The organism is Flavobacterium sp. 40-81 (assembly GCF_001898245.1).
GTDB classification, from domain to species: Bacteria; Bacteroidota; Bacteroidia; order Flavobacteriales; family Flavobacteriaceae; genus Flavobacterium; species Flavobacterium inviolabile.
This window is the reverse complement of the sequence record NZ_MKTM01000005.1, coordinates 1-57,671: the sequence shown is the minus strand read 5'-3', so window position 1 is coordinate 57,671 and position 57,671 is coordinate 1. Positions and strand designations below refer to the sequence as shown.

Here is a 57,671-nt window from a genome sequence, read left to right as displayed (position 1 = left end):
TAGATATACGGTTTGCTGATAATCGAGATTTTATAAATATTGTTCGTGTTATAATTAAAAAGCTCGCTGTTGTCCTGAATCATTAACCCGTCCACCATAACCAGCGGAATGTCTAATGAACCGTCATTGGTTGTGTTGTTTCTGATATGCAAAGAATATTTGCCGTTTTTCTCTCTGTAAAATAACTCTCTTGTGATCTCAATAATGGTTTCTTTAAAGGAGCTGAATCGTTCGTAATCGTCAAGGATATAGTCTTTTTGCAGCGGATTGTAAAAAGGCAGTTGCTTTGGTGCTGCTTCAAGACTGTCTCTTTTTCTGGTATAGTAAGCATTTTCTATCTGATTAGCTGTAGAACGGTTTTCTATTGCTTTTTTATAATTTGCGTTTAAACTGAAGTTTGGAGGAAAGTTTAACTGCGAAAGATCAAAGCCTTTCCAATTTTCCATTTCAATAGCATAATCCTCGCGGTTATCGGCCACCACCTGAATAATAACACCGGAAGTGTTCGGATGTTCATCAAGCGTAAAAATAAATTTACCGGATTTATCCGTATTCACGATTTTAAACCCAAAAGATTTTCCGGGAACAGACAGGGCAACGGATTTGTCGTAAACATCAGTTGTTTTACTTTTTGAAACTATTTTTCCGGTCAGTACTTCTCCCCGGTATTCCGGAATATAAAAAACATTGGAAGCTGTTGCCGCCGGATGGTTTTTATTTTGTGAAAGCAGCTCTTCAGTACTTTTTCTGGCAGCCATTTCTAAGGCATCAATTTTTCGTACAGACAGGGAATAGTTTCCTTTTATGTTTGCTGCCGGCTTTACCGTAATGTTCACCTGCTCTCTGCTGGCAAATGTTTTCTTACTGGTTTCAATGGCTAAAACATCGTTGGAAGTTTTTTCAGGATTGCGTTTTTCAACCGGGAAGATACTGTTTAGTTCCTGGTTTGAAAATTCTTTCGAAGGCTGGAACGGATTGATGATCGCAATGTCTGTCTGAGAGATTTCAGACGATGCTCCGTTCAGCATCCAGTTCGTGTAGGCAACCAGTTTGTAATTTCCGGTTTTAAGTGTTGTCGGGATAAAGAAATCGCCCTGGGCAATCCCTTTTTTAAGGAGCACTTTCTGTTTTAGAACACTGGTACGACCGGCATCGATTAATTCAATATAAGCGATTTTGCTTATAGGACTTGCGGTATAATTATTCATATTCACACAGTACAAGCTGTAGTAAAAGGATTCCCCAGTTAAAAGCGTTGTTGTGTTAGCGTGAAGATATACGGTTTCTTTAGCGGTAGCAATCAGATTGCTACTTTTTGAACTGCCTTGACTGGCTACATTTTGTGTAAAAAAGCAAGACGTTAATAGTGCTATATATAAGATATTTTTTTTCATTCCCAAAAAGGAGGTATTAAGTTAGACGAAAATGAGGTGCAATCAGCACATGGAGTGGGTACTAAATGATATTTAGGAGCTTCTTCATCATCATACACACACATTAGATTATTATAGAACCAGTTCATCATCGGTGCACCGTTACAACCGGAACCGGGGGTAAAACAAAAAATTTGTTTTATTCCGTCGCAATTAATTTTATAAGGTGGCAGATATTCGCCCGGAAAAAGGTCGGCATAATTGAAGAAAATCCTTTTGCTGGAAACGGATGATACATCAAAAAAACCAATTACTTTTTCGTTAGGGTTGTTTACACATTTAATATTACCACTTAAAAAACCGGGTTGGTTAGGCGAAAATATACTTCCGGTTCCGGATATTTTTTTTAGATATTTATAATAATTGTAAGCATTCAGATTCTGGACATACTGGCGTACTAAAACGCTGTAGCGATGACTGATGATATAATTCTGGTCACTGATAAAACGAAACGCGAAATCTACACGGGCTTCTTCACTATCATCAGTGCTGAATAGAATAATATCTGTTGACTTGTCTGTGCTATAACATGTTTGTGCTTCTTCAGTTCTTGGAACAAGTTCAAACGACTGAGGACCGGTAATAAGGATTTTGTATGATCGCCATCTGGGTGCTACAATTTTATAGGTTTCTTCATATTCGTATCGGTAATATTTCGCACTGTTTGTAGGATCGAAACATTGTGCTTTAATTTCAACACCTCTCTTTTGATCCCGTGTTTCTACACTTGCAGTTACACTTTCTATATTGTTAACGGGCGATAGTATTTCCTGATCGGAAACATATTTTTTACCATCGCTGGTAATTACCGTTAATTGATATTGTTTTCCGGGAACTGCCTGGAATGCATTTGCGGAAGCATAAGCTCCGTTTTCTTCAACAAAATTGTACAGGTTTCCATCGCTATCCGTCATAGTTACCTGAGCGCCTTGTTCAAATACAGGTCCGTTATCCTCAAAACGATAGGTGCGGGATACTTTGATAACCTGTTTTTGTAAAACATTGGTTATTGTAGCCTCTATAACTATAGCCTCTTCAAAGGTATCCGTTTTCATCTGATACGGATCTGTACAGCCTAATATGCCTAAGCACATCAGCAGAAGTGACATCAGTTTGAGTATTTCTTTTGTTTTCATAAAATTATAATTTTCTATAATCCGATGTAAGAAATGGTAAGTAACAGCTATATATCCTTAAAGCCTTATTAATACATTTCTATTCCCAAAACGGAGGTATTACATTTGAAGAAAACGAGGTGCAATCAGCACAAGGTGTCGGTATAAGAACATATACCGGAGCACTCATATATTCATATACAGCCATGGTGTTGGAGCCTAAATAGGACATAATGGAACCACCATGACAGGTCGGGACAGGACTAAAGCACAAATTTTGTTCCATCTCGTTACAGTTCACCTTAAACGGAGGCAGTTGTTCGCCAGGGAAAAGATCGGCATAATTGAAGAAAATTCGTTTGCTGGAAACGGATGCTACATCAAAAAAACCAATTACTTTTTCGTTAGGACTGTTAACGCATTTAATGTTACCGCTCAGAAATCCGGGCTGATTCGGAGAGAGTATATTTCCGGATCCCGATATTTTTTTCAGGTTTTTATAGAACGTGAAAGCATGTAAATTCTGAACATACTGACGTACTAAAATACTGTAACGATGACTGATGATGTAGTTTTTGGCACTAATAAAGCGTACTGCAAAATCGACGCGGTCTTCCTGGGTTTCATTTGTATTTACTAAAATAATATCGGTTGATTTATCGGTGCTGTAACACGTTTGTGCCTCTTCCGTCCTCGGAACGATTTCAATTTCCTGCGGACCGGTTATGACTGCTTTATAAGGTCTCCATTTAGGAGAGATGATCTTATAGGTTTCTTCATATTCGTAGCGGTAGTATTTGGAACTGTTCGTAGGATCGAAACTTTTTACCCGGATCTCAACACCTCTCACATTGTCCTGCGTTTGCACGCTGGCCGCAACACTTTCAATATTGTTTACAGCCGGTAAGATTTCCTGATTGGACACATATTTTCTGCCGTCGCTGGTGGTAACGGATAATTGGTACTGTTTGCCTGCAACAGCCTGAAAGGCAGTTGTGGACACATACGTTTCGTTTTCTTCAACGAAGTTGTACACGTTGCCATCACTGTCAGTAACGGTAACGGTTGCGTCTTCTTCAAATACAGGTCCTGCATCTTCAAAACGATAGGTACGGGATAATTTCAGGGTTTGTTTTTCCAGTACATTCGTTATTGTCGCTTCAATAACAATGGCGTCTTCAAACGTATCGGTTTTCATTTGATACGGATCCGTACAGCTCATTATGCTCAGGCAAACAAGAAGAAATGAAACGAGTTTTGTTAAAATGGATGTTTTCATCGAATTCTTTTATGCTGTTAAAATTTGAAGTTATAGGTTACCGTTGGTACCGGAATAGAGAAAATAGAGGTTTTGTAAGCCTTGATCTCTCCTTCTTTGGTAACAAAATAAACAGAGTATGGGTTATTTCTTCCTAACACATTATAAACGGATATGTTCCAGAAACTATGTGCAAATTTTTTGATTTTATGATTTCCTTCAATATTCAGTCCGATATCCAAACGGTAATAATCCGGAATTCTGAATTTGTTTCGGTCACTATACAAGGTATATTCTGCATTTCCGTAATGGTAAGTTCCTACCGGATAGGTAATCGGTCTTCCGGTCTGGTAAATAAAGTTCATCGACAAACTGTAACGCTTGGTAAATTTATAATTTAAAACAGCGCTAAAGTCATGTGGCTTGTCAAAATTGGCAGCAAAATAATCCCCGTTATTCACTTTTTCCTCGTCAAACTGACTGTCTAACTTGATAAAAGTTCTGGAGTAGGTATAGCCAACCCAGCCGTTTAATTTTCCGGTAGTTTTCTTTAGTAATAATTCCACCCCGTAAGCTTTTCCTTTACCCTGTAACAGTTCGGTTTCGATATGTTCATTTAATACCAGTTCGGCACCTACTTTATAATCCAGGATATTGTTCATCTTTTTATAATAACCTTCCAAGCTCACTTCAAACAAGCCTTCGCTCAGTGTTTTGTAAAAACCTAATGAGAATTGTTGTGCATTTTGCGGTTTTACATTGATGTCTGATAATTTCCAGCTGTCCATTGGCGACTGTGTCGTGTTGCTGGATAGTAAATGCATGTACTGGTAGGTTTTGTCATAGCTCACTTTTGCTGAAAAATCTTCGGTAAATGAATATTTAGCTGAAATTCTCGGCTCAAAACCACCATAGGTTTTTACAACTTCATTGCTGCCAAAAGCCTGTACTTCCTTAACGGTAGCATCGCTTTTCGGTAAATTGTCTTCGTATATTCTTTGTGATGAGGCACCTAAAGCGGCAAAAATAGAATAACGTAAACCAATGTTGAATAACAACTTGTCTGTTACTTTAAAAGCATCACCAACAAATAAAGCCGATTCCAATCCTTTTTCACTGGCTATAGTGACCGGTAACAGTGGTGACTGCGGATTTTTAACCGACAGGTATCCCGGGTCGATTCCGTATAATTTACTGGACAGTCCGTAGCTGAAAGTATGCTTTTTGTCACGGGCATATTCCATTTTTAACTGTAACTGCGTTTCGTTGATTTTATAACCATAATCAAACGATTTTAAGGTTGTGTCTTCATCAAAATCAATGTTGAACTTGTATTGGGTATTGGTTAAGATCAAATCCCCTTTGTGCTTTTCATTGAACTTGTGATTCCATTTCAAAGAAGCCAGTCGGTTGCTGTATTTGTATAGTGAATCCGACGTGATGCTGAAGGAATCATGACTGTAATAAGCCGTTGCTTCAATACTGTTGTTATCGTTGATCTGATGGCTGTATTTTAAAATTCCGTCATAAAAACCGGCTTTACTGTTTTTTAAAGATTCTTCATTCAGTGATTTTAAAATCCAGTCTGAATAAGTAGCACGTACGCCGGCCAATAAACTCGATTTTCCTTTAACGATAGGGGTACTAACGGTCACATTGCTGGTCACCGGACCAATTCCTGCTTCACCGGTTACTTTGTTTACATCGCCTTTTTTAGTGCTGATGTCAAATACAGACGATAGTCTTCCTCCGAATTCTGCCGGGATACTACCTTTATAAATATCTGCTTTATCAATGGTGTACGGGTTGATTGCCGAGAAAAAACCAAAGAAGTGAGACGGATTATACAGGGTAGCATTGTCTAAAAGGAATAAGTTCTGATCTTCTTTTCCTCCTCTGACATTAACTCCGGACGATCCTTCACCGGCAGTTTTGATTCCCGGTATTGTTGTCGCGATCTTAAGAATGTCTCTTTCTCCCAAAACAGTAGGGACATTCTTTAAATCTCTAAGATTGATCGTGGTTACACCGGCAATGTTGCCTTTTGCTCCTTCACGTCTTTTTCCGCGCACATTTACTTCCTCCAGCTGAGTTACATTCTCGGTTACACTCATATTCAGTGTACCGTTGTTGTACATCATTACTTTTCGGGAAACTTTTTTGTGTGTAAAAGATTCGATTTCAACAATGTTCAAGCCGGAAGGTACCTGCATGCTATAGTAACCCTTTTCATCGGTAATTGCCGTAGCCTCATTGTTTTGGGTCTTAACAACAACATTCGATATCGGTTCTCCGTTTTTGGTGTTCTTGATATAACCGGAAAGTTCAAATGTTTTCTTTCCTGTTTTTTTGCCTTCTTTTCCAATTAAAGATACAGAATTGCTTCGCGTGTCAGGATTTCCCTGTGCATCGTCATATTGCTGATAAAAAACAGGATCACCCTGGATCACTACTTCATTTGGATTTGATTTTGTGGTATTTCCAAAATAATTGTCCACCAGCTTGTCATAGATGATGCTGTTGTTGGTCAGGATGATGTTTTTATTGTCTATAAAAAAGTTTAGATCCGTATTGGCAAAAATATCGCTTAAGATTTCGTCTACAGCGGTGTCTGTATAGCTTTTAGTAATGGGTGTTTTGTATGCATCCAGCCAACTGCTGTCAAAATAGAACTTATAATTAGTGGTAGTTTCAATCTTTTTTAAAGCAGACTGAATATCAGTATTGTTGAATTCTATTGATAATTTTTGTTTTTCCTGGGCAAACAATAACTGGCTAAAAGTTATAATAAATAGGGTAAGTAGAAATTTCCTCATTATTAATGGGTTTTATTTTCGAGTAAATTGTTTATTTTTTGCATTAACTCTTCAAAGAATTGTGTTTTGTCTTCTTTTTCGATGGATTTGTTCATGCTGTAGATGTCATTGATTTTTTTCTTGAGATCAGGAAATAATGCGATAACATCACTTTTTGAAGCTACTTTGTAGAAATTATTGTCTCTGTAAACGTAATATTCGTCATTGTTTTCAAATTCATTGTAAATCCTTGTTCCGGTTACAGTTTCACGGCGGTCTTTGTGACGTTTGATATAAAACGTAAAGTTTTTACCGCTGATGTTTTCTTCATAATAGCCTTTGATAAAAGTGAACAGGGGAGAAACAACCTTGTTGAGATTGACAAAGCGTTTGCCGTTAATGAGAAAGGCATTGACATTTTGCGGAATCAGTTCAATTCCCACATTGTTGGTTTCACCTACGGGTTTGAAGATTAAAATATCATTGTAGAGATCGTATTTAACATCGATGTCATAATAATACTGGTCATTGTAAATGACGGTTCCTTTTTCGAATTTATCGGAGCGAAAATACCGGTATTTACCGTTTTGAACGGGATAAGGATTGGAGTGGATCAGACCGTTGCTAATGCTGAGGCCCTGAATTCCTGCAATGCTGTCATACGCTTTTGCCAATTGTATTTCGCCGGATTGGGCTTGTAATTGTAAAAAGCTAAGAAATAAAGAATATGGCAGTATAATGCATAATGGTTTAAGTGGGTTTTTGAATATCATTTATAAAAATAGTGGATTGATTGATAAATTGATAATGAACAAAGGCGTCAAAAATATAAATAATATCCTATAGAAAATGCTTTTTGAAAAAATTAACATTTAGGAACAGTGTTAAATTTTAAGAGGCAAATTGAGAAGCGGTATTATTGAAGAAATCCTTAATGATGCTATCCGCATGTTTGAAGTAATAAACTTTTAACTAACGGCTGTTATTCGTCATAGATTTCCGGTATTCCTGTTCAGCCGGCTGTTCTGTTCATGGTGGAGTGGTCCCGGTCTTGATTAGTTCTCTTTCTGTAAATTGGTCATAAGTTCAGGTAGGTTTTAGTGGGTTTTTGGGTTTAGTTAGTTTAACTGTGAAACGTACAGTTGGTAAAAACTTTTGCTCTATGTTTTTAGAGTTGTCTCTACAAATGTAGAATTTAAATTTAAAAATGAAAGAAAAAAACTAAAAAAGTGAATTTGTTTTATAAATGGAAATAAAAACAGGGGTGCTTAGGGGAAATGGTTCCGGTATAAAAAGATACGCCGGTTAAAATTTAAAAGCCCCGTCTCAGTTAAGAAACGGGGCCTTTTATGAATTAATTTCTATAAAAATTAACCTTGTTGAGTAGTGTCTTTTTTATCCTCCTTTTTGTCTTCTCTTGGAGGTCTTGGCAATAAAGCTTTTTTAGAAACTTTAGCTTTTTTGGTTTTTGGATCAATACCCATATATTTCACGTCAAAAACATCACCAACTTTAATAACGTCAGCTACGTTTTCAATACGTTTCCAGTCAATTTCCGAAACGTGAAGTAATGTTTCTTTACCAGGAACAAATTCTACAACAGCTCCGAATTCTAAAACTTTAACAACCTTAACGTTGTATGTTTCACCTTCAACAGGAGAGAATATCGTATTCTGGATAGCGCTGATTGCTCTGTCCATACCGGCAGCATTTGTACCTAAAATTTCAATAATACCTAAATCACCTTCTTCGTTAATAACGATAGTTGTTTCGGTTTCTGCCTGTAGCGCCTGAATGTTTTTACCTCCAGGTCCGATAACAGCTCCGATGAAATCTTTAGGGATTTCAACTTTGATGATTTTTGGTGCTTTTGGTTTAACAGTTGCATTTGGTGCTGCTAATGTTTCCGTTAGTTTTCCTAAAATATGAAGACGTCCATCACGAGCCTGCTCTAATGCTTTCTCCATAATATCGTATGCTAAACCTTCAATTTTAATATCCATCTGACAAGCAGTGATACCGTCAGCTGTACCGGTAACTTTAAAGTCCATATCTCCTAAGTGATCTTCATCACCTAAGATGTCAGACAATACCGCCCAACGTCCTGTTTTGTCATCGGAAATCAATCCCATGGCAATACCGGAAACCGGTTTTGAGATTTGTACTCCGGCATCCATTAACGATAATGTTCCGGCACAAACCGTTGCCATCGAAGAAGAACCGTTAGATTCCAATACTTCTGATACCACACGGATAGTGTAAGGACAATCTGCAGGAATCATGTTCTTTAAAGCACGTTGTGCTAAGTTACCATGTCCTACCTCTCTTCTGGAAGTTCCTCTTAATGGTTTTGCTTCACCTGTAGAGAATGGAGGGAAATTATAATGTAAATAGAATCTTTCTTCTCCCTGCTCTGATGGTAAATCAATGATATTAGCTTCTCTTGATGTTCCAAGAGTTACAGTTGCTAATGCCTGAGTTTCACCTCTGGTAAATATTGCCGATCCGTGAGCCGATGGTAAATAATCTACTTCGCACCAGATTGGACGAATTTCTGTAGTTTTTCTACCGTCTAGACGTAGTCCTAAATCTAAGATTACATTACGAACCGCTTCTTTTTGTGTTTTTGAAAAGTATTTCGATACTAGATCGCCATTTTCAGCTAATTCTTCTTCTGTAAATAAAGCTTTTACTTCTTCTTTAACGTTGGCAAATTTCTCGCCTCTTTCTTGTTTGGAAGTACCTTCTTGTGCAATAGCATAGCATTGTGCATAAGCCGCTTCTTTTACTTTGGCATAAATAGCCTCGTCATTTTTCTCCTCTTCATAAGTACGTACTTCAGTTAAACCTAAAGCTTGACGTAATTTTTCCTGTGCTTCAACCTGTAATTTGATCGCGTCGTGAGCAAATTTAATTGCTTCAACCATTTCCTTTTCGGAAATTTCTTTCATTTCACCTTCAACCATCGCAACAGAATCCTTAGAAGCACCAATCATCATGTCGATGTCAGATTGCTCTAATTGTTCTTTACTTGGGTTGATGATTAATTTTCCGTCTACACGTCCCACACGAACTTCAGAAATATAAGTTGTGAACGGGATGTCAGAAACTGCCAATGCTGCTGATGCTGCTAATCCGGCTAATGCATCCGGCATCACATTTTCATCATGCGACATTAACTGAATCATTACCTGTGTTTCGGCATGATAATCATCCGGGAAAAGCGGACGTAATACACGGTCTACTAAACGCATCGTTAATACTTCGCGGTCACTTGGACGTGCTTCACGTTTAAAAAATCCGCCAGGGAAGCGACCAGCTGCAGCAAATTTTTCGCGATAATCTACAGTTAGTGGTAGGAAATCAACGCCTGGACTGGCAGTACGGGCAGATACAGCAGTAGCTAAAAGCATTGCATCGCCCATACGAACCACGACAGAACCGTCTGCTTGTTTGGCTAGTTTTCCTGTTTCGATAGAAATGGTTCTACCATCTCCTAAATCGATAATTTCTTGGGTAACCTTAGGAACCATAAAATTAATTTTAATTCTTAATTAGACAAATGGGTTTTAGTTGTGTTGTTGTCGTTGTTGTTGTGTAGTTGTCTAATACCCAATGAAAAACCAAACTTTTTCTGTCAAAATATACAAAACAAAAAGAGGCGCGCGGGCACCTCTTTTCTTGTGATTATTTTCTGATGTTTAATTCTTTGATAATCTCACGATATCTGTTGATATCTTTTTTCTTTAAGTAGTCAAGAAGGCTTCTTCTTTTACCTACTAAAAGAACTAGTGAACGCTCTGTGTTAAAATCGTGACGATTTTTTTTCAAGTGCTCAGTCAAGTGGCTAATTCTGAATGTGAATAAAGCAATTTGCCCTTCAGCCGAACCTGTGTTAACAGCGTTTCCACCATGTTTTGCGAAAATTTCCGCTTTAACTTCTTTAGTTAAATACATGCTAATATTGTTTAAATGATTATTATGTAGTGAATTAGGATTTTCCTATTCGTGTGCAAAGGTAGATTTATTTTTTTAATTGACAAATAAAATGACCAAACATCGTTAAAAAAGTTTTGCAACTTCCTGATTTACAAACTCCAGAAAGCGTTCGTCGGCCGCTGTAAACGGATCAAGTACGTTGGAATCAATGTCAATCTGCCCGATATTCGCACCATTTACAAATAAAGGAACCACAATTTCCGATTTTACCGTAAAACTGCAGGCAATGTAATTGTCCTGTGCCTGTACATCGGGAACCACAAAATTCTGGTTTGAAACAGCAACCTGACCGCAGATGCCTTTTCCGAAAGGAATTACCGTGTGGTCTGTAGGCGCACCTACATAAGGTCCCAGGATCAATTCTTCTTTTTCACCGTTGCGGAAGTAAAAACCAACCCAGTCATAATAATCGACATTGTCTTTGAGTAACTGACAGATGTTTGTTAACTTTTCCGCTCTGTTAAGTTCCGTTTGCGAAACGATAGCGGTTATTTTTGGTTCTAATTCTTGAAATTTCATAACATTCTTTTTGCAAAAGTATTTATTTGAGGTCTTTTAATTTTTATATTTTTGTTAAAAATAAACGGTTTGAAAAATCTATTGCTACAATACAAACCCTTTTTTATCTTTTTGATAAAATTCCTACTCCTATATATAGGACTCACGGTTGGCTACAAGTGCTATCTGAGTCAGTATGATGCAGAAAACAGAGAAACAGACGGCATTACAAAAGCGGTTGCTTCCCAGGTGGAAAAGACCTTGCTGTTCCTCAACCAGGAGGCTTCTATAAAACCCAATCCAACGGAAGCTTCGGTCAATATTTTACTGCACAACAAATCGGTAGTGCGGGTAGTGGAAGGTTGTAATGCCGTTAGCATTATGATTTTGTTTGCCGCCTTTATCTTCGCCTTTTCGTCCCGATGGCTCAAAACAGGACTTTATATTGTAATTGGAATACTCCTGATCCACATCCTGAATGTTATTAGAATTGCACTCATTACGATTGCTTTAAACAGCTATCCGGAGCAGGAACATTTATTGCATGGCGTGATTTTTCCGCTTTTTATTTACGGAGTAGTTTTTGTGTTATGGGTATTGTGGGTTCAAAAATTTTCAGGTTATGCTAAAAAAACTATCGGAAAATAAAGGAAGATGGCTGGTTGTTGCCGTTTTGATTTTTTTACTGGTTTGTATCCGGGCTTTTGAAGCCGCACTTTTTTATGATCCGTTCCTGGATTTTTTTAAAGGAGAATTCCAGGCGGCCGTTTTGCCGGAATACCATACCGGAGCCTTATTCGGAGGACTGTTTTTGCGCTACTTTTTAAATACGGTACTTTCCCTGCTCATTATTTATTTTATCTTTAAAGACGTGTCATTGGTAAAACTGGCCGCTCTTTTATACGTTTTCTTTTTGGTAGTACTTCTCACGGCATTTTTTGCGGTACTGCTCAGTTCGGATAAACCGGATTATATGCTCCTTTTTTATATCCGGAGATTTTTGATTCAGCCGTTATTTCTGGTTTTGTTTATTCCGGCGTTTTATTATCAGCAGAAAAATTCATAATATTTTTTGTACCTTTAAGGAAGTAACCAAACTTTTTTAAAAGGATGAAAGTTGTAAAGCAGTCCGGGGATATTGTAAAATTTGACAGTGAGAAGCTTCGGAAATCACTTCATCTGTCGGGTGCCGGTACAGAGAAGATAAATGAAATCCTGAACATCATCGAACAGGAGATCTACGATGGTATGCCCACCAAAAAGATATACAGACTGGCTTTTCAGTTACTCAAAAAATCATCCAAAGTACATGCGGCACGCTACAATCTGAAAGCGGCGGTTCAGGCTTTGGGTCCGGCCGGTTTTTTCTTTGAAAAATATGTGGCGTTACTTTTCGAAACAGAAGGATATACAGCCAAAACCAATTTGATACTTAACGGAAAATGTGTGACACACGAAATCGATGTGCTGGTAAAAAAAGACCTGAAAGTGGGTATGGTGGAATGTAAATTTCACAGCCGCAACGATGTAAAATCCGATGTTAAAATACCCATGTACATCCTTTCCCGGTTTAATGACCTGAAAAATAAAACCCATTCCGTATTTAGTCAGAGTGACACCATCAGCAAATGCTGGGTGATTACAAATAACCGGTTCACTTCGGAAGCTTTGCAGTTTGGCCGCTGTTCCGATCTGAAAATGATCAGCTGGGACTATCCGGATAAGGAAAGTCTGAAATATAAAATCGAGCAGAGCGGATTGTTTCCGATAACCTGCCTGACGACACTCACGCAGGCCGAAAAAGAAAAACTACTGATCAGTAATGTATTGCTGGCATCCGAACTTATCGAGAACAGCCAGCTGCTTTCGGATATTAATGTTCATTCGAACAGAATCAGAAATATTATAAGGGAAGCTTCCGAGTTGTGTGAATACATCGGAAATAAATGTGTAATTTTTAATGATTAGACTATGAAAATTCAGTTTTTAGGAGGTGCAGGAACCGTTACGGGATCAAAAACTTTGATTGAGAGCAACGGAATCCGGATATTGGTGGACTGTGGTCTTTTTCAGGGCGAAAGAGCGTTGCGGGATTTAAACTGGAATCCGATATCGGTGTTGCCATCCACAATAGATTATGTCCTGCTCACACACGGACACCTCGATCACTGCGGCTGGTTGCCGCGGCTGGTACACCAGGGATTTGAAGGGCAGATATTTTGTACCAATCCGACCAAAGATGTCAGCCGGCTGATCCTTTTAGACAGTGCGAAGATTCAGGAAGAAGAAGCCGAAAAGGCAAACGAAGAACATTATTCGAAACACAATCCGGCAGAACCGCTTTATACGGTTGAACAGGCCGAAAAAGTGTTTCCGCTGTTTCGTACCGTTTATATAGATGAACCTTTTACATTAGAAGAGGATATTTTTGTCGAGTACAGCTATGCCGGTCATATCATCGGAGCCTGTTCGATAGCCATAACGATAGAAGGGAAGAAGCTGGTTTTTTCCGGAGATATAGGGCGGGATAACGATGTGCTGATGTTCCCGCCGGTAAAACCGAAACAGGCCGATTATGTTTTCCTGGAAAGTACTTACGGTAATAAACTGCATCCGGATAATGACCCTAAAGCAGAACTGGAAGCCTGTATCAATGATACATTTAACAAGAACGGCAATGTGGTGATTCCCAGTTTTGCAGTAGAAAGGGCGCAAACCATCATGTTCCTGATCTGGCAGCTGAAAAAAGAAGGGAAAATACCGGATATGCCTTATATTATTGATACGCCTATGGGGCTTAAAGTCCTGGATATTTTTACCGAAAATACGGCATGGCATAAAATGAAGCTGGAAGAAAGTGCAGAAATGTGCAGTATGTTTACGATGATAACCGAGTATGAAGATACCATTGAAGCCATTTATGACAACCGGCCGAAAGTGGTTATTGCCGCCAGCGGCATGATAACCGGAGGCAGGGTCCTGAGCTACCTGGAACGCTATATTGAACTTCCGGAAACAACCGTTATTATTGTGGGCTATCAGGCAGAAGGTACCCGCGGACGGAAATTGCTTGAAGGCGAAAAAGAAATTAAGATACACGGGAAATATTACCCGGTTGCGGCCCGGATAATAGAAATTGAAGGATTGTCGGCCCACGGCGATCAGGAAGACCTGATCAACTGGGTGTCGGAATTAAAAGACAAACCCCGGAAAGTATTCTTAATGCATGGCGAAGCAGACGGATTTACCGTGCTGAAAGAAAAAATAGAAGCAAAATTACATCTGGAATGTGTCATCCCCGAATTGGAGCAAATAATTGAATTGTAAAAACCTTAAGACTATTTTGGTTTGCAGGATTAAAAAAAGTACTATTTTTGCGTTGATGAAAATAAACAGGCACATAAGTTTACTGTTAGCGATGCTGATATTGGTTTCCAATGTCGGACTGGCTTTTAATGTGCATTACTGTGGAGGAGAAATTGCTTCCGTTTCATTGGCTTACAAATCGGAAGTACCCTGCGTAAAAATTGCAGAGGAGGAAAACTCCTGTTGTGCTGCTACCGGGAAAAAAGACGACTGCTGCTCAAACAGCAAAGTCGATTTAAAGAAAAATACTACCGATAACATTATTGTTAAGAGCTTCCAGCTGGATTTGGGAGCTTTCACATTTGCAGACAGCTGGAAACCGGAAATTACGGAAGCTGTGGAAACGGCTGTGGTAAACAGTGACGCTCCGTCTTTTTACTGCGACAGCAATGCGCCGCCGCTCTTTAAGCTCTATTGCCAGTACATATTCTACGCCTAATTTTTAATGCTTTGAAATTTTTGCCTTTGGCAAACCGATTATTCAAACATTAAAAATTAAAATCATGCATAAATACTTTATGGTTTTTCTTTTGCTGTGTGTAAACATCATGACAGCACAAGAGAATGTAACGGGTACTGTAACAGATGAACAGAATCTGCCCGTAATTGGAGCTTCCGTATCATGGAAGAATACTACTATTGGTGTAACCACCAACGAAAATGGCTTTTTCAGCCTGCCTTTTTCAAAAGAAAACAACCAGCTGCTCATCAGTTATATCGGTTATGAAGCCGTAACGCTGGAAATCAATGCGCCTCAAACAATCAAACAGAAAATAAAACCTTCCAAAACATTGGGAGAGGTTGTGGTTACCACCAAACGAAACAGTCTGCAAAAATCGTATGTAAAAACAGCCAATGTGGTTACGATGAGCAGCAAAGAATTGCTCAAAGCAGCCTGTTGTAACCTTTCGGAAAGTTTTGAAACCAATCCTTCGATCGATGTGAATTTCTCCGATGCGATTTCCGGAAGCAAACAAATCAAAATGCTGGGATTAACCAGTCCGTATATTTTAATTGCGGAAGAAAACATCCCTTCGGTTCGCGGTGCTTCACAGGCATACGGACTGTCTTTTACCCCGGGAACCTGGGTGGAAAGCATTCAGGTAACGAAAGGTGCCGGAAGCGTTATTAACGGATATGAAAGTATCTCCGGACAGATCAATACCGAGTTGATAAAACCGGCAAACGACATTCCGTTCTTTTTAAATGCTTACGGTTCTACAGACAGCCGGTTTGAGCTGAATACCCATTTTAATAAAAGAATATCCGATAAATGGAGCAGCAGCCTTTTCCTTCACGGAAATGCGAGAGTGGCCAAAAACGACATGAATCACGATGGTTTCTTGGACAATCCGCTGGGAAAACAAATTAACGTGCTGAATCGCTGGCAATATAACAATGCCGAAAAAGGCTGGGTGAGTTTTATCAATTTCCGGTATATGAGAGATGAGAAACAAACCGGGCAGGTGGATTTTGATCCGGACCGGGACAAGTTCACTAAAAATTACTGGGGTTCCGAAATCAACACCGATAAAGTGGATGTTTCTTCAAAAATCGGTTATGTGTTTCCCGATATGCCTTACCAGAGCATCGGATTCCAAAACTCCTTTAATTATCACAAACAGGAATCTTATTTTGGGTTAAACCAATACAACATCCAGCAGAATAGTTTTTATTCGAACCTGATTTTCAATTCGATCATCAGCAATACCCTGAATAAATTTTCAACGGGACTGAACTTTACGTCCGATGATTATAACGAATATGTAAATGTCGGTTCCGCAATGGACGTGAGCAGAAGAGACAACTCCGTTGGAGCCTTTTTTGAATATACCTATGACAATACCGATAACTTTAGTCTGGTTGCCGGAGCCCGTTTTGATGTGCATAATCGTTTGGGATCTTTCTTTACACCGCGATTGCACATGCGATACAATCCATGGAAAAAAGCGGTTATCAGGGCTTCTGCCGGACGAGGAAAACGCAGCGCAAATATCTTTGCAGAAAACCAGCAGCTTTTTGCGACATCAAGAGCTTTCCAGATCCTGAATACCGGAGGAAAAATTTATGGTTTGGATCCGGAAATTGCGTGGAATTACGGTTTGAGCTTTATGCAGGGATTCACCCTGTTTGGAAAAACAGCCGAAGTGAGTCTGGACTTTTACCGGACCGATTTCCAAAATCAGGCAGTGGTCGATTTGTATGCCAGTCCGCAGCAGGTATTGTTCTATAACCTGGACGGAAAATCATACGCAAACAGCTTACAGTTGGAATTTAATTATGAATTCATCAAACACCTGAATCTGCGTACGGCCTATAAATACTACGACATCCAGACAGATTACCTTAGCGGGCCGAAAGAACGTCCGTTGCAGGCTAAGCACCGTGTGTTTGCCAATCTTGCCTATGAAACCCATATAAAAGAGAAAGGGCAGCAATGGAAATTCGATTTTACCTATAACTGGATGGGAGCACAACGACTGCCCAATACAGCCGACAATGCCTTGTTGAGAGACCGTTTACCGGATTACTCACCTTCTTTTTCGGTAATGAATGCGCAGATTACGAGAACATTTTCCAGTACCTTTGAAGCCTACGTTGGTGGTGAAAACATCGGGAACTACAAACAGAGCAAAGCAATATTAGGTGCCGAAAACCCTTTTGGCCCGTCATTTGACAGTTCCATTATATATGCTCCGGTATTCGGACAGATGTATTATGCCGGAATACGATTTAAAATTAAATAAGAACATTAAAAAACGAAATACAATGAAAAAAATACTTTTAGCCTTTATCATCACCTTGATAGGTTTTGCTGTTCAGGCGCAGGAAAAGAAAAACAAAAATGCGAAATACGACATTGAAGTAAAAGGAAATTGCGAGATGTGTAAAAAGCGGATTGAAAAAGCGGCTTACGCGGTTTCGGGAGTGAAATCGGCTGTTTGGACTGCCGATAATCAGTCGCTGCATTTGTTGCTGAATGAAGAAAAAGCCAATCCTTTACAGGTACAGGAATCCATTGCAAAAGCGGGACATGACACCGAAAAAGTAAAGGCAAACACCGACGATTATGGCAAGCTGCACAGCTGTTGTCAATATGAAAGGTAAATAAAAATAAAGATCCTGATTTTGAACAATCAGGATTTTTTTTAAAAAGACAGCGCCGCAGGCACTATCGTAAAAAGCAAAGCAGTATTTGTCTGTACAAGAGCATAAAATCAATTTTTTTATCATGAGAATAACTACATTTTTAGCAGCAACATTAATGCTGCTGGGATTATTTACACCGGAAAGAGCCCAGGCTCAGGATTTTTTTAAAGACAGGAAATTATATTTAAATGAAGACGGGTCTAATTATGTGAAGTTTACCTTTATGGCTCAGGCCTGGTTGCGCAATCAGGATTATAATCCGGGAACAACTGTTAACGGCGTTCCGCAGGACAACGGGACAGATATTGGTATTCGCCGTTACCGGGTTCAGATGTATAGCCAGCTAACAGACCGTGTATTCATTTATACACAATTTGGTGAAAACAATTTCAACAATGTTTCCGACAGAAAACAAGGTTTTTTTGTGCATGATGTAATGGGAGATTATGCGGTGGAGAAGGAAAAATTGTCCTTAGGGATGGGATTGTCCGGATGGAGCGGACTGGCACGATTTGCCGCGCCTTCTGCCGGAACGATACTGGGCGTGGATGCCCCGCTTTTCCAACAGTCAACAAATGATGTAACCGATCAGTTTTTAAGAAAATTGTCGGTGTTTGCGAAAGGTAAATTAGGAAAACTCGACTACCGCATTGCGATGGCAAAGCCAATGGCAATACAAAAATCAGCCAATTATAATCCGGCAGTTACTCCAAATGCTACGTTCTCAGCCGATCCGCCGGACATGCAGTGGAACGGGTATTTTCAGTATCAGTTCAAAGACCAGGAGTCCAACCTGACTCCTTATATGACCGGAACGTATCTGGGAAAGAAAAAGGTATTCAATATCGGAGCCGGATTTATCTACCAGAAAGATGCGATGTGGCACTTGGGTACAGCTAACGATACGATTCGGGAGAATATGGTTCACCTAGCTGCCGATATCTTTTATGATGCGCCAACGGGTGACCGGGGACAGGCAATCAGTGCCTACGGGAATATCACGCATTATGATTTCGGCAAAAACTATATCCGTAATGCAGCAGTTATGAATCCGGCTACCGGCAGTAATAATCCGGCGATTTTAAACGGAAGCGGCAACGGGTTTCCAATGTATGGAACGGGAACGGTTTTATACGGACAGGTAGGGTATAAGTTAAAGGATAACCTGATTGGTAAAACAACAATAATGCCCTATGTAGCCATGCAGCATGCCCAATACGACCGCTTAAACGAGTCTATGAAATTTTATGATATAGGTGTGAACTGGCTTTTGGCAAGCCATACGTCAAAATTGACCCTTTCCTATCAGAACCGTCCGGTTTATAACACTACCGGGGACCAGATAGAGCGAAAAGGGGCTTTCATTGCCCAGTATCAGGTCTTTTTTAATTAAGACCATAAAAAAACCGAAGCATCTGCTTCGGTTTTTATTTTTAAAAGGCAATTGTTTTTTCTTCTGAAATGAGTTCGCCGTTGGTGCCGATTCCCTCGATTTTTATTTTAACCGATTGCTGACTGTAATTCGGGATTGAAAAACGGAAAGCACCGTCCTCATCGGTTTCTACCTCAGGTAGCCAGTAAATTGTACCGTAATTGTAGAAGCCGGGGGAATTATAATCGGAATATCCCGGGTTTTTAAAGCTTTTGGGTGCCTGAAAACCGTTGGTGATTAAAAACTGCTGGGATTTAACCCTTATAGCACTGGCTCCCGGGTTTAATACTTTTTTAGTGTAGATCCTGATGGTACCGTTAGCACCGTCCGATCCCATACCGAAACCATGCCTGTTAAGGTAGATTTCATCAACAAATTCAAGACTCATACCTTGCAGCTGATTCAGGTCGGTTACCGGTATGTCGTCAATAAAAACTGCCGGAGACGCACCGCCTCTTAAAGATTTTCTGATCCGGCCACTGATATAGACACTGCCGTTTACATAACCAACATCATAACCGTGGGCACCTATAAAAGGCAGAACTTCTCTGTAGGAAGCAAAATCACCTTCACTGATCTTGAACTCCCGGGCCATATTGTTGGAAAACTTTCTGTTGTGGTTTAGTTTGGGTTCTTTTTTCTTTGCTTTTACGCTTACACTATCCAAATGGATCATTTTCATCTTTGTAAAGTAAGGCAGTTCCTCGGTTTTGTCAGGAGTGCCGGATCCGGCAGTTGCGTTTTCCGGACATTGCAATACCGGTTTGCGAAGCGGTTTTAAAAAAGCGGTATTGTTTTTTATAACCTGCGGATACATTTTCAATTCCTGTCTTTTTCCGCTATTGTTAAATAACGAAAAATGCATCACGGTGGAATCGGCGACAATTAAATTTTTAAAGTAAAATTCATTCTTCTCGTTAATTTTTGATTCTTCCGTGATTTTATAATACAAGGAACTCATCTCTACAAGATAGTTGTTCCGGTCTGTAAGTTCCTTATTAATGGTACCCTTAATGGCTATTCCTGTTTCAAATTCGAATTTGTTTTCCGGTTTTGTGGTTAATATCGTGCTGAGGTCATATTTTGGCTTTTGTGTAATCAGGTAGGTGTCCAGTTCGTAATGTTTATTTTTGGTGAAATTATTCAGGTAATAAGCGGCATCTTTAGTATCGGTGTCCGTATAGGGAGAAAAGATAAACGCATCATATATGGATTTGCTGTCGTTTGCGGCAATGGTTTTTTCAGGCAAAACAGAGATGCTTAAGCTTCCCAAAACAATATTGGATTTTCCGGTAATATGAATAGAATCCTTCCGTGTTTTGGTCACGGAAAGGTCGAGTTCCTTTTTGATGTTGTACGGTTTGAAGATCATTCGTTCCGCCAGTTTTACCGCATTTTTATCGGTCAGAATAAGGTTGTTGATCCCTTCGTTGAAATGGTCACTGTTAATGGAAAAAGTATCTTCCCTGGTGTTCTTTTTAAGAATAAGATCAATAAAAGATACGGCATCATCCTGTTGAATGATTAACAGCAGCGGCATATCGGTTAGTGTGGGCGTATTTGTTTTTATTTTGATGATGGTTTTGTCGCTAAAGGTATAGTTGTTTACCGTGAATGACGTTCCTGCCGGAGCTGCCGGCGGAAGGTTAAAAATCATCTCTTTGTTATTGATGGTGGTAACAGCTTTGTAAAGCTGGCTGGTGGTTTGCAGCAGATCAAATTTACCGATACCGAATGCATTGGTCGAAAAATTCGTTACTACGGTTCCTTTGGCATCTTTAACGGCAGCATTTTTAACGGCGATTCCCTTTCCGTTACAGTCGGTAATTCGAACGGCTATGGTGTTAGAACTGTTTTCTAAAAAAACACCGCTTTCCGGATAAAAAGAAGCGCTTACGTTATTGTAGTCAATGGTATTCCTGTTTTTATAATCCGTATCTGTCGGATTTAAAACGGTAATAGCATATACACTGGATTCGTCTTCCTTAAAGTTGTTCATAAAATTGGTGTAGACCCGGATGTAATAGCTACCGGATGGTAAACCGGCAGGAAGGTTGATATACCCCTGCAATACGCTGTTTTGGGTATAGCATAACTGGGTTGCAATTTTATTGGAATTGCCGTCAAACAAGTCTACATAAACATTAGTGGTTTTCAGGAAAGGTACTTTTAGTTTTTCTTCAATGATATAGCCTTTAAACCAGACGGATTCTTCGGTCAGATAGGTTGTTTTATTTAAATGCAGGTGAATTTTTTCACGGTCTGCTTTGAAATAATTTTCAAAATGGTTCGTGATGTTTTCCTGCAGTTTGTCATTGCCTGCCTGTGCAAAGGTGTAATGAGGTGTAAAAAACAGTACGATGATTAGAAAGGAAAGTATTTTTTTTATCATAGCGAAAATCATTAATGCTCAAAAATAGCTTTTTATAGTTATAAAAAAAACCGCCTGAGATATTTCAGGCGGTTTTGAGTATACTTGAGTAGGTGATATTACATCATCCCAGGCATTCCGCCTCCCATTGGCATTCCGCCTCCGGCATTTTCTTCTTTAATTTCGATTAAAGCGCATTCTGTAGTTAAGATCATCCCCGAAACCGAAGCTGCATTTTCAAGGGCAACACGGGTTACTTTTTTAGGGTCGATGATTCCGGCTTTCAGCATGTCAACATATTCGTCTGTTTTAGCATTGTAACCGAAGTTTCCTTCACCTTCTGCAACTTTAGCCACAACAACCGATCCTTCTAAACCTGCATTTTCTACAATAGTTCTTAAAGGCGATTCCACTGCACGGGATACAATCTGAATACCGGTAGCTTCGTCAGCATTGTCTGCTTTAATATTGGTTAAAACCGATTTTGCTCTTAGTAAAGCAACACCTCCACCGGCAACAATTCCTTCTTCTACTGCTGCACGGGTAGCGTGTAAGGCATCATCCACACGGTCTTTTTTCTCTTTCATTTCCACTTCCGAAGCAGCACCTACGTATAATACTGCAACACCTCCGGCAAGTTTTGCCAAACGCTCCTGAAGTTTTTCTCTGTCATAATCAGATGTAGTAGTTTCCATCTGTGCTTTGATCTGGTTTACACGGTTTTTAATCATGTCTGCCTCACCAGCACCGTTAACGATAGTCGTATTGTCTTTGTCGATCGTTACTTTTTCGCAGGTACCCAACATTTCTAATGTTGCATTTTCAAGAGTGTATCCGCTTTCTTCCGCGATTACTGTTCCTCCGGTCAGGATAGCGATGTCTTCCAACATGGCTTTTCTTCTGTCTCCGAATCCTGGAGCTTTAACAGCAGCGATTTTTAAAGCACCTCTTAATTTGTTTACAACTAATGTCGATAAAGCTTCTCCGTCTACATCTTCAGCGATGATCAATAACGGTTTTCCGGATTGTGCCACCGGCTCTAATATTGGTAACAACTCTTTTAGAGAAGATACTTTTTTGTCGTATAAAAGGATATAAGGTCTTTCTAATTCCACTTCCATTTTTTCCGGATTGGTCACGAAGTAAGGCGATAAATACCCTCTGTCAAACTGCATTCCTTCCACAACGTCTACATAAGTATCGGTTCCTTTTGCTTCTTCCACAGTGATAACACCTTCTTTTCCAACTTTACCGAAAGCAGTAGCGATTAAATCACCAATAACGTCGTCATTGTTGGCAGAGATAGAAGCTACCTGTTTGATTTTTTCGGTAGAACTTCCCACTTCCTGTGCCTGTTTTTGTAAATCGGCTACGATAGCTTCAACAGCTTTGTCGATACCTCTTTTTAAATCCATCGGATTTGCTCCGGCAGCTACGTTTTTCAAGCCTTCTTTAACGATGGCCTGTGCTAATACCGTTGCTGTAGTTGTTCCGTCACCGGCTAAATCATTGGTTTTAGAAGCAACTTCTTTAACCATCTGAGCACCCATGTTTTCAAGAGTGTCTTTTAATTCTATTTCTTTTGCAACCGAAACACCGTCTTTTGTTACGGTTGGTCCGCCAAATGATTTGCTGATGATTACATTACGTCCTTTTGGTCCTAATGTTACTTTTACAGCATTTGCCAATGCATCAACACCACGTTTTAATCCGTCACGTGCTTCAATATCAAATTTTATATCTTTTGCCATTTTTTAATCTCTTTTTAGTTTGTTGAATCCTTTATTCAGGGGATTTAAGGGTGATTTTTGTTAAGGGATTAGATGATCGCAAGGATGTCATCTTCTCTCATAATCAGGTAATCTTTACCTTCAAATTTTAAATCAGTTCCAGCATATTTTCCGTATAGAACCGTGTCGCCTACTTTTACGGTTAAAGGCTCATCTTTTCTACCGTTTCCTACAGCTACCACAGTACCTTTTTGAGGTTTTTCTTTGGCTGTATCAGGAATGATGATTCCGGAAGCTGTCTGCGTTTCTGCAGCTGCAGGTTCCACGATAACGCGGTCTGAAAGTGGTTTAATGTTTAATGCCATAATTATATATATTTTATGTTATTATTGTATAGATGCTGATTACTTTTCAGAAAGTATGCCAATCAAAAAAATGGCAGGTTTTTGTCAAAAAAAAATGCCAGCACTGACAGGCTGACATTTTTTATATACTGTTTATAGTAATTATTTTTTTGCTTCTTCAGTCGCTGCCGGTGTTGTAGCTGCTGCGTCAGTTGTAGCTGGCGTCGCTGCACTTTCTGTAGCCGGAGCTGCTGTTCCTGTTGCTGCAGCTGGTTTTGTTGCCGGAGCCGCCGGAGCAGGTGTACTGTTGTCAATAAGTTTCGATCCGTTATCACCCATACTTCCTGTGAAGCTTAAGCTGGATAATAAAATCAATACAATTAATAAAGTTGCTAATGTCCAGGTACTTTTATCAAGAAAGTCGTTTGTTTTCTGAACGCCTCCCATCATTTGCGAACCACCAATGCTTGAAGATAAACCTCCACCTTTAGGGTTTTGAACCATGATTACGATGATAAGTAAAAAACATACAATTGTTATTAATACTAAAAAAACTGAAAACATATTATAATTTTTTAATTGTTATTTTGTTGTAATATCTTAATATCCGAAATTCGGTCTGCAAAGAAATGACTTTTTTCTGGATATTTCAAAATTAATATTTCATAAGCTTGTATCGCTTTTTGATATTTTTTTTGTTCGAGATAAACTTTTGCCAAAGTTTCGGTCATTAAATAGGAGTTGTCCTGGGGCGTTTTCTCAATATTTAAAGGCGTTACAGGAGAATTCCGGTTCGGAACTATTTTCGGATTGGCTTCAATAAATTTATCAATCAATTCTGATTTTTTCTTTTTTTCTTCGTCAATTTCTTCTTCATTAACGGTATTTTCACGGTCAATCGGGCTGAATTTTGCCAATTGCAGCCATTCCTGGAAAGAATGTTTCTCCTCTTTGGAGAATTCTAATGGTTTTCCGATTTCCAGTTTTTCTTCCACAGTTGCCGTTGGAATTTCCGGCTGTACCGGTTCCGGAAGTGTTGCTTCAGGTTGTTCCGGAGCCTTCGGTTCGGCTACTTTAATAGAAGTTAGTATAGACTGTTCTAACGGATCTACTTTCGGAAGCGGTTTCTCTTCTTCCGGTATAACCACTTTATGCTGGTTAACGATAATGTCGTTAATAACGGCTTCTTTTTCGTCAAAGAAAGCCTTCTGGATAGCCGTGAAGTTCGTTGATGTGATAAATTCGAACAGGATGCTTCGGTCTGTCGTATAAGCAGCTGTTTTCTTTAATTCGTAATTGTAACGAAAACTGTTTTCATTGTACAGTCCTTTCAGGTGAATGGCTCTTGCCGACTGAAAATAGGGGAATTGGTGCAAAATACCCTCTAAACTGATGGTTTGCTTACCGCCTATGGTTTCCGGCTTGTTGAGTAAATAGGTTAAATCGTTTACGTTCAAATCGTCTGAATTAAAGGTTTACCATTTTGCTAAGGACTGATTAAAGATATCCTGTGTTATTCTTTCGAAAATCACCGTTAAGGCTTCTGATAATTTGGCACCGATTAATTGTGTATCGGCCGGGTAATCATAATAAAAAGAGAATTTCTTGTTCTCAAAATCATCATCAGCTTTGTTTTTGTTGGTAAAGCGTACATTTACGGTAATGGAAAGCCTGTTTTGCGAAGCACGCTGATCGGCAGTTGAGCCCATTGGCGTAATCCGGTAATCGGTAATTTCCCCTTCATAAATCAAATCACCTCCGGTATTGGTAAGACTCAGATTGGTCTGGTTCTGAATGATTTTTTGTAGCTCTAATGTAAACGTTCTTTCAATTCCCGGTTCTACCAATGCGGCATTGTTCTGGAAATAATTTACCTGAAATGTTTTGGCGTCAATCTTTCCGGTTCCGGTAAAATTGTACACAGAACAGCTGCTTACAATCAGTACTAAGGAAAGGGTAATGATGTATTTTATATTTTTCATACGGGCGTTGTCAATTACAAATCGAATTGTTTTATTTTTCGGTATAAGGTTCTTTCGGAAATGCCTAATTCGTCTGCGGCAGCTTTTCTTTTTCCTTTGTTGCGTTCCAGTGCTTTTTTGATGAGTTCGATTTCTTTTTCGTCTAAACGCAGGGAATCTTCTTCTTCAACGGTTTCGGCAAAAAGATAATTCTGGTCGTCGTCATCATCGTCAAATTCTTCCTGAATGTTTTGTACCGGCACAGGAATCGCTTCGAGGCTTGCCTGGCTTTCAAATGGAATTTCTTCCTCTTCTTTGGAGCCGTAAATGCGCTGAATCAGGTTTTTATTGCTTTCCTGTACTTTGTTTGAGTTGCCGTTTTGCATGAGCTCTAAAGTGAGCTTTTTTAAATCATTCAGATCGCTTTTCATGTCAAAAAGGATCTTATACAAGATTTCCCGTTCGGTACTGAAATCGCTTTCGGATTTTTTTTCCTTTATTACCGAAGGCAGGTTGTTGCCTTCCATTGGCAGATAGGATTGTAAGGTTGCCAGCGAAATGTCGCGGGATGTTTCCAATACAGAAATCTGCTCGGCTACGTTGCGCAGCTGACGGATGTTACCGCCCCAGCGGTATTTCATAAGCCATTGTACGGCACCGTCGTCCAGTTTTAATGGCGGCATTTTGTATTTGTGGGCAAAATCGGAAGCGAATTTTCTGAAAAGAAGATGAATGTCCTCTTTGCGTTCCCGCAAAGGCGGCAGCATGATCTCCACAGTGCTTAAACGGTAATACAAATCTTCCCGGAATTTTCCTTTTTCGATGGCATCAAACATGTTTACGTTTGTTGCGGCAACGATGCGGACATTTGTTTTCTGTACCTGGGAAGATCCCACTTTAATGAATTCCCCGTTTTCCAGAACACGCAAAAGACGCACCTGGGTGGTTAACGGAAGTTCTCCGACTTCGTCCAGAAAAATGGTTCCGCCATCGGCTACTTCAAAATATCCCTCACGGGTTGAAGTCGCTCCGGTAAAAGCCCCTTTTTCGTGACCGAAAAGTTCACTGTCGATGGTTCCTTCCGGAATGGCACCGCAGTTTACGGCAATATATTTTCCATGCTTTCTGTGAGAAAGGGAATGAATTATTTTAGGAATACTTTCTTTACCAACACCACTTTCTCCGGTTACCAGTACTGATATATCCGTCGGGGCAACCTGAATGGCTTTTTCAATGGCACGGTTGAGTTTCGGATCGTTTCCGATAATCTCAAATCGTTGTTTTATGGCTTGAATACTTTCCATGGTAATAACAGTGTTGTTTTGGGTGATAGTTTGGGTCGGGCGGGCTGCGGTTTAATTCATCTCCGAATAACCTACCGGCTCGCCAATTAGTGTGGCTGTAGTACAGCTGTTGATTTTAACCATAACGAAATCACCTACTTTATAATGCTCTTTAGGGAAAACCACCACGGTATTTTCCGGGTTTCTTCCGGACCAATGGGCATCGGATTTCTTGGAAGGCTTTTCGATTAATACTTCCACGGTCTGATCTAAGAATCGGGAAGTTCTTTCGTAGCTTAATTCCTGTTGTAAATCAACAATTTCCTGTAAACGGCGTTTTTTAACTTCTTCCGGAACATCGTCTTCCATTTTTCTGGCAGCAAGGGTTCCCGGTCTTTCCGAATAGGAAAACATATAGCCGAAGTCGTATTGTACATAGCGCATCAGGCTCAGGGTGTCTTTGTGATCGTCTTCCGTTTCTGTAGGGAAACCGGAAATAAGATCCTGCGATATGGAACAACCCGGAAGGATTGTTTTAATTTTATCAACTAAAGCCATATACTCCTCACGGGTATGCTGGCGGTTCATTTCTTTCAGGATTCGGGTGCTTCCCGATTGTACCGGAAGGTGAATATAGTTACAGATGTTATAATGCTTGGCAATTACGTGCAGCACTTCTTCGTGCATATCCTGAGGATTGGACGTTGAGAAGCGGAAACGCATTTTCGGATGCGCCGTAGCACACATGTCCAGCAACTGTGCAAAATCTACAGCAGTTGCCTTTTGCATTTCGGTTGCTTTTTCGAAATCTTTTTTCAATCCGCCGCCATACCATAAATAGCTGTCAACGTTTTGACCTAAAAGTGTTACTTCTTTAAAGCCACGGTCTGCCAGGTCTGCTATTTCTTCTAATATACTTTGCGGTTCACGGCTGCGTTCGCGGCCACGGGTAAACGGAACGACACAGAAGGTACACATGTTGTCGCATCCTCTGGTAATGGAAACAAAAGCGGTTACCCCGTTGCTTTGCAGACGAACAGGGGAGATGTCGCCGTAGGTCTCATCCTTGGATAAGATTACATTGATGGCGTCACGGCCTTCTTCGACTTCTTTTAAAAGGTTTGGCAGGTCTTTATAGGCATCCGGACCAACAACCATATCAACGATTTTTTCTTCTTCCAGGAACTGACTTTTCAGACGTTCGGCCATACAGCCCAAAACACCCACTTTCATTCCCGGATTAATCCTTTTTACGGCATTGTATTTTTCCAGACGTTTACGAACAGTCTGTTCTGCTTTATCTCTAATCGAACAAGTGTTAACCAAAACCAAATCGGCTTCTTCCAGTTTCTGGGTCGTATTAAATCCTTCGTTAGCTAAAATTGACGCGACAATTTCGCTATCGGAAAAATTCATCGCACAACCGTAACTTTCGATAAAGAGCTTTTTTGTATTTCCTTCTTTTTGTTCTAAAACAAGACTGGTACCTTGCTTGTTTTCTTCAATAACCTTTTCCATATATCGCTATAAGAGTGTAAATCTTCTAATCGGCAAAGATACTATTAAATTTTGTTTTCTGACAAGATGACAGCTTTGTTTAACATCAATTTTAATCTGATTTTTGCTGTTGGCGAAGCTTTTAAAAAAGGATGAAAAGCGCTTTCGGGGATCAGGAACGTTTGAAAATGTCCCGGAACTGGTACAGCAATCGTTCCAGTAATCGTAGATCTTCCGTGATAATATCTGCCGTTCCGCTCATTTCCTGCTGGAAGATGATCTTCTTTTTATAGGATGTTTCCAGTCCTTTTGGTAGCGAGACATCAATTAAAAGGAAACCTTCTTTGTCCGGCGTTAAGGAAATGGATTTTACTTTTCCTTTTACAATCCCGAATTCGCGGTCCGGATAGTTTAACAGGCGGATGTTCACGTTCTGGTTGATTCTCAGTTTACCGGAATTGGTTGTTCTGGCTTTTACTTTTCCGATATAGCGGGATTTGGAATCCGGGATAACGGTAAAAACATTGTCGCCGGTTGTGATGGTCTGGTTCTCTTTCCAGATCTGTAAATAGGACACTTCTCCCGGAATGGAAGCACGAAGCACATAGGCCAGTTCCCAGTCGCTAATCGCTTTTTTCAGCTGATTGTACGATTGTGCCATGTTTCTGAAGAACGTGATCTGGTCTTTTGTTTCGTTTATTTTGGTTGTTTTGTTGCTTCGGTTCAATTCATTTAAGGAGGAATGAATCTGGGAAATCTGGGAATTCAGGCTTTTGATGTTTTTCTCATTCTGAAGGTAATCAATGTTTTTGGTTTCCCATTCCTGTGAGGCAATAACGCCATTTTCGTACAAACGTTTGTAGCGTTCCAGTTCTTTTTTCTTCAGCTGTAATTCGGTTTGGGCAATAGAAACCTGCTGGGTTAAAAGTTCCATACGTTCTTTTAGCTGCACCGATTCAAATCGCTGGGCAGTGTCTTCCACACGGTAAGGCTGTAAGTCTTTGTTCAGTTCGTAGGTGGCATAGTCTTTTTCGAATATGGCAAACACGCTGGAAATGTCACCCAACTGCAGGGCGGTTAATTTTTCGAATGGAAAGCTAAAGCTGTTGTTCATCTTCAGGGAATCCGTGATGCTTTTTAAAAGAAATACGTCCTTATAATTTGCAGTGTTTTCAATAACTGCCAAAGGCGTATGCTGTTTGACCATTTTGCGGTTTTCAATGAATATCTTTTCAATTTTACCGGTAGAACGGGCAATCAGTTTTTCAGGCGGTGTTTGGGTGGTTATCGCGATTTCTGTTGTAATAATGTCCGGATAACGGATAAACCATGCCAGTATGATTAACAATACAATAATAGTAAGTATAACGATATTTCCCCATCGGATCATCCAATGTGGCACTTCAGACAGTATTTCCTGTACTTCTTCGCTTCTTAATTCTAAATCGGTTCTCTTTTTTTGAGGCATTGTATCTTTTTGTTTGTTGCAATATCTTTTTATGATCCTAAATGAAGCTGGTTTCTTACCAGTTCAAAATAATTGCCTTTTAAGCTGACTAATTCTTCATGGGTTCCCACTTCGATGATCCGGCCTTTGTCTAAAACGACAATCTGGTCGGCATTCATAACGGTACTCAAACGGTGGGCAATAACCACTACCGTTTTATCTTTAAAAAACACATCCAGTTTTTCCATGATTACTTTTTCGTTATTGGCATCCAATGCCGAAGTCGCCTCGTCAAAAAAGAGCATTTCCGGATTTTTATATACGGAACGGGCGATTAACAGACGTTGTTTTTGCCCGGTACTCATTCCGATACCTTCCATCCCGATTTTAGTATTGAAGCCCAAAGGAAGTTCGTCAATAAAATCCCTGATATTGGCAACATCGGTTGCGTATAATAATTTTGCCTTGTCGACCTTGTCGGCACCCAAAGCAATGTTATTGGCAATAGTGTCATTGAAAATATATCCTTCCTGCATTACCGCGCCAATATGTGCCCGCCATGTTTTTTGTGACATGTTTTTCAGGTTGGTTCTGCCCAGTAATATTTCACCGCTGTTTGGTTCGTAGAATTTCAGCAGTATTTTCATTAAGGTTGTTTTACCACTTCCGCTGACCCCTACAATGGCCGTTACCTTTTTAGCCGGAATGGTTAAGGTGACATCTTCCAGTACCAACAGGTCGGAACCGGTATATCGGAACGACACGTTTTTAATGGAAAGGGTTTCGTCTTTCGGGAAGTCATGTGTTTTTTCGTCTTCATCCTGCGATTCGTCTTCTTTGTCATGAATCTCCGATAAACGCGCCAGCGATATTTTAGCATCCTGCGCTTCCCGGATGAATCCGATCAGCTGTACGATCGGTCCGTTAAGGTTTCCTACAATAGAACTTATCGCCATCATCATCCCCAGAGTGATCTGTCCGTCGATAACTAATTTAGCCGACAAAAAGATAATCAGGATGTTTTTTAATTCGTTGATAAAATTGGAACCGATACTCTGCGTTTGTTCCAGCACCAGGCTTTTCATTGAAACTTTAAACAAACGTGCCTGTATGTATTCCCAGCCCCAGCGTTTTTGCTTTTCGGCATTGTGCAGTTTGATTTCCTGCATTCCGTTGATCAGCTCAATTACTTTACTTTGTTCCTGGCTCACTTCCGAAAAGCGTTTGTAGTCTAATGCCTCACGTCTTTTCAGGAATAGGATAACCCAGCCGAAATAGAAAAAACTGCCGACAAAGAATACCATAAAGATTGTCAGGTTATAATAGGCCAGAACGGCACCCATGATAAGCATGTTTATAAACGAAAATAACACACTCAAAGAGGAGGTGGTCAGTATTCGTTCAATCCGGTGATGGTCGCTGATTCGCTGCATGATGTCTCCGGTCATCCGGACATCGAAAAAGGAGATCGGCAGATTCATCAGCTTGATGAAAAAGTCGGATATTAAAGAGATATTAATACGTGTCGATAAATGGAGCAAGATCCAGCTTCGGATAAATTCCAGGGCGGTTTTTCCGAAGAACAAAAAGAGCTGCGCGATTAATAACAGGTAAATGAAGTGGATGTTCTGGTTCTGAATACCAACGTCTACGACGCTTTGTGTCATAAAAGGAAAAATCAGCTGCAGTATACTGCCAGCCAGTAATCCGATAATCAGCTGTAATAAAAAGGATTTATAGCGAAGGACATAACGCGACAATAAGCCAAAGCCAAAAGCGCTGTTGCTGTCGTTGGTATCAAATTCGGTATTGTAAAACTTAGGAGTAGGTTCGATTAACAGCGCAATCCCTTCTTCTGTTGAAGGTGTTGCATTATTGCCGATCCAGAATTTTAAAAACTCTTCGTTGTCATATTCTAATAAACCGTGTGCCGGATCGGAAACATAAAGTTTGTTTTTTTTGACTTTATACAGTACAACATAATGGTTGTTATTCCAGTGCAGGATACAGGGAAGCGGAACTTCCTGCAGGCGCTCCAGTGAAATTTTAACCCCTAAGGTGCGAAATCCGATTCTTTCTCCCGCATCACTCAGCGACAAAAGATTACTTCCTTCACGGGTTGTTTCCGCTAATGTTCTTAATTCCTGAATGTTGATGACTTTCTTGTAATACTTGGCAATTATTTTAAGACATGTGGGACCACAGTCTTTGGAATCGGCTTGTTTGTAGAATGGGAATTGCGACATTATTTATTAAAATTATTGCACAAGATGTGAGATATAATTATTGTTTTCTTTGGTTTGAGGATAATTCTGTATTGACAAATATATAAATATTGTTAAGGAAAGTGGTCAATTGTGATTTCTTCTTTTAAATATTTATGAATTGTACTGATCGTGTCAAAATTGTTGGTAAAAATCCTTAATTTTGATAAACCAAAACCGTGTCTTCACGAAGCTGTTCGATCATTTGCTCGGCAAATAAAGAAAACTCCTGTAAGGTATATTCGGCAGGATAATGGTAGCCGTTTATAAAAGTTGCCGGCGTATAATGAATACTGTGGTTGTCACACCAGGTTCGATGCGCGGTCAGTAAATCCAGTGTGTGCTGAGGAACCGGTACAGATCTGTTCTCCCATTGCGGAATATCTTTTTCATCAAACCATTCTTTTAAAATGGAGAGTGCGGTGTCTTTATTACCGGAATAGGCTTCCGAAAAACTGGCTGCGATTTTTGTCGCGACATTATCCGTTCGTTCAAACGGAACACTGAGAACAAAATTGATCTGAATATCGTTTCCGTGTTTTTCCAAAAGATTGTAATATGCCTTAAAGGCATCCGTACAATAGCCGCAAAGCGGATTGGTAACGGCGTTTATGGTTAATACCGGGTTTTTTGACCCAAAACTTAAAATATACTCCTGCGGAATACTGTTGTTCTTTTCCAGTTGTTTCTTGTGAAGTAAAGTGAAAAATAAACCCTGATTTCGTTTGAATTTCAGGAAATCGATTTTTGTTTTCTTAAGCGCAATACTTTTGGTTAAAAGCGCTTTGGCATAAAAGACCCCTAAATAGGTAAGTGTTATAATAAGGAGCGCTTTAAGAATATAGCTGCTATTAATCTCAAAAGGAGCGATGTTGCTAAAAACGGTTGCAATTTCGGCCAGTAATATTAAAACAATACCCAGGCACAAAGCACACCATTGTTTTAGAATAAACGCCTGACTGTATAGCGAAAAAAGCAATACCGGTATGGAGGAAAGTAAAAGTGCCGTAAAAAAGATACTGTCAAAACCGGCAAAAAGCAATATGAGGAATTGTGAAATAAAGAAAACCGCTGTGGCATTACTCAGTGAAATCACCCCTAAAAATTGTATCGATGAGGTAATGATCTTGGAACAGCTTCCTTTCTCGTTAAGGGAACTGCATATTCTGGAAGACAGGTTGTCGTGAATTCCGAGTTCTTCCTTAATAATAAGGACGCTTAAAAAAATACCTAAAGCAGAAAGCACTCCTAATGCTGTAACCGGTAAGGAAAACGGAAAGACAAATAATAATAAGGACAACACCAGCGCACAGCCGAAGGCAAGAAGTGTGGACGTTTCTCTTTTGGATTCCGGTTTTTCGTTTTTTTCAACAGCGATTATCGTTCCGGGCCAGATCTTTTTAAAATCGGGATAGCTGTAGGCCGATTTTTTACCGTCGGCACTTTTGCATTTAATATAGCTTTTGGTCTTGTGAACGGAAACAATAACGTCCTTTTTGTCCACGTTGATTAAAGCCATAAAATATTTCGGTAACTGTTCCAAAGCATCCACCGGTACATTGGCTACCAGATTTTCTATTCCGAAATAGTCGAAAGTGTCGGAAACCGAACGAAAACTCGGATAATCTTCATGGGATAACAACTGAAGGTTTAAATCCTCTTTGTCTAAGAAATGCAGATTTTTATTTAGGAAATCATTTATAAGATTTAAAAAAGAGTGCATATCGTGATTATTTTAGTAATAAGTGAGAATTGTTTTATCAAAAATCATCATAAAGTGCGTGGCTCCAAAATTTTAAATGTTAATTTTTTTGATTATTTCTGCATATTTTAGAAATAAGAAACGAAAAAGACCGTGAAAAACCAGGCCAGGATGCGGTTTTTACAGTGGGAGAAATTGGATTGTAACAGCGCTTTTTAGTTTTATACTGTTGGAATATAGTATTTTATTGGCTAATGCCGGCCGGTGGAAACGATGCCTTAAAAACCGGGTTTGCGTTAAGACAGAAGTCGTAATTTATTTCTTAAAGAAAAAGAAGATTATGCCTGTTACAGGTGTTGTATCCTCATAAAATAATTGTGTTTTAGAAAACCAAAAATGTAATATTTAAAAAAATCATATACTTTTGCCGGACAAACAGTAGAAGTATGGCAAAGAATTTAGTGATCGTTGAGTCGCCTGCAAAGGCAAAAACTATAGAAAAATTTTTAGGAAAAGATTATCAGGTAGAATCAAGTTACGGGCATATAGCCGACTTGCCTTCTAAAGAAATTGGGGTGGATGTTGAAAATAATTTCAAACCAAAGTATGAAGTTTCTTCCGATAAAAAGGCTCTGGTTAAAAAACTTAAAGATCTATCGAAGTCGGCAGAAACCGTTTGGCTGGCTTCCGATGAGGACCGTGAGGGAGAAGCTATTGCATGGCATTTGGCAGAAGAATTGAAATTGGACCAGAGCAAAACAAAACGTATTGTTTTTCATGAAATTACCAAAACGGCAATACAAAAGGCAATTGAGAACCCGAGAGGTATTGATTATAACTTAGTGAATGCCCAGCAGGCGCGAAGAGTTTTAGACCGTTTGGTAGGATATGAATTATCGCCTGTTTTATGGAAAAAAGTAAAAGGCGGACTATCTGCCGGACGTGTTCAGTCGGTTTCCGTACGTTTAATTGTAGAGCGTGAGCGTGAAATCCAGGGCTTTAAAGCCGAAGGATCGTATAGCGTTACTGCTGAATTTGCAAACGAAGCCGGAAAAACCTTTAAAGCAAAATTACCACACAACTTTGCAACCAAACAGGAAGCGGAAGCTTTCTTAAAACAAAATATCGGTTCCCAGTATAAAGTATCGGACCTGGAAACAAAACCGACTAAAAAATCACCAACAGCTCCTTTTACCACATCAACATTACAACAGGAAGCGGCAAGAAAGCTGTATTTCCCGGTTGGTGTTACAATGATGATGGCGCAGCGTCTGTATGAGGCCGGATTAATTACCTATATGAGAACGGACAGTGTGAACCTGTCGCAGGAAGCGATGGCTGCTGCAGAAGCAGAAATCATCAAATCGTATGGTAAGGAATACAGCAAGCCCAGAAATTACGCTAACAAAAGCAAAGGAGCACAGGAAGCGCACGAAGCTATCCGTCCGACGGATATGTCGCGCCATACTGTGAATATCGACAGAGACCAGGCACGTTTGTATGATCTGATCTGGAAAAGAACATTGGCTTCCCAGATGAGTGATGCGCAATTAGAGCGTACGAATGTGAAGATCGAAGCAGGCAATCATAAAGAAATATTCGGGGCAACCGGAGAGGTATTGCTTTTTGAAGGATTCCTGAAAGTGTATCTGGAAGGACATGACGATGAGGAAGAAGAACAGGAAGGAATGTTGCCGGCTTTAAAAGTAAATGAAAAGCTGACCAACAATTATATCACTGCTACGGAGCGTTTCACCCGTCCGCCGGCACGTTATACGGAAGCTTCGCTGGTTAAAAAACTGGAAGAGCTTGGTATTGGACGTCCGTCTACCTATGCGCCGACAATTTCTACGATTATTAATAGAAATTATGTAGAAAAAGGAAGCTTTGAAGGTCAGGAGCGTAAATATGCCCTGTTAACCTTAAAAGCCGGTGAGGTAAAAAGTCAGGAATTAAAAGAAAACTTCGGTTCCGACAAAGGGAAACTGGTTCCTACCGATATCGGTATCATTGTAAATGACTTCCTGGTTAAGAATTTTGAAACCATTTTAGATTATAATTTTACGGCAAAAGTAGAGCAGGACTTCGATGAGATTGCTGCCGGAAATGAAGACTGGGCGATGATGATGCGTGATTTTTATAATCATTTCCATCCTACCGTTAAAAATGTAGAAGAAAACGCCGAAAGAGAATCAGGGGAACGAATCCTGGGAACGGATCCGAAATCCGGTAAACCGGTGAGTGTTCGTTTAGGGAAATTCGGGCCGATGGCTCAGATTGGCGATGTCGATGACGATAACAAACAATTTGCAAGCTTGCGTCCGGAGCAGAATATCGGAAGCATAACGCTGGAAGAAGCGCTTAACCTGTTTTTACTGCCTAAAAATTTAGGTACCTATAAAGGAGAAGATGTAGAGGTAAACAACGGTCGTTTCGGACCGTATGTGCGTTTCGGAAGTGCTTTTATTTCGTTGCCAAAAGGCGAAGAACCTTTGGATGTTACGTTAGAGCGCGCTATGGAACTGATCAAAGAGAAAGAACAGGCAGATGCTCCTATCGGGACGTATAAAAATGAGCCGGTACAAAAAGGAGTGGGCCGTTTCGGACCTTTTATCAAGTGGAACGGTATGTTTATCAACGTTAATAAAAAATACAATTTTGATAATTTATCACAATCGGATCTTGTGGAACTGATTGAAGAGAAATTACAGAAAGATATCGATAAGGTAATTCACAATTGGGAAGAAGAAGGGATCCGTGTTGAAAAAGCAAGATGGGGACGTTCTGTAATCCTGAAAGGAAAGGTTAAGATTGAGCTTTCCAAAGATGTCGATGCCGGAAAAATGACACTGGAAGAAGTGAAGGAGTTGATTGAGAAGAAAGCACCGGCTAAAAAAACAGCAGCGAAGAAAACGACTGCGGCGAAAAAACCGGCAGCTAAAAAAACAACTACTAAAAAGAAATAAAAATGGCATTTGATTATATTCAGCCGGTTGATGCTGACTTTTTAGAATTTATTCAGAGCCTTAACGTGCAAACGCTGGGGAGAAAAGTGGTTTTTCATACAGAAACGGATTTTCCGAATATTGAAAACGCTGCCATTGCCATTATCGGAGTGCATGAAAACAGAGGCTTTGAAGGTCATAATGAACATACGGATCTGACTGCTATCCGAAAAGAATTTTACAGCCTTTTCCCGGGAAACTGGGATGCACAGATCGTAGATTTAGGAAATGTGGTGGCAGGAAGTTCTTCTGAAGATACTTATTATGTGCTGCGTACTGCGGTGGCACATTTGATAAAAAACGGTGTTATCCCGATCGTTATAGGTGGTTCTCAAGACCTGACCTATGCCATTTACAGAGCCTACGACCAGTTGGAACAAATGGTAAATGTAGTGGCAATTGACAGTAAGTTTGATTTTGAAAAAGATGAAGAGCAATTAGCGGCGCATTCTTTTCTGACCAAAATGATCGTGGAAGAGCCTAATAATTTGTTTAACTATAGTAATGTCGGTTATCAGACCTATTTTAACTCACAGGAAGAAATTGATCTGATTGAAAAACTGTATTTCGATGCCTACCGCCTGGGTGAGATTTGCAATAACTCAACCATTGCAGAACCTGTTTTCAGGGATGCCGATCTGGTAAGTCTTGATCTTACATCGGTAAAATCAAGCGATTCCGGGAACTTCACACAGTTTATTCCAAATGGATTTAACGGTAAGGAAATCTGCGTGCTTTCGCGTTATGCGGGAATTAGCGATAAGGTAACTTCTTTTGGTGTTTTTAACCACAATAATTCGAAGAGTGAAGCCGTTCTAATCGGACAGATTATCTGGTATTTTATTGAAGGATTTCACTACCGTTCGAAAGAATATCCTTTTGGCAGCCGTGAGGACTATTTGAAGTATATCGTGCCGCTGGAAGACGAAGAGTTAATCTTCTATAAAAGCGATAAAACGGAGCGTTGGTGGATAGAAATACCTTTTTTAACAAGTTTTAACAATAAATTAAAAAGAAACACGTTATTACCTTGCACATATGAGGATTATCTAGGTGCCACAAACCATGAGATTCCAGAGCGTTGGTGGAAGGCGCAAAAGAAAAATATGGTATAATTGTTTAAAAAACGGTTATTTAAAGCCTAAATTGTGTTTTATTGTTTTTTTTAAGTTTTTTTTAATAAAATCTTTGTTTTTTAGAAAATAAATAAATAGGTTTACGCCCTTAAAAATATAAATACTATTAACCCAAATTTATATGAAGAAGTTCATTGCATTAACAGCTGTTGTATCATTGTTTTTCAGCTGTGGTTCTAACGACAGAGGTGAGCTGGTAGGAGTTAAAGGAAAGAAATGGCATCCGGAAAAGCCGTATGGTATGACTTTAGTTCCTGGTGGCGCTTTTATCATGGGTAAGTCAGATGATGATTTAGCTAACGTTCAGGACGCACCGACAAAAACGGTAACAGTTCGTTCCTTTTACATGGATGAGACGGAAATTACGAATAGTGAATATCGTCAATTTGTCGAATGGGTAAAAGATTCTACAATCCGTGTGAGATTGGCTATTTTAGCTGATGAGCAAGGGATGAAGCCAGGTACTGGTGGTAACAAAGGAGGAAGCATCGGTGACTTTGCTTTCAGTGACCAGGATCCTGCAAAAATGTCTGCATACGACAAATATATGTATGAGAATTATTACAGCGTAGGTACAGATGAAGATCCGTATGCTGGAAGACGTCTTAACAGAAAAGTGAAGTTGCATGCTGACCCTCAGAAATACCCGGATGAGTATTATGTTGAGGTAATGGATTCACTTTATTTACCAGCGAGTGAATCATACAACGGTTTGAGAACTTTCGACGTGTCGAAGTTAAAATTCCGTTATACCTGGATGGACATTCAGGCGGCTGCTAAAGATAAGAGCACTACAAGCAGCAGATCTAAAAGAGGTAAATTCATTAAAACAGAAAACCAGTTGATTTATCCGGATACAACCGTTTGGATTAAAGACTTCGCGTATTCTTATAATGAGCCAATGCATAATGACTATTTCTGGCACCAGGCTTACGGGGATTACCCTGTAGTTGGAGTTAGCTGGAAACAGGCTAAGGCTTTTTGTGCTTGGAGAACATTAAATAAAAACTCTTACATCAAAAAGAAAAAAGGAAGAGATCAGGTAAACTCTTTCCGTTTACCAACTGAAGCAGAGTGGGAATACGCTGCAAGAGGTGGTCTGGAATCTGCAGCTTATCCTTGGGGTGGACCGTATACTCACAATGATAGAGGATGTTATTTGGCAAACTTTAAGCCAAGCCGTGGAGATTATGCAGCAGACGGTGCTTTATACACTGTTGAAGCTAAATCATACGAGCCGAATGATTTCAACCTTTACAACATGTCTGGTAACGTAGCCGAGTGGACAGATTCATCTTATGATGCTGCAGCTTATGATTACGTATCGACAATGAATCCAAATGTACCGGATGCTAAAAACCAACGTAAAGTGGTACGTGGTGGATCCTGGAAAGATGTTTCTTACTACTTACAGGTAGGTACCCGTAACTTCGAATATGCAGATACGGCAAGAAGCTACATCGGATTCAGAACAGTTCAGGATTACATGGGAGCTCAGGCAACCGGAAACAGACCCAACTAATTATCAGAATCATTCAACTTAACTCAATTTTAAAATTTAACCAATTTTTAATTATAATTAACTTAACTAACTAAAATTTTATTTTATTATGGCACTACCTAAAAAAGTTATGAATTTTGCCTATGGTATGGGGGCAGCAGTGGTAATCATCGGAGCGTTATTCAAATTAATGCACTGGCCAGGTGCAAGCGCGATGCTTATTATCGGTCTTGGAGTTGAAGCATTTATCTTCGCATTATCTGCTTTCGATCCAGTTGAAAAAGAATTAGACTGGTCATTGGTTTACCCTGAATTAGCAGGTGGAGACGCTAAGAAAAGAGACGTTAAAAAAGCAGAAAACCCAACAGAAGCTCAAGGTCTTTTATCTCAAAAATTAGACAACATGTTAAAAGAAGCTAAAATTGACGGAGAGTTAATGTCTAGCTTAGGAAACAGCATCAAAAACTTCGAAGCTGCAGCTAAAGGAATTGCTCCAACAGTTGATTCAGTTGCTTCTACTAAAAAATATGCTGAAGAAATGTCAATGGCAGCTGCTCAAATGGAATCTTTAAACAGTATGTATAAAGTTCAGTTAGAAAGCGCTACCCGTAATGCTGAAATTAACAAAGAAGTTGCTGAAAACAACTTGAAATTAAAAGATCAAATGCAATCATTGACTGCAAATTTATCTTCTTTAAACAACGTATATGGCGGAATGCTTTCTGCAATGAGCAACAGAAACTAATTAGTTGCATTTATTAATCTATTTAAAAACTAATTAGAAGAAATGGCAGGAGGAAAATTAACCCCTAGACAGAAGATGATTAACCTGATGTACTTGGTTTTCATCGCGATGTTGGCATTAAACATGTCAAAAGAAGTTCTATCAGCTTTTGGTTTGATGAATGAAAAATTCGAAACAGCAAACTCTGCTGCAGTAGAAACGAATTCACAGATTTTAAGCGCACTTGGTACTAAAGCAGCTGATAACCCGTCTCAATTCGGTGCTGCAAAAAAAATGGCTGATGAAGTAGCTGTTATCACTAAAAATTTCTACGATTATATCGGTAAACTTAAAACTGATGTAACAACAGGAATTGAAAAAGGTGAGAATGGAAAACTACCTTATGAGGCAATGGATAAAGGTGACAAAATCGACGAAGGTTGGTTTGAAGGTGACGGTTATTCTAAAAAAGGAAAAGAAATTGTAGCTGCTATCGACAAGTACAGAGCTGATATGAAAGCTGTAATTGGAAACGACGCAAAATACAAAGCTATTGTTGGAGAGATTGATTCTAAATTCAATACAGCTGATGTAAAAGACGGAGAAGGAGTTACTAAAAAATTCTTAGATTATCATTATAAAGGATTCCCATCTATCGCTTCTTTAACAAAATTAACGGCTATGCAAAATGACGTTAAAGGAATTGAAGCAAGCTTATATAATGCTTTCATGGGTAACACTGCAATGGCAGCTGCATCTATGAAAAACTATAAAGCTTTCGTAATGATGGATAAATCAGCTTTCTTTCAGGGAGAGCAAGTTACAGGACGTGTAGTATTAGGTCGTTATGACGAGTCTACAGTTCCAAAAGCAGTTTCTGTAAACGGTGCTTCAACATCTATCGAAAATGGTTCTGCTATTTTCAAAATGGCTGCTGGTAGCGTTGGTGAAAAAGATATCAAAGGTAAGTTTACTTTCATGGAAGACAACAAACCAGTTGAAATCGAAATTGCAGGAAACTACGTTGTAGTTCCAAAACCAAACCAGGCAATTGTATCTGCTGACAAAATGAAAGTTGTTTACCGTGGTGTATCGAACCCTATTTCGGTTTCTGTACCAGGTATCTCTTCTGATAAAGTTAAAGCATCTGCACCTGGAATGGCATCTACTGGAAAACCAGGTCAATATAACCTTACACCAGGAGCTGGAAGCGATGTAACCATTAATGTTAGCGCTACTATGCCTGATGGAAAATCTTTCAGTAGTAAAGAAGTTTTCAGAATCAAAGGTTTACCTGCTCCAACTGGAAAAATCCGTGGTGAGGTTGCTGCTAAAGGAGCTAAATCGAACTTAGAGGTTTGTACAATCTCTGCTGAATTAGAAGATTTCGATTTCCCGGTTTCTGTTAACGTAACACAATTTAACATTAAAGTGCCAGGTCAGCCTACAATTGTAGTATCAGGTAACAAAATGGATGCAAGAGCTAAAGCTGCTATTGCTAAAGCTGGTAGAGGTGATATCGTAGTTATCTCTGAGATCAAAGCTAAATTCGTTGGATTAGATCAAATGCCAAAAAGAGTTGCACCTTGTACATTTGAAGTACAATAAAAACGACCAAGTTTGAGTTTATAATTACTTTAATAGTTTATAAAGAATAAAAAATGAATTGGAGAAATTTTTCATTAGTAATTGCATTTACTTTTAGTTCTATTGCAACTTTTGCACAGTCTAATCTTTTGAATGCAAAAACCCCGGCTGATATCGGTAAAAAAACCGCAGCACAATTAAACGCTGATAATGACAAGCCGTTACCTTATGGTTATGTTGATGATCGTGATGTTTTAATGGGGAAGAAAATCTGGGAAATTGTTGACCTTGATGAAAGAGTTAATTTTCCTTTATATTATCCTGTAGATGGAAATTTAGGACCGGACAGAAAACCGCTTTATGAGGTTTTGGTTGACGGAATTAAAAACAATAAGCTTACTGAAATCTATGATGATAGTTATTTTACAACTAAAAAATCATTAAAAGATATCGAAGCTTCCCTGTTTAGAATTGACACTACTGATGCCGGTAAAGAGCAATACAACACCTTTACCGCAAAACAGAAAAAAGCAGGAGCGAAAATTTCGGAAGAGTATATCAACAAAACCGAAATCAGACCAAGTGACGTTTCTGATTATAAAATTGTAGGTTATTGGTATTTTGATACCCGTCAAGGTGAATTAAAATACAGAATGTTAGGAATCTGTCCTATTGTACCGGATGTTTATACGATGGACAAAGAGGAGAAAGAATACATCGAATTATTCTGGGTTTACTTCCCGTCTGCAAGAGATGTGTTACATGCAAACAAGGCCTTCAATGATAAAAACTCAGCAATGCCGATTACGTTTGATCACCTGTTAAACTCAAGACGCTTTAGTGGAGTAATCTACAGAGAAGAAAATGTTTACGGCGATAGACAAATTGAAGAATATGTAAAAGAAAATGCTCAAATGCAGTTATTGGAATCTGAGCGTGTAAAAGAAAAAATCCGCAACTTTGAACAAGATATGTGGAATTACTAAAAAATAATTTCTCCAATTTTATGAAAAACTCTTACCTTCCTGGGTAAGAGTTTTTTATTTTTGTACTATGGTAGATTATTTGATTGTTGGCTCCGGTATAGCCGGAATTTGTTTTGCAGAAACCGCCTTGCAGCAGGGTAAAACCATCATGGTTTTTGAAGATAACTCTTCTTCCTCTTCACGGGTGGCCGGAGGCTTGTATAACCCGGTTATTTTAAAGCGGTTTAGTGAGGTTTGGAATGCTAAACAGCAATTGGATTACGGATTGCCTTTTTATGCGGCTATAGAAGATAAAATAGCGGCTAAATTTGACTTTAGGATTCCGATCTACAGGAAGTTTGCTTCCATTGAAGAACAGAATAACTGGTTCCAGGCTGCCGATAAACCAAATCTGGCACCATTTCTTTCCACAACAATAATACATCGGGAATACCAGTCCATTACCTCTCAATTCGGTTTTGGTGAAGTGTTAATGACCGGTTATGTCGATACCAAAGTACTATTGGATTCCTACCTGGAGTTTTTAAACCGGAACAATTGGGTGCGGAAAGAACGTTTCGACTATTCCCGAATTGAATTCCTGGAAGAGGGTATTTCCTATAACGGTCTGAAAGCAAAACATATCATTTTTGCTGATGGCTTCGGATTGGTTCATAATCCGTTTTTCAAACAGCTGCCGTTGGATGGAACCAAAGGAGAACTACTGCTCATTAAAGCACCGGATTTAAACCTTGACGTGGTTTTAAAATCCAGTATTTTTATCCTGCCTGTAGGGAATGATCTTTTTAAAGTGGGCGCCACCTACAATTGGGAGGATAAAACCGATTTGCCTACAGAAGCCGGTAAGCAGGAATTACTGGATAATCTGAAAGAACTGATTGACTGCGATTTTGAGATTGTAGAACATTTTGCCGGTGTTCGTCCTACGGTAAAAGACCGGCGTCCGTTAGTGGGTACTCATCATATTCATAACAATATTCATATCCTGAATGGCCTGGGCACACGTGGCGTGATGCTGGGGCCGGTTTTGGCAAAATCCTTATACGATGCTATCGAAAACAACATCCCTTTGGATGCGCAGATCGATATTAAACGCTGCTATAAAAAATTAGGAATCCGTCTGGATTCCTAAAATATTATGAATGGATGTTGTTTTTCCAATCTTTGTCATAATGCACAAAAAAGTTAATCCAGATATTCCGGGACAACCGCATAATGACAGGCATAAAAACAATTAAAGTAGCAATGATTGCTATAAATGCCGTTTTCAGGCTCAGACCTAAAAAAAGATACGTGATCACAAAAGCGGCCACTCCAAAAGCAATACCCACTCCATAGCTCACATACATGGCTCCGTAAAAGAATGAGGGCTCTATTTTATAATAGGTGCCGCAGTGGCTGCATTTATCATGCATTTTAAATACGCTGCTCAATTTATACGGGTTTTTATCCACATACATGCTTTCTTCCTGGCATTTAGGACAACTTCCTGTTAAAATACTATTGAGTTTGGATCCTTTTTTTAACATTTGCATAAATTTTAGTAAAGGTACATCTTTTAAAAAATTACCTTTGTAACATTTGTAATAAAATTATGCTAAATATACACAATTTATCAGTTTCTTTTGGGGGTACTTATTTATTTGAAGAAGTAACTTTCCGATTGGGAGCGGGGGACAGAGTAGGACTTGTTGGAAAAAACGGAGCCGGTAAATCAACGATGCTAAAAATTCTCTCTCGGGAGCTGGCGCCGGATTCCGGTAGCATTGCTACTGAGAAAGAAGTAAAAATAGGATTCTTAAAACAGGATATCGATTTCGTAAAAGGAAGAACGGTTCTGGATGAAGCGTATCAGGCTTTTGAAGAGATCAAGCATGCCGAATTCAAGATGGAAGAAATCAACCATCAGCTGGCAACGCGAACCGATTATGAAAGCGCGGAATATTCGGAATTAATAGAACAATTAAGCGATGTTACCCACCATTATGAAATATTGGGAGGGTATAACTATATTGGCGATACCGAAAAAATCCTGTTAGGACTGGGGTTCAAACGGGAGGATTTTGACAAGCTGACGGATACTTTTTCCGGAGGCTGGAGAATGCGTATCGAACTGGCAAAGCTGTTATTGCAAACAAACGATATCTTATTGCTGGATGAACCAACGAATCACCTGGATATTGAAAGTATCATCTGGCTGGAAAACTTTTTACGAAGCTTTCCGGGAGTAGTGGTGATCGTTTCCCACGATAAAATGTTTTTGGATAACGTAACGAACAGAACCATTGAGATTTCGTTAGGAAAAGCCTACGATTTTAATAAGCCATATACGGAATACCTGGTTTTACGTCAGGAAATCCGCGAGAAACAATTGGCTACACAAAAAAACCAGGCTAAAAAAATAGAGGAAACCGAAAAACTGATCGAGAAATTCCGTGCCAAAGCTTCCAAAGCTTCGATGGCGCAGTCTTTAATCAAGAAATTGGATAAAGTGGAACGTATCGAAGTGGATGAGGACGATAACTCTGTAATGAGCATTTCCTTTCCCGTTTCGATGACACCGGGCAGAGTGGTGATTGAAGCGGAACATGTTACGAAAAGTTACGGTGAGAAAACCATCTTAAAAGAAATATCGCTATTGGTAGAACGGGGCAGTAAAATTGCCTTTGTTGGTCAGAACGGACAAGGGAAATCCACTTTTATCAAAGCCATCGTAAATGAATTTGAATATGACGGAACCATCAAATTGGGGCATAATGTTCAGTTGGGGTATTTCGCGCAAAATCAGGCAGAGTATTTAGATGGTGAAAAAACCTTATTGGATACCATGACGGAAGCGGCAACAGATTCCAACCGTTCCAAAGTGCGTGACATGCTGGGAGCTTTCCTGTTTAGAGGCGATGATGTGGAGAAAAAGGTAAAAGTACTTTCCGGAGGAGAAAGAAACCGTTTGGCGCTTTGTAAATTACTGTTACAGCCTATTAATGTGCTGGTAATGGATGAGCCTACGAATCACCTGGATATTAAATCTAAGAATGTACTGAAAGCCGCTTTACAGAAATTTGAAGGAACCCTGTTATTGGTATCGCACGACCGTGACTTCCTGCAGGGAATGTCTAACATTGTTTATGAATTTAAAGACCAGAAGATCCGCGAATATTTAGGCGATATCAACTTCTTCCTGGAACAGCGCAATGTACAGAACATGCGGGAAGTGGAGAAGAAAGATGTGGTAAAGGAAACGGTTCAGAAAGAAAATAAAGCACTGTCTTACGAAGAACAGAAAAAGAATAAAAGCCTGCAGAATAAGCTGAGTAAAATTGAAAGCCAGATTCAGCAGCTGGAAAAAGAAATCCAGAAAGATGATAAGGCACTGGCGGATAATTATGAAAAATTAATGCAGGATGCTTCCTTTTTCGCAGCCTATGAGAAAAAGAAAAAAGATCTGGACCAGTTCCTGGAAGAATGGGAAAAAGTACAGGAGGAAATAGAAGTGAACTCTTAAAAAAAAACAGAAGAGGTTGTGAAAACAGCCTCTTTTTTTATTTAAAAGGATTTCGTTCCTGCCAGAGGGTTTCCGGCTCCAGCGATTTGAAAAGACGGGCGATATGGCGGTTTACCAAAGGATTGCTGTGCCTGATATAGCCGTACATTTCCTGAGGTTTGGCACCAATGGAACTTTTGATCTCCAGGGCAGTCCGTGCAAAAACGATTTTTGAGAACCCTTTGTTAATGGAATAGGCTACCATATCATAAAGCATGTTCAGATACAGCATTTTTTCCCGTTGATGTTCCTCGTCATAACCCAGGAAATAGGTATCTATTGCAGTTCCGTTTTTAATCAGCGTATTAAAACCGATCAGCTTGTCGTCAAGGAAATAACCGTAAAACAGGAATTGATCTTTGAGTAGTTTTTTCAGCTTATAAAAATGATTGTCAGCCAGAAAGAACGTGTTAAAAGGAGCATTTTTGGCCACATTTTCATACAGGCGGTTAATAACCGGATTATGAGCCTGAATATCGTCCAGTGAGAATTTCTTTTTTTGGATTGCTTCCGCCTTTTTGTGAGATCGTTTGTACTGGTCCCGGTATTTTTTTGTCAGCGCCTGAATATAATCGGTTTCATGCTGCCAGGATTCCGGAATATCGAAAACCATATTCGGCTGGGTCGTAAAACGATAAAAAGAAGCGAAATCCGGGGTCTTAAAATATTCCGTTTCCGTTTCGGAGAAATCTTTAAAAACCGTTAAGTGAATTTTTAAGCGCTTTTTGCGGAAGATCTCTTTCAGTGCTTCCGATGCCTGGAAGAGCAGTGCAACAGCGTCTGCATTGCTAATTGTATCAAGCAAAGCGTAGGCATTCTGCCCGGTGAGCATATTGTTGCCAATGAACAATACATGTGAGCTGAAATTTTTAAAAACAAAATTCCGGACGGAAGTTTTCAGGCAGTTATCCCTTTCTCCGAATGAACCTACCTTATTGAGATCTAAAAACTGGGAAAGCGCAATGCCGACCAGTTCTTGATTCTGAAACAAACCGATATAATGGCAGATCATATTTGCCGGAGCCGATTTTTCCAGTGCTTTTAAATAAGCAGTAGAAAGAAATATATTGGAATGGGCAATAGTATCCCAGTTTGTTGGGACTTCTGAAACAGCCGGATAAATTTTGTACGTAGTGTCTGTATTCACAAAAGAAAGAATCGCTCCACAAATGTAGAGCGATTAGTATTAAAATAAATGTTAAAACAAAATTTTCTATTTCATAGCACAAACAATACCGCCCATAATCATACAGCTAATCACCCAAAAACCTCCGGCAATTAACGTGTAGCGCCACGAGCGTCTTTCAAATAAGGCGCCGGTTCCGACAACCGGAAGTGCAAAAAACAGTCCGGAAATAAAACCGTGCAGCATGCCGTGTTTAAAAGTACGGAAAGCATCCCCGTAATCAGCCATAAAAGCATGGTAAGAAGGTTTGGCAAGGCTGGGGTCTCCACCAACCATTCCCAGTGCGCCATACTGATGAATCGTAAGGATTTGTAAAATAAAAGAAATAAAGAAAGCATATACAATTGCCATTCCGAAAATAACAAACATATTGGCTCCTTTCATCTTCTCTTCGGTCATTCCGGCCTCTTTCATCCATATCGTACCAAATACTTTAGGGTTGTACCAGATAAATCCAACAACAAGTGTGGATAGTGCCGCTAAGACTAATGCTAAAAAATTAATTTCCATGTTTTTTGTTTTTTGGTTAGTCAAAGTTAAAAAAATTAACAATGCTATTTGTGTTTTGATAAATAATGCTTCTTTTTTTGGGCTATAGTGTTGATTTTGTGTAATGCTATTGCGGATTTGCTTTTTAAGAAATACCCGAAAAGTAGCAATTCCAATACGCAAAAACACGCAAATCCATACGCGGACACGCAAATCTGAGAAATGTTCGTTTTGTATATGTTTGATAAATAATCAATTGTGTTTTTTTAAGGGTATTGCGTATAAATGCGTACCGGACAGGTATCCAAATTAGTCCATTTTGCTTTTACTTTGAATTGTTCTTCAAGTGAAACAGGTTAATTGCGTTAAGTGAAAAGTAGTATGGTTTTCCTGTTTTCCTTACATAAGGTAATTTTTTGTTAATGTTGATGCTCCTTGATTTGTTAGGAATTAAAGGAGCTATCAACTGAAAAATTTGAAAATGCTCATAGTTTTTTTTCATTTGGATTTTTCGGAATGTGGTTCTGAAAAGTGACATGGCCAATTTATTGGTTTTAGTATGTTATGAGGTACCTTAAGGATAAAGATAGATACAAACAGTGAGGGTCTTTCTCAACTTAAGGGTGGTGTTTATTATTGTCTGGCTAATTGGGGAGTTAGTTCAGGCGGGCGGGGTACCTCAGCATGATTAGAAAAGAGTGTCGGAAGGCACTCTTTTTTATTGGGTAGCAAAGGATAATCGGGGCTGTAGTTTTTATATATTTGAAAGCGATACTACAAAGCGATGCAAAACCAGACAGCAGCAGACTTTATAACCGCGTTACAACTTCACCAGTCGGATGTGGAAAAAGAAAAATTACAGCGGTATTTTAAAACCGGGGAAGGAGAATATGGTGCCGGTGATGTTTTTATGGGCATACGCATGGGAGAACTCTTTAAAATTGCAGCGGACTTTATGGCTTTGCCGCTGGACGAGGTGGAGCTGTTGCTGGACAGCCCGATACATGAAATCCGGGCAGGAGCATTGAGCATTATGGATAAAAAGGGCCGGAGTAAAAAAACAACCGAACCGGAAAGGAAGGCGATGTTTGAATTGTATTTACGCCGCCTGGACCGGATCAATAACTGGGATCTGGTAGATGTGAGCTGCCAGTATGTAATCGGGCGCTATCTTGAGGATAAACCAAGGGATATTCTATACGAATTAGCACAGTCGGACGATATGTGGGCAAGGCGTACGGCAATAGTGAGCACCGCTTACTTTTTAAGAAATAAACAGCCAGACGATACTTTTGCCATTGCCGCTATTCTGGTTAACGACCGGGAAGACCTTATTCATAAAGCGGTGGGCGGATGGATCCGGCAGGCCGGAAAAACCGATAAAACCCGCCTGAAACGCTTTTTAGACGTACATGCGGCGGCCATGCCCGGAACGATGTTGCGGTATGCCACCGAACATTTTGATATCGCGGAAAAAGAATATTACCGGCAACTGAAATAATACCGGACAGGAATGCGTTTAATTCCTGCCTTGTTTAAACAAAAGCGGCTTTTAGAGCAGCTTGTACTCCACAGCCATTTTAATGAGTTCTGCTACATTTTTAGCGCCAAATTTCTGCAACAGGTTTCTGCGGTGTGTTTCTACCGTTAGCGGGCTCACAAAGAGCGCTTCGGCAATGGTGGCGGTGGTTTCGCCGTTTGCAATTTTCTCCAGAATCTGTTTTTCCCTTTTAGTAAGTGTCGGAATGGCCTTCCATTCGTTTTGGGAAGGTTTCAGCATGATTTCTTTGGCTTCCTTGCTAAAGGTCAGTTTGCCTTCCAGCGCTTCAGCAATACAATCCAGCAATTCGCCGGCATCGGCATTTTTAAGCAGGTAACCGCCGGCACCGTTTTGAAGCAATTGCATCATAATGCTGCGTTCGGACTGGTTGCTCAATCCGAGTATTACCGTTTCGGGAGCCGCTTTCTTTATTATTTTACACAGCTCAATACCGTGATAATCCGGAAGCATAATATCAAGTAAAACAATATCGACCTTATTGCTTTGTAAAAAGTCAAGAAAAGACACTCCGTTGGTAAAGCTCACGGCGGTGATATTTTTTTCTCCTTTGAGTAGTGTTTTTAACCCTTCAATAACGATAGGATGGTCGTCAACAATGGCAAGTATTATTTTAGCAGGTTCAGACATATAGTTCTACATTTATTGCGGTTCCTTCGTTTGGAGCGGTATTGATCTCCATTTTTCCGCTAAGATATTTGATACGGTTTTCAATATTGGTAATTCCGATGCCCTTTTTATGTTCCAGTATGCTGCTGTCAAACCCTTTTCCGTTGTCTTCCACGGTAATAAAAAACAGGTTGCCGTTCTGGCTGCATTGTACCAGGATGACATTGGCTTCCGAATGGCGGATAGCATTCGACAACGCTTCCTGTACAATCCGGTAAATAATAACCTGGGTAGAAAGCGGCATATTGCTGTCGATATTAAAGGCTTCATAATTAATAGTGCAGGAGCTGGTTTGCAGGGATTCGCAAAGGTCTTTTAATGCGGTTTGCAAACCAAAGCGCAGCAGTGTTTCCGGCATCATGTTGCGGGCAATGCGGCGAAGTTCGGTAACGGCATTGTCGAGCTGTCCGGTAATTTTGTTCAGTTCATCCGGATCGGGTGTGCGGTCTTTGTGAGCAGTTGCACCGGACAATTTGATTTTGACTCCGGCCAGCATACCGCCCAGGCCATCATGTAAGTCACTCGCCAGCCGGCGGCGCTCCCGTTCTTCGCCTTCCAGCATGGCTTCTGTATTGGAGAGCAACTGTTGCTGCTTCAGTTCTTTTAACTGCTGTAAATGGTTGATCTCTTTTTGTCGGGAAAGTCTTTTCTGATTTTTGTAAAAAGCAAACGAAAGCATTGCAATGACCAGGAAGAACAGGGAAATGGCAGCCAGTAACCAGCTAAACAAACGATGGTTTTTGGCAGACAGGGCCACCTGTTTTTTTTCTGTTTCCAAAGCCGTAATCTTCTTTTGGTTCTCGGCGTTGTGGAAGCGGATTTCCATTTCGTTAATTCGCTCTTTCAGGTTGCTTTCGTTAAGACTGTCGCTTAATTTGCTGTATTTTTTTTGCCACAGATAAGCTTCGCCCATATCATTGAGGTACTCATTAACGGTTGCCAGCTGGGTATAAAACATTTTGCGATTGTTCACATCGGCAGCCAGAGTTCCTTCTTTTAATACGGAAAGGAGTAACTGCTTGGCATTCTTAAACTCTTTCTGCTCCAGATAAATGTTATACTTTCTGAAAATAAGCATTTGTAACAGCACTTTCTGGTTGTTGTTTATTGCAAGCCGGATACCGTTGTCCAGACTTTTCAGTGCGCTGTTGTAATATGTTTTGGCAGTGTAATACAGCCCTTCTGTATAGTAGTAGTTCGGATAATGGGACGATTCCGGATAAGGCTCCAGTATCTTTTTGGCTTTGTCCAGCATTATTTTCGCTTCATCAGTGTTGGCTTTGTAGATATAGTTGCTGGCGGCACCCAAATAGGCAAGCATTAATACGGTCGATTTCGGATGTTGGGTTGCCAATAATCCGATGGTTTTGTTAAAATAGATTTCCGCCTTGTCAAACTGGGCATTATACATGAGGAGCGTTCCCAGCTGCGAATAATAATGTGCTGTTTTTTCCGGTTTCCCGGATTGGGTAGCTAACGGAATGGATTTTTCGAGTAATGTCTTGATCAAAAAGCTGTCGCCTTTTTCATTCCGGACTGCAATAGCATAGTTGTACCAGGCGGCAGCCTCGATTTCTTTACTGAAAGGGACTTTAAAAACAGCTAAGGCCTTTGTGGCTTTTTGTAATAACAGTTTGGCTTTTTCCGGATTCAGGCTGCTGTAATACTGGCCTTCATAAAAACAGGCTGCGGCTTTGAGTACAGGATATTTAGCCGACAGGCGTTTTCCTGCTGTAAGGTAAGATTTGCTTTTAAGGGTGTCTTTTGCGCGCCAGTAATCGGAAAGTAAAAGATTGGCATTTGCCCGGATGCTGTCGGTTGTTTTGGACTGTATAATATGGGAAAGGCTGTCGGAATACGTTTTTTCATTTACAGGTAATAGCTGCTGGGCTGCTAACGGCGATGAAAAACACAACCAGATACCAATAAAGAATATTATTTTTTTGAGAGAAACAATCCGGCTCATGATAAAAAATTAAGGGGTAACAAAATACAAATTTCCTGTGGGCAGCACTTTTGAAAAATGGATTTCCAGTCAAAGATTACAAAAAAAACAGGGGAATTTATAAGCAGCTATTTAAAAATACCGGAAAACCAGTAGAAAAAATTACTCGTTTTCTGCGATTGTGACACTTTTGGCAAGCCGCTACTTTTGTTAAGTAAAAGATTGTTAAACCATTTATAACTGTAAATTATGAAAAAGAAAATATTTTCAACATTGGTATTCGTGTTAGCGTTAGGTCTTTCGGTAACTTCCTGTGGAGGCAGCGACGACGGACCGGCTGCAACAACGGGAGGCAACAGGGTTGTAAAATACAAAGCATTTACGTCTGATAACGCCTTAATTTCAACGGTAATTCATACGAACGCACAGGGTGATCCGCAGTTAAATTCTGCTGTAAATGCCACCACATGGGAAAGTCCTGAAATAAACATGCCTTCCTCTGTTCCGGCAGTTACATTTGGAGCAAACGGACATGTTGTGACATCCGGACAAACCGGAACACTTACGGTACAGATTATTGTAAACGGAACTGTGGTAAAAGAAAACGTATCAACAGGAGAAGCTTTGTCTTCAACAACATCACATTAAAACCAAAGAAAAAGTGGTTGCTAAAATATTGAGCATGAAAAAAATTAATGCCCTGTTATTAATCACCCTGCTGGTTTTGGGATGGTCCTGTAATGCTGTAAAAGAGGCCGACCGGAAAGCCAATAAAAATAAGATCACAACCTTATATCCGGAAGCTGTTTTTGACAGTGTCCAGGCTAAAAAAGCAATTGGTTATGGCAAGGCGACTATTAAAGGCGTGTTGTTTACCAGGCAAAAAGGTGCTTATGGGATTAAACCGCTGATGGGCGGGAAAGTATACGGAACTAATCTGACGGTGTCGCTTTTCCCGGTAACCCCTTATTTTGAGGCCTGGTATGAAATGCGGAAATCAAAGGAAAACAAAAAAACGTATGTGTATATGTCTGATGCGGCATTTCGCTACCGTATTGATGCTAAAACAGATGAATACGGACGTTTTGTTTTTGAAAAAATGAAACCGGGTAAGTATTTCCTGCAGGCAATGATGTCGACAACATTTGCGCGGAACGGTCAGGAATATACCGGAACGGGTTATACGCCGTATGGGAATATTAATTATTACAGAAATAAGACCTATTACAAAGATCAGCATGAGCGAATGGAAAAGTTTATAGAAGTCGAAAAAGATGGAAGCGTGGTAGCGGTAAATTTGCGATAAGTATTACTACGATGACAACCCGATTCAATGCCGTAAAAAGCAGGAATCGGGTATCTTTTTTTTAAAACCCTTCGTTTTTGTGAGAACAATTTTAAATAACAGGTTTCCTGCAATGTTATCGCGATTTTATCGTTATCTGTCTGATTGATTTTAATGAAATTGAAAAAAAAGCGCCATAATGTGATGGAAATACATCAGATTTGCGATATTTGAAAATATAAACAATTAAAAAACAATAGGATATAACGTAAAACACCCCGGATAGCAATATGGATATAACAATATTTGATAGTTTGGAATCAGCAGCGGATACCAGTAAAGTAGATTTTATCGCAGTATTAAAATACCGGACAACCGAGCATGGAGGCAGGACAACTGCAGCAGCATCGGGATACAGACCGCAGGTTAAATTTGATTTTGCAGAAAAACAGACTTCCGGTGCGCAGTATTTTATCAATAAAGAATTGGTTTTTCCGGGCGAAAGGGTAGATGCGGCTATTAAGGTAGTGGCTGTCGACTTTTTTAAAAACGCACTGACGGAAGGAATGGAATTTGAATTTTGTGAAGGAGCCGTGATTGTGGGAGTAGGGAAGATCAAACAAATTGTCAACCCGGAATTGCAGAGAATCAGCTGATAGGATCAGTAAATAATATAAAAAAAACCTCCAACAGTTGTGGAGGTTTTTTTTATAGGTTATTCTGCAGCCACTAATTTGCTGGCGCTTCTGTATAAAAACTCATTATAGATATGTCTTCTGGCAAAACGGCTTGGCGATTCGGCGTTAATCATTTTGATATAGGTCGCTTTCGGAACACCAAAATATTCAAACTGACTTCCGTCTAAAAAGTTAATGTACAAAACACTGTTGTCCATATAGAACTCTAAAATGTTTGAAGTGCTGGTTGTTTTAATATATTCCGGTTTGTCTTTTTCCTGTGTTTCCGGAGCAATACTTACCAGAAAATGATAGGCCGCAATAATTTCTTTACTTCTTTCTTCGGCAGCAGCCAGTTCTTCATCATTACTGAATTTATCAGGATGACAGTCTTTCATGCTGTTTCGGTAAATGGTTTTCAGCTCTTTTAGCGTAGCGGTTTTGGTAACGTCAAGTAACTTTCTGTACTCAACAATTTTTTTCATGTTCATAAGTGACAAAATAAAAAGCCATTCGTTATTGGAATGGCTTTTATAATAGTGCGCAAAGATACTATAATTATCGGTTGCTGAAAATAGTTTTTAGGAAACCTGTTAATTTGTTGGTATTTAGTGGATAATCCGGTTCTGAATGTGGTGCATCCGGTATGCTGAATATCTTAACGGGGAATCTTTTTTAGCGATTGGTATTATTGATTATCCAGAGATTTCCGTTTTTAGTGACGATCTTATTTAACGTCCCTTCATTAGTCAGCTTTTGCAATAGCGTTTCGCTTTCTGTTTTTGATGATCCGGACAGTTCCGAAAATTCCCGGGTTGTCAGTGTGGGATATTTGCCGAATAAACCGGTCCAGGTAGTATCATAATTCATTTTCGCTGCCTTTGGAAAAGCTTTCAGTACTGCGGCTTCAAATGCTGTATAGGGCTTAAAGCCGTATACCGTTTGCGGATTGTTTGAGCTGTCCATAAAAAATAAGGTCGGAAATCCTCTGACGCCAAGTCGTCTGGCCAGTTCCAGATCTGCCTGAAACAGTTCTTTTGCTTTGTTTTCATAGTCTGTTTTGAGTTGTACGGTGTTCAATCCGGTTTCGGTAGCAGCTTTGCTGATGTGTTCCCATTTTGTGATGTTTTTCTTTTCCAGAAAGACCATTTCCCTGATTTTTCTCATGAAGGCAACAGCTTTCTGCTCATCCTGCATTTGGGCTGCCTTAAAAGCAATGGACGGCGGATAAGAAGAATTCAGCGGATCTTCCAGCCATACATTTCCGTCAATCGGCATGTCATAATACGCGCTGACTTCGTCCCAGTGATGTGCCACATCCGATGGTTTGCTGATACCGCCGCTGTTATAGTTCCAGTCGGGCAAAAGACCGCCCATCCGGTATTCGATTTCAATATTGTTTCCGTATTCCAGTTTGAGTTTTCTCAATTGCGGCTCAATACCCCAGCAGGATGAACAGATAGGATCCGTGAAATAAATGATTTTTACCGGTTTTTGCTGCTCCGGTGCATAACCGTTGTGCTGCTGTTGTGGGGTGCCGGGTATTTCACAAACACCGGTTTCCGGATTACACAAAAGCGGATTACTGTTGTTGTTTTCGTTCATTTTTTTATTGGTTTGTGATTGACAACCAAAGTTGGCAAGCAGGATTATTAAGATTAAAAAAGGTTTCATGTAGCTATTGATTGGGACTGCTTTTCGGTATAAACTATCCGGATGTTGATTGATAAGATGAACAGCAAAGTTCGGTATAAATGAAAAGCCAGTCAATTAGTCAAAAAAATATGACTGGAAAATAGGGGATGGTATAGTAGGGCAGGGCAGTTAAAACAGTTTCAGAAGGAAGGTAGCCGTTTTAATTTTAAAACGACCCGTGTTAATTCCGGTAATGATTTTACCGCTATTTAAGCAGGAAATAATAAATCAGGATCCAGATTACTGTAAAAGCTAACCCGATATACAAAGTGGTTAGATTCTGTTTTAAGTCTTTTTTTACCAACAGTCGGTATAAAATCCAACCGATAAAAACGGCGAAAAAAATAATTGGGATATAAACTCGTAGCATAACTTGTTTTTTTATTTGTTAGATGTTTGATGCGGTTTACAAAAGCAGGCCGGTTTTACATTCCCGGCCAATATAGAACATTGAATTTGTGATCATCCGGGTCGGCAAAACCAAAGGTGTAACCCTGTTCAAAATTTTGGGGTTCGGAAAATAGGGTACCATTGGCAGACCTGACTTTTTCAACCCATTGCTCAACTTCTTCTTTACTGTTAGCAGATAAAGAAAATAGGATTTCATTTGCATTTTTTGGAATTGAAAGACCGCCATTCATTTGTTGTGATAAACGCTGCCCGGTAAAGAAATTGATAATAAAATTATTCTGTCCGAAAACAAAACTGACCAATTCTTGATTGTCGCCATGGTCATTTCGTTTAAACCCAAGAGCGGAATAAAAAGCAGCGGTTTTCGCCAAATCACCGGAGACTAAATTTGCCCATATAAACCTTGTTTCCATAACCTTTTTATTTCAGTATATTAAAGGTAATGATTTAATAGTGGCAACGGTAATGAATTTTAATATAAGAAAGTGGTGGCGATTTGTCCATTCATTTCCATTGCTGCCAAATCAAAAAACAGTATCGCTATACCCGGAAACAAGAGGGCAGTCCTAACGGTTGGAATGGTAATGAAATAATGGGTTAATCTGAGGAGGTAAAGGAGATTTTTGTTAATCTCATATTTCTATGTTGGAAAGTTACTGCTAACGTTCGGCGGCTTTGCGCTGTAGCGGTAAATTTAAGAAAAATATTCTGCGTGATGAAAAATTTCAGAAAACCGTTAGGTTTTCGGCGCAGCATTTAATAGCTATTGCGCGAAACCTCTGTTATGGGCTGTCTTTGCTCTCAAGATATAAGTAATGCGGGAAGATTGAATCTTTCTCAGTTTCGTTTATTTTCTTCACCCATTCCGAAAACTTGTAATTCACTTTGATAACAGAATCATTCACCAAACTATACTCACAAAAACTGTCGCCATTTTTCGGATATTTTTTCACGCCGTTTGAGTTTCTCAAAAACTTCATGTCAAGTAAACAATCTGTTTTATAAGTCCAAAGAAGTTCTATTTTGTCAGTTCCTGTGTGATAATGATTTGTGAAAAACCAATACAAACACTGACCATGAAATTGATAAACGGTGAATTCTTTTTGGAAAACAACCCTTACCCAATATTTTGCCGTGTCACTTTGTTTGGCTGCCCAAAAATAATCTTTATTGTCGGACATATAATCGCCAATTCTTTTCGGCTTACTTTCTGTATTTCTTTCCGGTAAATTTCCGTTGGCTTTCGGTTGTGATTTTTCTACAGGATTTTCCTTTTTACAACTTATTAAAAAAACAATAAGAAATGAAATTGCAATTTTTTTCATGTGAAGTTGTTTAAAGGTTGTCCATAACTTGTTAATAGGTGTGATAACATCATACATATATGTCTGTTTTTGGTTAGATACATATGACAAGAGTCATGTTTATTAACTAAAATAAATAAAAGTCACAAAACTTAAAAATCATAGAAAATTAAAAAATAAAATTTCATTATTTTTCTGAAGAGTTAGTGAGTCGTCCTAAAATAGGTTGACAGATTTTAGAATAAAAATATATTAACCAGTCAGGCTTACCTGGCTGGTTTTTTCATGTATAAAATTAGGTGTTTTCATCATTAAACTCAAATG

48 protein-coding genes (1 of these 48 running past the window's edge) are annotated in these 57,671 nt (G+C 39.5%); 20 read left to right on the top strand and 28 right to left on the bottom strand.

Annotated elements, in window-relative coordinates; genetic code table 11:
- From BGO42_RS00650 to BGO42_RS00615, 8 genes are all read right to left on the bottom strand, one after another.
- Nucleotides 1–1,394: the 5' portion of a hypothetical protein gene (locus BGO42_RS00650; RefSeq protein ID WP_177730003.1), read on the bottom strand. The gene continues 337 nt to the left of window position 1, outside the view; 1,394 of the gene's 1,731 nt are visible here — the first part of the coding sequence; it begins with the start codon at nucleotides 1,392–1,394; the stop codon falls past the left edge of the window.
- The gene (locus BGO42_RS00645) at nucleotides 1,391–2,569 is read right to left on the bottom strand and encodes a DUF4249 domain-containing protein (RefSeq protein ID WP_273245124.1); all 1,179 of its coding nucleotides are present in this window, start codon (nucleotides 2,567–2,569) and stop codon (nucleotides 1,391–1,393) included. The genes BGO42_RS00650 and BGO42_RS00645 overlap by 4 nt, the downstream gene beginning before the upstream one ends.
- 79 nt (nucleotides 2,570–2,648) lie before the next feature.
- Nucleotides 2,649–3,827: a DUF4249 domain-containing protein gene (locus BGO42_RS00640; protein WP_273245126.1), complete on the bottom strand. Its 1,179-nt coding sequence runs from the start codon at nucleotides 3,825–3,827 to the stop codon at nucleotides 2,649–2,651.
- Between the two features lie 17 nt (nucleotides 3,828–3,844).
- Nucleotides 3,845–6,622, bottom strand: a complete 2,778-nt coding sequence (locus BGO42_RS00635; protein ID WP_177730000.1) for a TonB-dependent receptor — start codon at nucleotides 6,620–6,622, stop codon at nucleotides 3,845–3,847.
- Nucleotides 6,623–6,624: 2 nt separating this feature from the next.
- Nucleotides 6,625–7,374 carry a hypothetical protein gene (locus tag BGO42_RS00630; RefSeq protein WP_273245127.1) on the bottom strand — a complete coding sequence of 250 codons (750 nt, stop codon included), beginning with the start codon at nucleotides 7,372–7,374 and terminating at the stop codon, nucleotides 6,625–6,627.
- A 597-nt stretch (nucleotides 7,375–7,971) separates the two neighbouring features.
- Nucleotides 7,972–10,134, bottom strand: coding sequence for a polyribonucleotide nucleotidyltransferase (locus BGO42_RS00625; protein WP_273245128.1), 2,163 nt, complete (start codon nucleotides 10,132–10,134; stop codon nucleotides 7,972–7,974).
- Nucleotides 10,135–10,288: 154 nt separating this feature from the next.
- On the bottom strand, nucleotides 10,289–10,558 hold the full coding sequence (gene rpsO / locus BGO42_RS00620; RefSeq protein WP_177729997.1) for a 30S ribosomal protein S15: 270 nt from the start codon (nucleotides 10,556–10,558) through the stop codon (nucleotides 10,289–10,291).
- Between the two features lie 105 nt (nucleotides 10,559–10,663).
- Nucleotides 10,664–11,119, bottom strand: a complete 456-nt coding sequence (locus BGO42_RS00615; protein WP_177729996.1) for an XrtF-associated fRMsr-like GAF protein — start codon at nucleotides 11,117–11,119, stop codon at nucleotides 10,664–10,666.
- Nucleotides 11,120–11,170: 51 nt separating this feature from the next.
- On the opposite strand from BGO42_RS00615, the gene xrtF reads away from it, so the two are divergent.
- The 8 genes from xrtF to BGO42_RS00575 all read left to right on the top strand — a co-directional run bounded on the left by xrtF (nucleotide 11,171) and on the right by BGO42_RS00575 (nucleotide 19,007).
- Nucleotides 11,171–11,746 (top strand): exosortase family protein XrtF, encoded by a 576-nt coding sequence (xrtF, locus tag BGO42_RS00610; protein WP_286748498.1) that lies wholly within the window; start codon nucleotides 11,171–11,173, stop codon nucleotides 11,744–11,746.
- Entirely contained in the window at nucleotides 11,721–12,164 is a 444-nt protein-coding gene (locus tag BGO42_RS00605; RefSeq protein WP_177729994.1) for an exosortase F system-associated membrane protein, read from the top strand. The genes xrtF and BGO42_RS00605 overlap by 26 nt, the downstream gene beginning before the upstream one ends.
- A gap of 44 nt (nucleotides 12,165–12,208) precedes the next feature.
- Nucleotides 12,209–13,066 (top strand): ATP cone domain-containing protein, encoded by an 858-nt coding sequence (locus BGO42_RS00600; protein WP_177729993.1) that lies wholly within the window; start codon nucleotides 12,209–12,211, stop codon nucleotides 13,064–13,066.
- Between the two features lie 3 nt (nucleotides 13,067–13,069).
- Nucleotides 13,070–14,425: an MBL fold metallo-hydrolase gene (locus BGO42_RS00595; protein ID WP_177729992.1), complete on the top strand. Its 1,356-nt coding sequence runs from the start codon at nucleotides 13,070–13,072 to the stop codon at nucleotides 14,423–14,425.
- 55 nt (nucleotides 14,426–14,480) lie between these two features.
- Entirely contained in the window at nucleotides 14,481–14,903 is a 423-nt protein-coding gene (locus BGO42_RS00590; RefSeq protein ID WP_273245129.1) for an HYC_CC_PP family protein, read from the top strand.
- A 64-nt stretch (nucleotides 14,904–14,967) separates the two neighbouring features.
- Nucleotides 14,968–17,211 (top strand): TonB-dependent receptor plug domain-containing protein, encoded by a 2,244-nt coding sequence (locus BGO42_RS00585; RefSeq protein WP_502686351.1) that lies wholly within the window; start codon nucleotides 14,968–14,970, stop codon nucleotides 17,209–17,211.
- Between the two features lie 22 nt (nucleotides 17,212–17,233).
- Nucleotides 17,234–17,572 carry a heavy-metal-associated domain-containing protein gene (locus BGO42_RS00580; protein WP_177729989.1) on the top strand — a complete coding sequence of 113 codons (339 nt, stop codon included), beginning with the start codon at nucleotides 17,234–17,236 and terminating at the stop codon, nucleotides 17,570–17,572.
- Between the two features lie 124 nt (nucleotides 17,573–17,696).
- Nucleotides 17,697–19,007 (top strand): hypothetical protein, encoded by a 1,311-nt coding sequence (locus BGO42_RS00575; protein WP_273245130.1) that lies wholly within the window; start codon nucleotides 17,697–17,699, stop codon nucleotides 19,005–19,007.
- A gap of 40 nt (nucleotides 19,008–19,047) precedes the next feature.
- On the opposite strand, the gene BGO42_RS00570 is transcribed toward BGO42_RS00575, so the two are convergent.
- The 11 genes from BGO42_RS00570 to BGO42_RS00520 all read right to left on the bottom strand — a co-directional run bounded on the left by BGO42_RS00570 (nucleotide 19,048) and on the right by BGO42_RS00520 (nucleotide 33,666).
- On the bottom strand, nucleotides 19,048–21,438 hold the full coding sequence (locus BGO42_RS00570) for a hypothetical protein (RefSeq protein WP_273245131.1): 2,391 nt from the start codon (nucleotides 21,436–21,438) through the stop codon (nucleotides 19,048–19,050).
- 98 nt (nucleotides 21,439–21,536) lie between these two features.
- On the bottom strand, nucleotides 21,537–23,168 hold the full coding sequence (groL, locus tag BGO42_RS00565) for a chaperonin GroEL (protein ID WP_177729986.1): 1,632 nt from the start codon (nucleotides 23,166–23,168) through the stop codon (nucleotides 21,537–21,539).
- A 68-nt stretch (nucleotides 23,169–23,236) separates the two neighbouring features.
- A complete protein-coding gene (locus BGO42_RS00560) occupies nucleotides 23,237–23,512 on the bottom strand; it encodes a co-chaperone GroES (RefSeq protein ID WP_177729985.1) in 276 nt (91 codons plus the stop codon).
- 141 nt (nucleotides 23,513–23,653) lie between these two features.
- Nucleotides 23,654–24,055 (bottom strand): preprotein translocase subunit SecG, encoded by a 402-nt coding sequence (gene secG, locus BGO42_RS00555; protein WP_177729984.1) that lies wholly within the window; start codon nucleotides 24,053–24,055, stop codon nucleotides 23,654–23,656.
- A gap of 11 nt (nucleotides 24,056–24,066) precedes the next feature.
- Nucleotides 24,067–24,948: a tetratricopeptide repeat protein gene (locus tag BGO42_RS00550; RefSeq protein ID WP_273245133.1), complete on the bottom strand. Its 882-nt coding sequence runs from the start codon at nucleotides 24,946–24,948 to the stop codon at nucleotides 24,067–24,069.
- Between the two features lie 18 nt (nucleotides 24,949–24,966).
- Nucleotides 24,967–25,473, bottom strand: coding sequence for an LptE family protein (locus BGO42_RS00545; RefSeq protein WP_273245134.1), 507 nt, complete (start codon nucleotides 25,471–25,473; stop codon nucleotides 24,967–24,969).
- Between the two features lie 14 nt (nucleotides 25,474–25,487).
- Entirely contained in the window at nucleotides 25,488–26,756 is a 1,269-nt protein-coding gene (locus BGO42_RS00540) for a sigma-54 interaction domain-containing protein (RefSeq protein ID WP_177729981.1), read from the bottom strand.
- Nucleotides 26,757–26,807: 51 nt separating this feature from the next.
- The gene (gene miaB / locus BGO42_RS00535; protein WP_273245136.1) at nucleotides 26,808–28,253 is read right to left on the bottom strand and encodes a tRNA (N6-isopentenyl adenosine(37)-C2)-methylthiotransferase MiaB; all 1,446 of its coding nucleotides are present in this window, start codon (nucleotides 28,251–28,253) and stop codon (nucleotides 26,808–26,810) included.
- Nucleotides 28,254–28,404: 151 nt separating this feature from the next.
- Nucleotides 28,405–29,700, bottom strand: coding sequence for an HlyD family secretion protein (locus BGO42_RS00530; RefSeq protein WP_177729979.1), 1,296 nt, complete (start codon nucleotides 29,698–29,700; stop codon nucleotides 28,405–28,407).
- A gap of 29 nt (nucleotides 29,701–29,729) precedes the next feature.
- A complete protein-coding gene (locus tag BGO42_RS00525; RefSeq protein WP_273245138.1) occupies nucleotides 29,730–31,925 on the bottom strand; it encodes a peptidase domain-containing ABC transporter in 2,196 nt (731 codons plus the stop codon).
- A 175-nt stretch (nucleotides 31,926–32,100) separates the two neighbouring features.
- Nucleotides 32,101–33,666, bottom strand: coding sequence for a vitamin K epoxide reductase family protein (locus BGO42_RS00520; protein ID WP_273245140.1), 1,566 nt, complete (start codon nucleotides 33,664–33,666; stop codon nucleotides 32,101–32,103).
- Between the two features lie 425 nt (nucleotides 33,667–34,091).
- Here BGO42_RS00520 and topA point away from each other — a divergent pair, with 425 nt between their 5' ends.
- From topA to BGO42_RS00485, 7 genes are all read left to right on the top strand, one after another.
- Nucleotides 34,092–36,611, top strand: coding sequence for a type I DNA topoisomerase (gene topA / locus BGO42_RS00515; RefSeq protein ID WP_273245142.1), 2,520 nt, complete (start codon nucleotides 34,092–34,094; stop codon nucleotides 36,609–36,611).
- Nucleotides 36,612–36,613: 2 nt separating this feature from the next.
- Nucleotides 36,614–37,765 carry a formimidoylglutamase gene (locus tag BGO42_RS00510; RefSeq protein ID WP_273245145.1) on the top strand — a complete coding sequence of 384 codons (1,152 nt, stop codon included), beginning with the start codon at nucleotides 36,614–36,616 and terminating at the stop codon, nucleotides 37,763–37,765.
- A 142-nt stretch (nucleotides 37,766–37,907) separates the two neighbouring features.
- Nucleotides 37,908–39,308 (top strand): T9SS ring complex lipoprotein PorK/GldK, encoded by a 1,401-nt coding sequence (porK, locus tag BGO42_RS00505; protein ID WP_177729966.1) that lies wholly within the window; start codon nucleotides 37,908–37,910, stop codon nucleotides 39,306–39,308.
- A gap of 85 nt (nucleotides 39,309–39,393) precedes the next feature.
- Nucleotides 39,394–40,032, top strand: coding sequence for a type IX secretion system motor protein PorL/GldL (gene porL / locus BGO42_RS00500; RefSeq protein WP_273245180.1), 639 nt, complete (start codon nucleotides 39,394–39,396; stop codon nucleotides 40,030–40,032).
- Nucleotides 40,033–40,074: 42 nt separating this feature from the next.
- On the top strand, nucleotides 40,075–41,619 hold the full coding sequence (gene porM / locus BGO42_RS00495; RefSeq protein WP_273245147.1) for a type IX secretion system motor protein PorM/GldM: 1,545 nt from the start codon (nucleotides 40,075–40,077) through the stop codon (nucleotides 41,617–41,619).
- Nucleotides 41,620–41,672: 53 nt separating this feature from the next.
- On the top strand, nucleotides 41,673–42,584 hold the full coding sequence (gene porN / locus BGO42_RS00490) for a type IX secretion system ring subunit PorN/GldN (RefSeq protein ID WP_273245149.1): 912 nt from the start codon (nucleotides 41,673–41,675) through the stop codon (nucleotides 42,582–42,584).
- 67 nt (nucleotides 42,585–42,651) lie between these two features.
- Nucleotides 42,652–43,716, top strand: coding sequence for an NAD(P)/FAD-dependent oxidoreductase (locus tag BGO42_RS00485; protein WP_273245151.1), 1,065 nt, complete (start codon nucleotides 42,652–42,654; stop codon nucleotides 43,714–43,716).
- Nucleotides 43,717–43,720: 4 nt separating this feature from the next.
- Here the strand turns inward: BGO42_RS00485 and BGO42_RS00480 are convergent, their stop codons facing one another.
- Nucleotides 43,721–44,113, bottom strand: a complete 393-nt coding sequence (locus BGO42_RS00480; protein WP_177729961.1) for a DUF983 domain-containing protein — start codon at nucleotides 44,111–44,113, stop codon at nucleotides 43,721–43,723.
- Nucleotides 44,114–44,178: 65 nt separating this feature from the next.
- Here BGO42_RS00480 and BGO42_RS00475 point away from each other — a divergent pair, with 65 nt between their 5' ends.
- Complete coding sequence (locus tag BGO42_RS00475; RefSeq protein WP_273245153.1) at nucleotides 44,179–46,089, top strand: ABC-F family ATP-binding cassette domain-containing protein; 1,911 nt, start codon at nucleotides 44,179–44,181, stop codon at nucleotides 46,087–46,089.
- A 37-nt stretch (nucleotides 46,090–46,126) separates the two neighbouring features.
- Here BGO42_RS00475 and BGO42_RS00470 read toward each other — a convergent pair whose 3' ends face one another.
- Together BGO42_RS00470 and BGO42_RS00465 are read right to left on the bottom strand one after the other, a co-directional pair.
- Complete coding sequence (locus tag BGO42_RS00470; RefSeq protein ID WP_273245155.1) at nucleotides 46,127–47,275, bottom strand: GNAT family N-acetyltransferase; 1,149 nt, start codon at nucleotides 47,273–47,275, stop codon at nucleotides 46,127–46,129.
- A gap of 66 nt (nucleotides 47,276–47,341) precedes the next feature.
- The gene (locus BGO42_RS00465; RefSeq protein WP_177729958.1) at nucleotides 47,342–47,824 is read right to left on the bottom strand and encodes a DUF1761 domain-containing protein; all 483 of its coding nucleotides are present in this window, start codon (nucleotides 47,822–47,824) and stop codon (nucleotides 47,342–47,344) included.
- A gap of 763 nt (nucleotides 47,825–48,587) precedes the next feature.
- Here BGO42_RS00465 and BGO42_RS00460 point away from each other — a divergent pair.
- Nucleotides 48,588–49,304 (top strand): DNA alkylation repair protein, encoded by a 717-nt coding sequence (locus BGO42_RS00460; RefSeq protein ID WP_273245157.1) that lies wholly within the window; start codon nucleotides 48,588–48,590, stop codon nucleotides 49,302–49,304.
- Nucleotides 49,305–49,355: 51 nt separating this feature from the next.
- Here BGO42_RS00460 and BGO42_RS00455 read toward each other — a convergent pair whose 3' ends face one another.
- Both BGO42_RS00455 and BGO42_RS00450 read right to left on the bottom strand, forming a co-directional pair.
- Nucleotides 49,356–49,991 (bottom strand): response regulator transcription factor, encoded by a 636-nt coding sequence (locus tag BGO42_RS00455; RefSeq protein ID WP_273245158.1) that lies wholly within the window; start codon nucleotides 49,989–49,991, stop codon nucleotides 49,356–49,358.
- Nucleotides 49,984–51,996, bottom strand: a complete 2,013-nt coding sequence (locus tag BGO42_RS00450) for a sensor histidine kinase (RefSeq protein WP_273245160.1) — start codon at nucleotides 51,994–51,996, stop codon at nucleotides 49,984–49,986. The genes BGO42_RS00455 and BGO42_RS00450 overlap by 8 nt, the downstream gene beginning before the upstream one ends.
- A 228-nt stretch (nucleotides 51,997–52,224) precedes the next feature.
- Here BGO42_RS00450 and BGO42_RS00445 point away from each other — a divergent pair, with 228 nt between their 5' ends.
- From BGO42_RS00445 to BGO42_RS00435, 3 genes are all read left to right on the top strand, one after another.
- On the top strand, nucleotides 52,225–52,623 hold the full coding sequence (locus tag BGO42_RS00445; protein ID WP_177729954.1) for a hypothetical protein: 399 nt from the start codon (nucleotides 52,225–52,227) through the stop codon (nucleotides 52,621–52,623).
- Between the two features lie 34 nt (nucleotides 52,624–52,657).
- Nucleotides 52,658–53,281 (top strand): hypothetical protein, encoded by a 624-nt coding sequence (locus tag BGO42_RS00440; RefSeq protein ID WP_273245162.1) that lies wholly within the window; start codon nucleotides 52,658–52,660, stop codon nucleotides 53,279–53,281.
- Nucleotides 53,282–53,550: 269 nt separating this feature from the next.
- Nucleotides 53,551–53,916, top strand: a complete 366-nt coding sequence (locus tag BGO42_RS00435; protein WP_273245164.1) for a hypothetical protein — start codon at nucleotides 53,551–53,553, stop codon at nucleotides 53,914–53,916.
- Nucleotides 53,917–53,975: 59 nt separating this feature from the next.
- On the opposite strand, the gene BGO42_RS00430 is transcribed toward BGO42_RS00435, so the two are convergent.
- The 4 genes from BGO42_RS00430 to BGO42_RS00415 all read right to left on the bottom strand — a co-directional run bounded on the left by BGO42_RS00430 (nucleotide 53,976) and on the right by BGO42_RS00415 (nucleotide 57,368).
- Nucleotides 53,976–54,422, bottom strand: coding sequence for a KTSC domain-containing protein (locus tag BGO42_RS00430; RefSeq protein ID WP_177736098.1), 447 nt, complete (start codon nucleotides 54,420–54,422; stop codon nucleotides 53,976–53,978).
- 190 nt (nucleotides 54,423–54,612) lie between these two features.
- On the bottom strand, nucleotides 54,613–55,542 hold the full coding sequence (locus BGO42_RS00425; protein WP_273245166.1) for a ClpXP adapter SpxH family protein: 930 nt from the start codon (nucleotides 55,540–55,542) through the stop codon (nucleotides 54,613–54,615).
- Nucleotides 55,543–56,057: 515 nt separating this feature from the next.
- Nucleotides 56,058–56,456, bottom strand: coding sequence for a VOC family protein (locus BGO42_RS00420; protein WP_273245168.1), 399 nt, complete (start codon nucleotides 56,454–56,456; stop codon nucleotides 56,058–56,060).
- 369 nt (nucleotides 56,457–56,825) lie between these two features.
- Complete coding sequence (locus BGO42_RS00415) at nucleotides 56,826–57,368, bottom strand: hypothetical protein (RefSeq protein WP_273245170.1); 543 nt, start codon at nucleotides 57,366–57,368, stop codon at nucleotides 56,826–56,828.
- Between the last annotated feature and the right edge of the window lie 303 nt (nucleotides 57,369–57,671).

What these genes read in the sequence shown, in the direction of transcription:
- BGO42_RS00440 (WP_273245162.1), top strand. Translation starts at nt 52,658, where the DNA reads ATGAAAAAAATTAATGCCCTGTTATTAATCACCCTGCTGGTTTTGGGA.
- miaB (WP_273245136.1), bottom strand. Translation starts at nt 28,253, where the DNA reads ATGGAAAAGGTTATTGAAGAAAACAAGCAAGGTACCAGTCTTGTTTTA.
- BGO42_RS00530 (WP_177729979.1), bottom strand. Translation starts at nt 29,700, where the DNA reads ATGCCTCAAAAAAAGAGAACCGATTTAGAATTAAGAAGCGAAGAAGTA.
- BGO42_RS00420 (WP_273245168.1), bottom strand. Translation starts at nt 56,456, where the DNA reads ATGGAAACAAGGTTTATATGGGCAAATTTAGTCTCCGGTGATTTGGCG.
- BGO42_RS00585 (WP_502686351.1), top strand. Translation starts at nt 14,968, where the DNA reads ATGCATAAATACTTTATGGTTTTTCTTTTGCTGTGTGTAAACATCATG.
- porN (WP_273245149.1), top strand. Translation starts at nt 41,673, where the DNA reads ATGAATTGGAGAAATTTTTCATTAGTAATTGCATTTACTTTTAGTTCT.
- porM (WP_273245147.1), top strand. Translation starts at nt 40,075, where the DNA reads ATGGCAGGAGGAAAATTAACCCCTAGACAGAAGATGATTAACCTGATG.
- BGO42_RS00595 (WP_177729992.1), top strand. Translation starts at nt 13,070, where the DNA reads ATGAAAATTCAGTTTTTAGGAGGTGCAGGAACCGTTACGGGATCAAAA.
- BGO42_RS00625 (WP_273245128.1), bottom strand. Translation starts at nt 10,134, where the DNA reads ATGGTTCCTAAGGTTACCCAAGAAATTATCGATTTAGGAGATGGTAGA.
- porK (WP_177729966.1), top strand. Translation starts at nt 37,908, where the DNA reads ATGAAGAAGTTCATTGCATTAACAGCTGTTGTATCATTGTTTTTCAGC.
- BGO42_RS00475 (WP_273245153.1), top strand. Translation starts at nt 44,179, where the DNA reads ATGCTAAATATACACAATTTATCAGTTTCTTTTGGGGGTACTTATTTA.
- topA (WP_273245142.1), top strand. Translation starts at nt 34,092, where the DNA reads ATGGCAAAGAATTTAGTGATCGTTGAGTCGCCTGCAAAGGCAAAAACT.
- BGO42_RS00520 (WP_273245140.1), bottom strand. Translation starts at nt 33,666, where the DNA reads ATGCACTCTTTTTTAAATCTTATAAATGATTTCCTAAATAAAAATCTG.
- BGO42_RS00450 (WP_273245160.1), bottom strand. Translation starts at nt 51,996, where the DNA reads ATGAGCCGGATTGTTTCTCTCAAAAAAATAATATTCTTTATTGGTATC.
- BGO42_RS00575 (WP_273245130.1), top strand. Translation starts at nt 17,697, where the DNA reads ATGAGAATAACTACATTTTTAGCAGCAACATTAATGCTGCTGGGATTA.
- BGO42_RS00525 (WP_273245138.1), bottom strand. Translation starts at nt 31,925, where the DNA reads ATGTCGCAATTCCCATTCTACAAACAAGCCGATTCCAAAGACTGTGGT.
- BGO42_RS00615 (WP_177729996.1), bottom strand. Translation starts at nt 11,119, where the DNA reads ATGAAATTTCAAGAATTAGAACCAAAAATAACCGCTATCGTTTCGCAA.
- BGO42_RS00570 (WP_273245131.1), bottom strand. Translation starts at nt 21,438, where the DNA reads ATGATAAAAAAAATACTTTCCTTTCTAATCATCGTACTGTTTTTTACA.
- BGO42_RS00415 (WP_273245170.1), bottom strand. Translation starts at nt 57,368, where the DNA reads ATGAAAAAAATTGCAATTTCATTTCTTATTGTTTTTTTAATAAGTTGT.
- BGO42_RS00580 (WP_177729989.1), top strand. Translation starts at nt 17,234, where the DNA reads ATGAAAAAAATACTTTTAGCCTTTATCATCACCTTGATAGGTTTTGCT.
- BGO42_RS00645 (WP_273245124.1), bottom strand. Translation starts at nt 2,569, where the DNA reads ATGAAAACAAAAGAAATACTCAAACTGATGTCACTTCTGCTGATGTGC.
- BGO42_RS00485 (WP_273245151.1), top strand. Translation starts at nt 42,652, where the DNA reads ATGGTAGATTATTTGATTGTTGGCTCCGGTATAGCCGGAATTTGTTTT.
- secG (WP_177729984.1), bottom strand. Translation starts at nt 24,055, where the DNA reads ATGTTTTCAGTTTTTTTAGTATTAATAACAATTGTATGTTTTTTACTT.
- BGO42_RS00465 (WP_177729958.1), bottom strand. Translation starts at nt 47,824, where the DNA reads ATGGAAATTAATTTTTTAGCATTAGTCTTAGCGGCACTATCCACACTT.
- BGO42_RS00425 (WP_273245166.1), bottom strand. Translation starts at nt 55,542, where the DNA reads ATGAACGAAAACAACAACAGTAATCCGCTTTTGTGTAATCCGGAAACC.
- BGO42_RS00600 (WP_177729993.1), top strand. Translation starts at nt 12,209, where the DNA reads ATGAAAGTTGTAAAGCAGTCCGGGGATATTGTAAAATTTGACAGTGAG.
- BGO42_RS00630 (WP_273245127.1), bottom strand. Translation starts at nt 7,374, where the DNA reads ATGATATTCAAAAACCCACTTAAACCATTATGCATTATACTGCCATAT.
- BGO42_RS00640 (WP_273245126.1), bottom strand. Translation starts at nt 3,827, where the DNA reads ATGAAAACATCCATTTTAACAAAACTCGTTTCATTTCTTCTTGTTTGC.
- BGO42_RS00540 (WP_177729981.1), bottom strand. Translation starts at nt 26,756, where the DNA reads ATGGAAAGTATTCAAGCCATAAAACAACGATTTGAGATTATCGGAAAC.
- BGO42_RS00460 (WP_273245157.1), top strand. Translation starts at nt 48,588, where the DNA reads ATGCAAAACCAGACAGCAGCAGACTTTATAACCGCGTTACAACTTCAC.
- BGO42_RS00510 (WP_273245145.1), top strand. Translation starts at nt 36,614, where the DNA reads ATGGCATTTGATTATATTCAGCCGGTTGATGCTGACTTTTTAGAATTT.
- BGO42_RS00445 (WP_177729954.1), top strand. Translation starts at nt 52,225, where the DNA reads ATGAAAAAGAAAATATTTTCAACATTGGTATTCGTGTTAGCGTTAGGT.
- rpsO (WP_177729997.1), bottom strand. Translation starts at nt 10,558, where the DNA reads ATGTATTTAACTAAAGAAGTTAAAGCGGAAATTTTCGCAAAACATGGT.
- BGO42_RS00435 (WP_273245164.1), top strand. Translation starts at nt 53,551, where the DNA reads ATGGATATAACAATATTTGATAGTTTGGAATCAGCAGCGGATACCAGT.
- BGO42_RS00635 (WP_177730000.1), bottom strand. Translation starts at nt 6,622, where the DNA reads ATGAGGAAATTTCTACTTACCCTATTTATTATAACTTTTAGCCAGTTA.
- BGO42_RS00560 (WP_177729985.1), bottom strand. Translation starts at nt 23,512, where the DNA reads ATGGCATTAAACATTAAACCACTTTCAGACCGCGTTATCGTGGAACCT.
- BGO42_RS00590 (WP_273245129.1), top strand. Translation starts at nt 14,481, where the DNA reads ATGAAAATAAACAGGCACATAAGTTTACTGTTAGCGATGCTGATATTG.
- BGO42_RS00430 (WP_177736098.1), bottom strand. Translation starts at nt 54,422, where the DNA reads ATGAAAAAAATTGTTGAGTACAGAAAGTTACTTGACGTTACCAAAACC.
- BGO42_RS00480 (WP_177729961.1), bottom strand. Translation starts at nt 44,113, where the DNA reads ATGTTAAAAAAAGGATCCAAACTCAATAGTATTTTAACAGGAAGTTGT.
- groL (WP_177729986.1), bottom strand. Translation starts at nt 23,168, where the DNA reads ATGGCAAAAGATATAAAATTTGATATTGAAGCACGTGACGGATTAAAA.
- BGO42_RS00545 (WP_273245134.1), bottom strand. Translation starts at nt 25,473, where the DNA reads ATGAAAAATATAAAATACATCATTACCCTTTCCTTAGTACTGATTGTA.
- BGO42_RS00455 (WP_273245158.1), bottom strand. Translation starts at nt 49,991, where the DNA reads ATGTCTGAACCTGCTAAAATAATACTTGCCATTGTTGACGACCATCCT.
- BGO42_RS00605 (WP_177729994.1), top strand. Translation starts at nt 11,721, where the DNA reads ATGCTAAAAAAACTATCGGAAAATAAAGGAAGATGGCTGGTTGTTGCC.